Here is a 48,852-nt window from a genome sequence, read left to right as displayed (position 1 = left end):
ATAAGCAAAAGGGGTCAATGTTCGGTGCTGATTGACACGCATCCTCGGTCGGCATCGCCATTGGGCCTCGTGGAGCGGGTCCGACTTCAACCGTCGGCGGCCGTGGGTTCTTCTTCGTATCCTCTTCCTCCAGCCGACGCTTTTCAGCCGACTCGGCCCTGTTAATGTCACGCACATACCAATCGCATTCGGGGCGCTTAGCCTTGAGGATTTCGGTGAGACCAGTCGTGTCGAAGACAGCTGTTTTCAGGTTTTTGTTGTAGGGTTGTGTTTGCAGGACAAGTCTATTCGCGGTGCGAACCTTTTCGACAAAGCCGTCCGCATCGCCGACCTGCGTCGTCGTGCGATCATCGAGAACGAGCATTTCATCGGTAACGGGCGTTCCCTTGCCGATGCGGTAGGTCACATCTTTCACTTCATATTGCTCACCTTCCTGGCCGCTGATTTTGTCAAATCTTTCGCCGCCAAGAAAATCTCCCCAAAAGACGTGAACCCATGCACTTTCCTTGCTGCACGCTATGCTGAGGGCGACCTCTTGATCGTCGGCCCGCACTAGGAGCCGAATGATTTTTTGATCGGTCATCGGATCGACCTCTTCAGATACGGTCCATTTGCCAAGATTTAGCGCTTTCGCCGGTAAAGCCGCCTCAGCAGGTGCCGTTGTGTTCGACACTTTGCCGCTGGCGGGATCGCATGCCGAAAGGCTGCAAACGACAGCGCCGAGCAGCATAATCTGCGCATGTCTATCGATCCCTGTCACATTGCAGAGCTTTATTTTTGAGATCATCCCGTACCCCGTGGGGCGGTCATCGCGGTGCGTCCCCGCGAAATGCCCCTTCAACCCTCTGGCGATCGGGGAGGTAGTAAACCGCACAACACGGCCTCACGGCCTTTGGTTCAGAGAACTTGGACATACGCCGCAAGCTCCCCGACCATAGGTCGAAGAGTGGTGTCTTTCAGGACACCGATCCTAGTTGTGACGGGCTACTACCCCCGAGAGCGGCACGTACCGCCCCATATTCTTATTCGCGCGAGCGAATGCGCCTGTCAATTGCTGGCTCATGAGGCTGCGGACCGAAGCCATAAAAAAGTGAAGGCAAACGCGGTACCGGCGTGCTCGTTGTTGCCGAAATAAGGCTTAGCCGTGACTTTGTCACAAAATTCGGTGCTTCGCCGATAGCCTGGTTGACACGCCCGTATGACCGACATTCCACGGCAAAGCTTCGCAAGTGAGGTCCGGGTCAACTATCGGTCAGTCGCCCTCCCTGAGGCGGCAGTTCATGTAGGAAGCTGAAGCCGACACCCTGAGCGGTTGCATTACCTGTTGCTAATGAGTCCTTTAAAGTATAGCATAAAATCAAACAATGCCACATTCTAAGCGCAAATACCAATGCCAAGATTGTTGATTGCAGTGGCATTGGTATTAACTTGTTTTGCTGACTACTTCTAATCTCGATAGTTATAAATGAGGCAATCCATGCGGGTGTTCGCGCTGTTTATTGGTACGTCATTGTTGGTTTTAAACACTTCTGTGCTGTCGCAAGAACTGCCAGAATTTGACCCGCCAGAAGGAGGTGGTGTGCCATCCCAGTTGCTACTTGAAAGGCTTGAGGGTGACCTGCCTGGCGCGGCGAACGCAGACTTCGTTCCACGACGGATATTGCAGTCAGCGCTTGATTTACTAAAAGTCTACGAGGGTTGGTCTTCCAAAGCCTACAATGATCCTGCAGGGTATTGCACGATCGGTTACGGTCACCTGATAAAAAAGGCTTCCTGCGAGCCGAATGACTTCGAAAACAAGATGTCGCGGGAAGAGGGCAACACCCTGCTAGCGGCTGATACCGTTCCTGCGCGCAAGATTGTCCAACGCCTTGTGCGTGTGCAGCTGACGCGACGCCAGTTCGGCGCTTTGACGTCGTTCGTGTTCAATGTGGGAGGCGACAACTTTGCTCGTTCGACCCTATTGCGAAGATTGAACGATGGTGATTTCGGGAGAGCGACACAAGAGATGCGGAAATGGATCAGAGCCGGCGGAAGAAGGCTGCAGGGTCTTGCGAACCGCAGAAACTGCGAGGTTGCCTACTTTAACGAAGCAGCCTTGGTGCGGCTGCCAAACGGCAAAATCGATACGAGAACGTGTGCTGTAGGCGTAGGAGCTGCCCCTGACGCTTCTGAGGATATTGATATCGGAACCGGAATGGTGTCGCGATGAAGGCTACTTGCTGCTTGATGCCAATATTGGGCGTCTTAACTTGGGGGCAAGCATTCGCTCAAAACAGCCGTGCCGATGGTCTCGCGTGTGTGAGAAGCTATTTCCAAATCTCAGTAGAATCGACCGACATATATGATCCCGAAGTTGCGTTTGAGCCAAATGAAGCTACGCAACTAATAACGGATATCGCTGAACGGGCGAACTTCGATATCAAACTGAGGGCAATCACGTGCGATCAAATCGATAACGCGGTACCGTTTCAACCCAATGCTAGCGATCAGCTCCCCGAACAATTAAAGTCGCAAACTTTCATTATTTACAGGCGAAGTTGGATGCGCACTATTCTGGGCCAGAAGCGCGAAAAGGCCATATTTATTCTGGGGCACGAACTCGGCCATATTATCAAAAAGCACCAGACGGAGCGGGTTTCATTACAGCGTTTGCAAAAGGAAAAGGAAGCCGACAGAGAAGGGGGCTGCGCAGTCGCGAGACTAGGTGGAGATTGGACGACTCTTGCTGACGTCATCGCTCAAACTCGAGATGAGGTCGCTGGAGATTACCCATCGCGATCGGAAAGCACTAATCTGGCGCGCGAGGGCTTTCTGGAATGTGGAGGTCGGCTTTCTGAAGATAACTTCCCGTCGACAGAGGTCGTGTACTGGTACAAACGAGCTGACAACGGCAGGGTTGTTGAGGCGCTCAATGGCCTCGGTCTGAACGTGGATGTACGCCAGACTGGCATTTATGAGGGTGTGGATTTTTCTGACTACAATACCAGCACTGTGACGTGCCATGCCGGCGCTCCTATCTCGCTAGTGCGCCAAGTTGCGCTTGCGCTTTACGACAACGGGATAGAAATCCGAGGGATCAGCAAACCTGACTTCAAAAATCGAAGAATAAGAAACCGTATCACGGTGGAGGCGACAAGCTGGAATCACGCCCGGTTAACTCGTCGTGCGATTCAAGATCTCAGTTACTGCCCTTCGCAGTACGATCCCACTTACGGAGCTCATCGTTAGCTAAAGGGGGTAACTATGCTACGGCCGAAAGCATCCATCTCCATCTACGCTATGATATCATTCCTCGCTTTGTGTGCGCAGGGAAATGCCGACGGGGGTGACGGACCTCTTTACCGCGATCGGCCCCTTGACGATGCACCTGCGGTCGAATCGCGGTCATCCATCGGCCGCTCGATTTCTGGCTGGGTGTTCCTCGGAAGGTATATGGCTGATGGTACGTGGCGACAACCACGATCCGCAGACCTGATAGATTACTCCCCGAGCGAGCTGGTGGGCCGCCCAATTGTACTTTCCCGGGACGTGAACGTGAGAGACAGGATCTTCGAATTAAAAGATCAGGACGTCAATGGATGTACGATTGTAGAAAGCGAAATCATTGGGTTTTTGCAGGCGGGCCAGGAAGTTATACTCACGGAAGTTACGCCATTTTCTTTTTGCGACACCTATATATGGGCACGAGTGAGGCAGAGGGACTAGAGGAAATCACCTACTGAAACCTCTGCGACTGTGATTAATCCCTGACAAACGGTTTCCAATTCACCTTATGTTCCAGTGCTTTATGGGTCCGGGGAAGCTGCCATTGGAACCGACTTGCGTTGTTTCTTATGCTATGCAGTGTCACTTTGATTACTCTTAATCAGCGGGTCGTAGGTTCGTGGGCTTCTCTGGAGGAGGATAATTCCGCTGTTTATCGGCTCAACTGGCCGCTGCCCTGGAGTGATTTGCAGCGCCGCTTCTGCCTCTCGATTATTAGCCAAGCGGACTCTGAGAAGAGGATAGAATGCGATACACAGAAGCTCGTCCAATCCCTAGCTGTCGGGCGATTTCACTCGCGCCGACACCCGTAGCCCTGAGAGTACGGATTTCATTTTCCCTTCGCTGCGCAGTGGGAGCACGACCCTTGTATTTTCCAGCTACCTTCGCCGCCGCAATCCCCTCACGCTGGCGGACGAGCATAGTGCTACGCTCGAACTCGGCCATCGCGCCGAACACTGTCAGCAGCATCTTGCCAGACGGGGATCTCGTGTCCACCTCGCCGCCGCCGAAATCCAGTATCCGCAACGCCACACCTTTTTTCTCCAAATGCTCGATGAGCGAAAGCAGGTGCGCAGTGGATCGCGCGAGACGGTCGAGCTTGGTGACGACAAGGGTATCCCCCTCCCGGACGAATTCCATCGCCGCTTTCAATTCCGACCGCGCCCCGACCGAAGAGACCTGCTCGCTGAAGACCTTCGTGCAACCCGTTGCACGGAGATCGCGGAGCTGAGACTGAAGTCCGGCTTCCTGCTCAGCGGTGGAAGTTCTTGCATATCCGATTATCATGCAACCCTCAGTTTCCAATTGGCTTTTAGACACAATGAGAAACTGTATCGAAATTGCAAGAGATAACTTCAGTGAGACGCCGCATATCCCGGCAGTGCTGTCCCACTCGGGCAAGGTCTTATGAGAAGCAATTCCACGGTTCTTGTGATTGCGGGCGTGCTTACCTCACGGCCTTTGCTCGTTTGCAGTTGCGCGACGAAAGCTATTTGCAGGGTCTTTTCTATCAACGAGTACATCAAAGCGTACGCAACCATTGCGACTTAAGCCATTGACAGGAGGCAAGAGCTCGAGAGAGAAAAGAAGCACGGGGATGACGAATGCTTGATGAAAAACTGCTTGCTCTGAAGCTTTCAATTGAAATGCACGGCATAGATATCGCAGCCGATACCTTCTTGTTGGACAGGTTGCCGCATCTTTTTCGCGAGGATTGGCATCTTTACCGTCAATGGAAGCGAAAACTGGCCTCCTTGATCCAAGTTGATCCTCGGAATATCAGCGTTGTGGGAAGTGCCTGCACTGGGTTTAGCTTAAATCCACTAAAGAATTTCAAAAATTTCGACGGCAATTCGGATGTTGATGTAGCGATCGTCTCTGAACATCATTTTTCAATTTCATGGAGAGCACTAAGATCAACAAACCTAAGCGCTGTTGGTGACCACAAGATGCGGTCTGCGATCGGCGATCACCGCTCGCGATATATTTACTGGGGATGCATCGCCGCAGACCGGATCTTGGGTTTGCTTCCTTTCAAACGCGAGTGGACTGAAGCCATGTATGCAATGGCTGGAGAGAAACCTACCGAAGAGCGCGAGATCAACTTTCGAATATATCGAGATTATGACGCCTTGCGTGCTTACCATATGAACGGCATGGAAAACCTCAAATCGAAAATTCTGGAAAATTGATGGACCACAACTTCTTAAACTCCACCACTCACAACGTGGCGTGGCTTCACAAGCGCTATCTAAATGAAGAACTTGTGTTAAAGGCGCCCTTCCAACGAAACCCCGTGTGGACTGACAAACAGAAGTCATACCTGATAGATACGATTTTGCGGGGATACCCTATCCCTGAGTTGTACATGCAGGAATACACGGATGACGACGGTAACGACGTCTACACAGTGGTAGATGGCCAGCAAAGGGTCCGAGCTTGTATCGATTTCATTAATGGTGAATTCAGCCTGTCCGAAAAGGACAGCCCGGAATGGGCGGATCTTTTTTTCGACGACCTTACGGGCGCCGATAAAAAGAAAATCTACAACTATAACTTTGTCGTGCGAGTTCTCCCTGAAGTGCCGGAAGCCGAACTCAGGTCGATATTCAGCCGGATCAACAGATACGTGGTGGCGTTAAACAAACAGGAGCTGAGACACGCGACCTATTGGGGAGAGTTCATTACATCTCTCGAAGCTATCGGAGATAATGAACTCTGGGCGGATATCAACGTCTTCACGCCGACCGATGTGAGACGCATGAATGATATCGAGTTTATCAGCGAGCTGGCTGTTGGCTTCCTACATGGCCTTCAGAATAAAAAGTCCAGCCTTGACCGGTGGTATCAGGCATATGAGCAGGAGTTTCCGGATCGACGCCGAATGGAACGCGCTTTTCACGCTACACTTAGTGAAATCATGGCGGCCCTTCCCAATATAGCGCGCACAAGGTGGCGAAAAAAGTCGGACTTTTATTCGCTATTCCTGCTGTTGGCGGAAATCCATCGTAAGTTCCCCTTAGCCGCTGATGAGAGGAAAGAACTCGGATCTCGATTAGAAAAGTTCGCCGAGTTAGTAGACGATCACCTACGAGACCCTGACAGGCCGGGCATACCAAAACATATTAGAGACTACTCGGTCGCTGTAGAAAAAGCCGCCTCGGACTTGGCCCGGCGCCGGGCACGCAGACAATCAATTTTAAGAGCATTAGCCCCGGACATCTCCGGACTGTGGCCAGATTGAATGCGCTGTGCCGCCGTTCCCGCTTCCCTCGTACTCACTCCTTCACGACTAAGTCTTGAGACCTAACCAGCTCAGGGCCAGAGCGTGGATGTGTGGAGGAGTTGTGTTTACTTTCTTAACCTCCACCTGCGATACCCTGACCGGAGGGGACAAAGCATGTTAGCCAATTTTGAAGAACTAATCCTTCGCATCGCCGATCCTGCTTCCCGTGCACACTACCACGAAGCCGTGCGTTGTTATGAAAGCGGCGCACTCAGGGCAGCCATAGTTTCGGCGTACGTCTCGTTGTGCTTCGATCTGGTAGAGAAGCTAAGGGCTATGGCTGATCTCGGAGACGGGCGAGCGAAGGAAGAGTTTAGCAAGATTGAAGAGTTCAATAGGCAGATCCGCAACGGCAACGTTGAAGTGATCAAAAACGTGCTGGAATTTGAACGAGGGCTTTTGGAGCTATTTCACAAAGACTTTGAGTTCCTCGACAACCACGAATACTCAGAATTGGTTCGCTTACGAGATGACCGAAATAGGTGTGCCCATCCCACCTTTCTTGACACGGGAAGCGCCTATTCCCCCTCACCTGAATTAGCGAGGCTTCACATCCGCAACGTCGGTCTCTACGTTCTAGGTCAGCAGCCTCGCCATGGACGAGCAGCCATCGCCAGCCTGAAGAACCTGATTTTGTCGCCGTTCTTTCCTCTCGTCGATAACCTTGCGGTTGAGCGGCTTCGGACCTCCGAATTTGCAAATGCTCGGGGACCACTGATCAACGGCATTATCGACGAGCTGCTATTTGGCTGGCCTGATCCGGATAGCGACTTTCATCATAAAAACTCGGCGCTGATCGCGCTTTTTGCGATGGTGCAAATTCATCGCCCAGCGTCGATTGAGAGGATCAAGTTGGCTGTACGCAAACTGCTCAAACGACCTGAAGAAGATGCAATACACTTAGGTGGTTATCTAGTCTTGACAATTGCCGACGTTGGCGAGGACATCGATCCGGGCTCCGTAGCTACTTTGGCAACATGGCTCCAGCACCTCGACGACGCCCATACATCTAATCTGCTTTCAATGGCGTGCGAAAACAGAACGTTGCGCCCCCATGCGCTCGCTCGAGTTGCGACTTTGCAGCCGCAGAACTTCGTAGGTCAGCAAAGGTTTCCACCTGTAGAGATAGTTGACAGAGCTGTGGAACTCTACTCCAACGTTAAAGACTGGTATTCCGCCAACGCGTGCGCAAGCCAGTGCGCTGTTCCGTTAGCGCAGTACATGTCACCCTCCCACGTTGACCGAATATTTGCAGCCGCTTCTACCGGCCAAGCCGACCTACGGGGGAGCCACGAATTTCCGACTTTCATCCGAGCCTTGGTGAATAACAACACAATCAGCGAAGATGTTCTCTTGGAATTAATGCAAAAAAACTCGTTGGACAGTTACCGTCACTTGGTTGAGGTCTCCTCGGCCACGGCCCTGCCCTCTGGCTAACCCCAGATCGGACACGCGACATGCAATGAGTATTTCGGTTTGCATCGAGGTCGGTGCAAAAGGAGACGTGGCATAGTCAGTTCTCCCCAGTAATGTGAGAAAGATCGAACTTTGGCAGAACCGCCTTCTCCAGCCACGGTTTCAGCGTATCTGCCTCAAAACCCTGTCCGTAGGAACGGCTAGTTTTCATACTGCGAGACCAGCCTTGGATGGCCTCGCTGTAGTTCTCCGGCACTTGGCCCCGGTCAAGTGCGTCCTTGAGGGTGTGGCGCAGCATATGGAAGCAGGTCTTCGCATCCATATCCTTGATGCCGCATGCCCTCAGGAAGGTGGCGAAGCGCTTTGAGAAAATTGCCGTCTGTGTGCCATCGGCTCCCGACGGAACGTCCGGGAAAAGGGCGCGGTCCTTGGATTTCCGCTTTTCCTCCACAAACTTCAAGAAGCCCGCTTTGATGAGCGTGGAGTGTACCGGCACCTCACGGCGACTGTAGGTATTTTTTCCCTTGTGTTTGCTTAGGTCAAAATAAGAAGTGCCGTTTTCGCTGATGCGCACATTATCCGCTGAGAGGCGCAGGATTTCGCCTTCGCGCATTCCTGCAAAAAGAGCGATCAGCGGCACCCAATACCGGCTGCGCTTGATAATGTTTGGTCCCGGCGTCGAGAAGCCGTATTCATCGTCCTTGCAGCCTCGGTAAATCGGTGAGTTGAAAATCGCTGTAAGCTGCTCTCCGTTAAATGAGCCGCGCAGCTCATCCTTCGCTGGGCGCTTTCCGCGTGGCTTGATGTCGACAACGACCAATTCGTTTGTCAGCCGCTCGTGGCCCGCCCACGTGAACAGACGGACCATTAAGGCGACGTAGAGGGCCTGTGTGCCGTAAGACATCACGGGAAGCTCATTGACCCGGGCGTATTCAATGACCTCGTCCAGCGAAGCTCCCTCGCCCGGCGCGTCCTTTTTCTTGGAATAGTTTGGCGGCAACTTCGCCACCGTATCTCGAAAGGCGAAGCACCGCTCGCGGGTAACAGTCTCAATTGACGTTTCCGAACCGAAGAAGGATTTGATGACGCCCAATATCGCTCGGTATTTCACCTCGGTTTTCGGCGCTTTCGGCTCCAAGGAAATGACCTGATCCCAAAAAGTTTCGATCGCAGACGATACGGAAACTTTGGGCCTTTGCGCATCAGCCACCTTCGAGAGATCGCCAGTACTCGAACCTGCGAATAATGCGTCTCGGGGATCGTCGGCGAAATTGCCGTCAATGCGCTCCAGTTCGATTTGATTGGCGACCACCAACGCACGGCGAACCAAATCCAGAACGCGGTTATCGACGCGCTGGCGCTCCGCGACAGCATAGCCATTGCGCTTGAGAGCATTTATCGCCGCAAGATAAACCATTTGATCGGCTTCACTGCTTCCCCTGTCCCGCAAATTGCCGATGTCACCGCTGATCTCGTGTCGAAAGTCTTCGAGCGCATCCTGAGAGACCGGGATTTTTTCTTTTGCAGTTATCTTGTCGCCGTTCGCGAGCCGCTCCACCACGAGCGCCCGCGCTATGGCAATTGCCTCTGCTTCACTGACGTTCAGAATGTCCCCCGGAACATCTGAGACCGCAGAAACCGTGATTACCTCACGCCGACGGCGTATCTCAGTGAATTCGGCTTCGAGCTTAGCGGCTTCCTCATGAAAGCGGCCAACAGCGATCTTGTAGTCTTCGGTATCAAGGCTGATGGGGATTTCGCGCTTGCCGTAGCGTTCAACGAGGTCCTTCGGAACGCGCTTTCGATAGTACCAGATGCGGCCACGTTGCACGAGGCCCGGAGGTTTTGCCATATCGTCCATGCCCGTGCGTGTAGCACATTTGTGTAGCAGTAGACGACAAAACCTTCGACCAAGAGCCGAAAATCCAGGGATTGCGGTATATCTAAGGGATTATGGCGGAGAAGATGGGATTCGAACCCACGATACGCTTTTGACGTATACTCCCTTAGCAGGGGAGCGCCTTCGACCACTCGGCCACCTCTCCGGTGGGAGCCTGATAGAGCCATTCGGCAGGTGAAGCAAGCGCTTTTTCTCCCTTATACATGCAAGCAAGGAAGAGATGGCGCGCGTCTTGCAACGATCCTGCCGGAGCGTCAGCCCAACAGGCTCTTCAGATCGGCAGAGGGATCGGCGAGAATCGATTTGTCGGGGTTGACGCCGGATTCCAGCAGCTTCTTGCCGGTCACATAGGCTTTCGCGTCGTTGATCGCGTCGACGGCGATCAACGAGCCTTCCTTGAAATACCAGATCGAATGGGCGCCTTCCCGGGCGCCGGGACGCTGCAGCGTCTCGTCATAACCGAGATTGAAGCCGGCGATCTGCAGCTTGACGTCGTATTGGTCGGACCAGAACCACGGCTTCGGCTCGTAAGGTTCGCTGCCGCCGGCAATGACGGCTGCCGCGGCTTCGGCCTGGTCGACCGCGTTCTGCACGGATTCGAGCCTGATACGGCCGTCCTGCCAGGGCAACGCAGCGCAATCGCCGGCCGCAAAGATCGACGGGTCGGAGGTGCGGGCAAATTCATCGACGACAATGCCATTGGCGACGTCGAGACCGGCTTCCTTGGCGAGTTGGTCGTTCGGCACGACGCCGATGCCGACGACGACGAAATCGACATCGATGGTCGATCCGTCGGAAAGGGCTGCGCCAGCGACACGGCCGTCCTTGCCGACCAGGTGCTTGAGGCCGGTCTTCTCGCGAATCACCACGTCATGACCTTCGTGGATCCCGCGCATGATGTCGGCGGTCTCCTTCGCCGCGACGCGCTGCAGGATGCGGTCGGCCATTTCGATGACGGTGACCTCCAGGCCGCGATGACGGGCAACGGCGGCCGCCTCGAGACCGATATAACCGCCGCCGATGATGAGGACACGGCGGCCGGGACGCATTTCGTCGGCGAGCAGATCGGCATCTCGCTTGTCACGGGCGACATAGACGCCTTCGAGGTCGCCGCCGATGGCGGCGGGCAGCCGGCGTGGGGTCGAGCCGGTGGCGAGCACCAGCGTGTGGTAATCGAGAACGGAGCCGTCCTGCAGCAGGACCTGCTTGCTGTCCCGGTTGATCTGCTCGGCCCAGGTCGAAATGCGAAGCTCGACATCATTGTCTGGATACCAGTGCTCGGGGCGGAAGAGCAGGCGGTCGAAACTCATTTCGCCGAGCAGGTATTTCTTCGAAAGCGGCGGGCGCTGATAGGGAGCCACGTCCTCGGCGCCGATGAGCGTGATCGGACGCGTATCCTTCAACGCACGCAGCTTGGCCGCCAATGCGAAACCGGCCTGTCCAGCGCCGATGATCACCAGTCTATCCGTCACGATCTCACTCCTGAAACTAGGCCCGACACTCATGCCAAGGCCTATCCCCTGCCCTATGCGCCGTCAACGGAAAGCGGCCTCTTACATTCAGCCGATCTCGATCCAGCGACGCTCATGGAAAGACTGTGCCATGGCATGCACCGACTTCTCTATCCTGAGACCGTCTTTAAATGTCACGATCGACGACGGCTCACCTGAAATTGCCCGGATCAGCTCGCGGCATTCAATGATCTTCAGATCGTTGAAACCGAGACCGTGGCCAGGCGCCGGGATGAAGCGATCATAAGGCCGATGAGCGGGCGCCGCCAGTATCTTGCGGAAGCCCTGTTCGGAGCCGCGCCCTTCGGCCTGATAGAGTTCGAATTCGTTCATGCGCTCCTGGTCGTAGGCGATCGAGCCCTTCGAGCCGAAAATCTGCAGGGCGATGCGGCCCTTGCGGCCCCAGGCAGCGCGATTCGCCATCAATACGGCTGAGATACCGCCGCCGATCCGCATCAGCACGCTGGCGCCATCATGATTTTCGACGGCGCGGCGGCCGCCCTCGCTCAGCGGTCTGTCGGCATAGGGCTTCACCATATCCGTTATGACGGCCTCGACGTGGCCGAAAAGATACCAAAGCAGCGACAAGGGGTGCACGGCGAAATCATCGAGCGCGCCATAGCCGGAGGAAAGCTCGCTCTTCCAATAGAAAGGCGCATCGGGATCGGCCATGAAATCCTCGTCCATTTCGACGCGGATGTGCGTGACCGTGCCGATGGCGCCCTCACCGATGAGCGTCTTGATGTGCCGCATGACGGGATTCTGGATGTAATTGTAGCCGAGCACGGCGACCCTGCCGGATCTCTTCGCCGTTTCCTGCATGCGCTCGGCATCGGCATAGGCCGGCGCCATCGGCTTTTCGCACCAGACGTGCTTGCCGGCCTCAAGCGCTGCGATCGCCATCTCGGCGTGGAACTGATTGGGCGTGGTGACGGAGACGACGTCGACCTCCGGATCGGCGATCAGCACCCGCCAGTCGGCCGTCGCCTTCTCGAAGCCGAATTCGCCGGCGCGCGCCTCGGCCAGTCCGGCATTGGCTTCGGCAAGATGCACGAGGCGCGGACGTTCGACATCGCCGAACACCGTCTTCACCGCATTCCACGCCAGCGCATGGCACTTGCCCATATAACCGGTGCCGATCAAACCGATGCCGAGTGGCTTCATTTTTCGTCTCCTCCAGAGCTGCGCGGCGATTTTTGGAATATTTGGATCATTTTGACAAGAGAGGACTCGCGGCACATTTTCGCACCTCCTCGTGATCTTCTGTCTCAAAAGCCTGGAATTACAGGCGATTAAAAACAATTAGGCGCGCCGTTTGAAATCGTCTATGCTCGGCAATATGGAATATTTGTTTCATCTCGTGAGCCGCAAGCATGGATAACGGTCCCCAGGGTCGCACGCGCGTGCCGCGCGATTTCGAAAGTCTGCGCAGCACCATCATCGAGCGCAAGGCGAGTATGCCGAAGCGGCTTGCGCAGGTGGCCGCCTTCGCGCTCGGCAATCCCGACGAGATTGCCTTCGGCACGACGGCAAGCATCGCCGCCGCCTCCGACGTCCAGCCGTCGACTCTCGTGCGGCTGGCCCACCATCTGGGCTATGAAGGCTTTTCCGATCTGCAGAGCATCTTCCGCGAACGGCTGCGCGACCGGACGCTGAGCTATGAGGAGCGGCTCGTCACGCTGGAGCAGGCGAGCGGCGACGATGAGGACGCCAATCTTCTCTCCGGTTTCATTGCCGCGGCAAATCAGTCGGTCAACCGGCTGGCTGCGACGGTGCAGACGGACACTTTCACAAAAGCGGTGGACATTCTTGCCGCCGCCGAGACGATCTATCTTATCGCCAAGCGACGCTCGTATCCGCTGACGGCGCATATGACCTACGCCTTTTCCAAGCTCAACATCCGTCACCAGATCGTCGCATCGCCGAACGGCGTCGACCCTGAGATGGTGCAGTTCGCAACGCCGAAGGACGCGGCGATCGCGGCAAGCTTTTCGCCCTATGCGGCCGACAGTCTCAACCAGAGCCAGGAGCTTGCCGACCGCGGCGTCCCGGTCATCGCGATCACCGATTCGGCTTTTTCGCCGCTTGCCGCTTGCGCCACGCATTGGTTCGAAGTGGCTGAGGCCGATTTCGCTGGCTTCCGCTCGCTTTCGGCCTCGATGGCGCTCACCATGGCGCTGCCGGTCGCAATCGCCGAGCGGCGTCGCAAGCGCCAGCACTCAAAACCTGCAAAAGCGAAAATGGAATAAACATTCCGAATTGACAACATCGCGGAACCAATGTTTCATTATTGAAAATTCGCAGGCACACGAAGCCGCGCAAAATCTAGCGGGAGGACATCATGGTACAATCGAATCCGGACCAACAGCCGGAGCCGGCGCTTGATGTAATCACAATCGGCCGTTCCTCGGTCGATCTTTATGGTCAGCAGATCGGTTCGCGGCTGGAGGATATTGCCTCCTTCGCCAAATCCGTCGGCGGCTGCCCGTCCAATATCGCCATCGGCACCGCGCGGCTCGGCCTCAAATCGGGCCTCATCACCCGCGTCGGCGACGAGCAGATGGGACGTTTCATTCGTGAGCAGGCGGCGCGCGAAGGCGTGGCGACCGACGGCATCGTCACCGACAAGGAGCGGCTGACGGCGCTGGTGCTGCTTGCGGTCGAGGCCGAGGGCGTATCGCCGATGATCTTCTACCGCTCCGACTGCGCCGACATGGCTTTGGATGAAGGCGATATCGAAGAGAATTTCATCAAATCGTCGCGCGCGGTTCTGGTTTCCGGCACGCATTTCTCGCGGCCGAATACCGAGGCGGCTCAGCGCAAGGCGATCCGTATCGCCAAGGAGAACGGCCGCAAGGTGATTTTCGACATCGACTACCGGCCGAACCTCTGGGGGCTCGCCGGCCATGCCGAAGGTTTTGAGCGCTACGTGAAATCCGACCGTGTCTCTTCCAAGATGAAGGAGACGCTGCCGGATTGCGACCTCATCGTCGGCACCGAAGAGGAAATCCTCATTGCTTCCGGCGCCGATGACGTGCTCGGCGCACTGAAGGAGATACGCCGCCTCACGCCGGCGACGATCGTACTGAAGCGCGGCGCCATGGGCTGCATCGTTTATGACGGACCGATCGCCGACGACCTCGAAGCCGGCATCGTCGGCCAGGGCTTCCCGATCGAAGTGTTCAACGTGCTCGGCGCCGGCGACGCCTTCATGTCCGGCTTCCTGCGCGGCTTCCTGCGCGACGAGCCGCTGAAGACCTGCGCCACCTGGGCCAATGCCTGCGGCGCCTTCGCGGTTTCCCGCCTGCTCTGCTCGCCGGAATATCCGACCTGGGCGGAACTCGACTTCTTCCTGAAGACCGGCAGCAAACATCGGGCGCTGCGCAAGGACGAGGCGATCAACCATATCCACTGGGCATCGACCCGGCGCGGTGAAATCCCGCTGCTGATGGCGCTGGCGATCGACCACCGTTCGCAGCTCGTCAGCGTCGCCGACGAGCTCGGCGTCGGTCACGAGAAGATCGTCGCCTTCAAGCGGCTGGCGGTCGAGGCGGCAGCGCGTGTTTCGAACGGCCGCGATGGCTACGGCATGCTGATCGACGAGCGATTCGGCCGCGATGCCTTCTTCGATGCAGCGACCAAGAACTTTTCCTGGATCGGCCGTCCGGTCGAACTGCCGGGCTCGAAGCCGCTGCGCTTCGAATTCAGCCAGGATATCGGCTCCCAGCTTGTCGAATGGCCGCTCGGCCACTGCATCAAATGCCTGTGCTTCTATCATCCCGACGATCCGGCCGAATTGAAAACGGAGCAGCAGGAGAAGCTGCGCACGCTCTTCGAAGCCGCCCGCAAGGTCGGCCGCGAGCTGCTGGTCGAGATCATCGCCGGCAAGAACGGCCCGCTCACCGACGATACGGTCGCGACCGCACTGGAAGAGCTCTATGCGCTCGGCATCAAGCCGGACTGGTGGAAGCTGGAACCGCAGGCCTCTCGCGAAGCCTGGAAGAAGATCGATGCGGTGATCGCCAAGAATGATCCATGGTGCCGCGGCATCGTGCTCCTTGGGCTCGAAGCGCCCGCCGACGAGCTGATTTCCTGCTTCGAGGCGACGCTGGCGGCCCCCTCCGTGAAGGGTTTCGCCGTCGGCCGGACGATCTTTGCCGATGCGGCGCGCGCCTGGCTTTCCGGCGCCATGAATGACGAGGAAGCGACTGCCGACATGACTGGCCGCTTCCAGCAACTGACAGAGGCGTGGCTGAAGACGCGCGGGCAGTATTAAGAACAAGACCCCTCCCCAACCCCTCCCCACAAGGGGGATGGACTTAACTTGAGGCACCGCCTCACGCCATCATCGAGCATCCTCTGGATGAAACGTTGCGGCGGGAGCGCAGAGAGCCGAACAGGTTGGCCCCTCCCCCTTGTGGGGAGGGGTTGGGGAGGGGAAGATTAGACAAAAGCTAAAGTCCGGGAGACCCCGATGGGCAAGACGATACGGTTGACGATGGCTCAAGCCGTCGCGCATTTCCTCAAAAAGCAGATGACTGTTGTCGACGGCAAAAAGGTGCCGATCTTCGGCGGCGTCTGGGCGATCTTCGGCCATGGCAACGTCGCCGGCATCGGCGAGGCGCTCTATCAGGTGCGCGGCGAGTTGACGACTTATCGCGCCCATAACGAGCAGAGCATGGCGCACGCCGCGATTGCCTATGCCAAGGCGAATTTCCGCACGCGCTTCATGGCCTGCACGACCTCGATCGGTCCGGGCGCCTTGAACATGGTGACGGCCGCGGGCGTCGCGCATGTCAACCGTATTCCCGTTCTCTTCCTGCCCGGCGACGTCTTCGCCAACCGCGCGCCCGATCCGGTGCTGCAGCAGATCGAGGATTTCGGCGACGGCACGGTTTCGGCCAATGACGCCTTCCGTTCGGTCTCGCGTTATTTCGACCGAATCACCCGGCCCGAGCAGATCATCACGGCGCTGAAGCGCGCCATGCAGGTGCTGACCGATCCGCTCGATTGCGGGCCGGTGACATTGTCGCTCTGCCAGGACGTTCAGGCCGAAGCATTCGATTATCCGGAGAGCCTGTTCGAGGAAAAGGTCTGGACGACCCGCCGGCCGCAGCCGGATGCCGACGAACTGGCGAATGCCATCGCGCTGATCAAGGCATCGCAGAAGCCGGTGATCGTTGCCGGCGGCGGCGTGCTTTATTCGCAAGCGACGAAGGAACTGACGGCCTTTGCCGAAGCCCACGCCATCCCCGTCGTCGTCACCCAGGCCGGCAAGTCGTCGATCAACGAGACCCATCCACTGGCGCTCGGTTCGGTCGGCGTCACCGGCACTTCGGCTGCGAATGCGATCGCGGAAGAAACGGATCTGGTTATTGCCGTCGGCACCCGCTGCCAGGATTTCACCACAGGCTCCTGGGCGCTGTTCAAGAACGCCAGCCTCAAGATGATCGGCCTCAACATCGCCGCCTATGACGCGGTGAAGCACGACAGCCACCCTGTCGTTGCCGATGCGCGCGAGGGGCTGAAGGCGCTTTCGGCAGGGCTTTCCGGCTGGAAGGCGCCGGCAGCACAGGCCGAGAAGGCCGCTGCCGAAAAGAAGATCTGGATGGAGGCCGCTGCCAAGGCCATGGCGACGACCAATGCCGCCCTGCCCTCCGATGCGCAGGTGATCGGCGCGGTGGCGCGCACGATCGGCGGCGAGAACGCGACAGTTCTTTGCGCCGCCGGCGGCCTGCCCGGCGAACTGCACAAGCTCTGGCCGGCGACGGCGCCCGGCAGCTATCACATGGAATACGGCTTCTCCTGCATGGGCTACGAGATCGCCGGCGGGCTCGGCGCCAAGATGGCGCGTCCCGAGCGGGAGGTCGTCGTCATGGTCGGCGACGGTTCCTACATGATGATGAATTCCGAGATCGCGACCTCGGTCATGCTCGGCATCAAGATCAATATCGTCGTGCTCGACAATCGCGGCTATGGCTGCATCAACCGTCTGCAGATGGGCACCGGCGGCGCCAACTTCAACAATCTGCTCAAGGACTCCTATCACGAGGTGATGCCGGAGATCGATTTCCGCGCGCATGCCGAAAGCATGGGCGCCATCGCCGTCAAGGTCGGCTCCATCGCCGAACTCGAGCAGGCGATCGCCGATTCAAAGAAGAACGACCGCACTTCGGTCTTCGTCATCGACACCGATCCCTTGATCACCACCGAGGCCGGCGGCCACTGGTGGGATGTCGCGGTGCCGGAAGTCAGCCCGCGCGAGGAAGTCAACAAGGCGCGCAAGGGCTATGTCGAAGCCCGCGCTTCCCAGCGCATCGGCTGAACAGTTACCGCCATTTTTCCGGAGGAGCGCACCCGCTCCTCCGCACTATCTTCAAGGAGAATATTGATGAAGGCCAAACTCGGCATGTCGCCCATCGCCTGGTGGAACGACGACCTTCCCGAACTCAGCGACGATGTGTCCCTCGAAGAATGCCTGCGGCAATCGCGCGGCGCCGGTTTCACCGGCATGGAGCAGGGCCGCCGTTTCCCCAGCAATCCCGAGGAGATGCTGCCCATCCTGCGCGCCGCCGATGTGACGCTGTGCGGCGGCTGGTTCTCCGGCACGCTCGTCAATGAGGAGCTTGCGGCCAACAAGGACCGCATCGCCCCGATGATCGAGCTGTTCAAGGCAGTCAATGCGCCCTGCATCGTTTACGGCGAAGTCGGCCGTTCGATCCAGGGCGACCGCTCCAAGCCGCTTGCGACGAAGCCGCGCCTTGCCGATGACGAGATGAAGGCCTATGCGCGGCGCGTCACCGAATTCGGCGAATGGTGCGCCGAACAGGGCATGCCGCTCTCCTACCACCATCACATGGCAGCCGTCGTCGAAACCGAACCGGAACTCGACGCTTTCATGCGCTCCTCCGGCGAAGGCATTCCGCTGCTGCTCGATGCCGGCCACCTCGCCTTTGCCGGCGGCGACGTCTTGCGCGCCATCGACAATCACCACGCCCGCATCAACCATGTCCACGTCAAGGACATCCGCAAGTCCGTGGTGGATGGTCTCGACCGCAGCCGCCAGTCCTTCCTGGATGCGGTGGCGCTTGGCGCCTTCACGGTGCCGGGCGACGGCTCGCTCGATTTCGGTGCCATCGTCCAGCGCTTCGCCGACCACGGCTATGAGGGCTGGTTCGTCGTCGAGGCCGAACAGGATCCGCGTAAGGCGCCGCCGCAGAAGATGGCCGAGATCGGCCATGCGGAACTGATGCGCGTCATGACGGCGGCGGGCTATACCGTGGAAACGGAAGGCTTTCCCAAAGGATAACAAGACGAAAGACCCTTCTTCGCCGGGGGGGGGTAAAATAGCATCATCGGACCGAGAAGCCCCCTCATCCGCCCTTCGGGCACCGTACCGGGGTCGAGCCACGTGTCTCGACCCGTCCTTCGGACCCCCTTGGGGAGAAGGTGGCGGCAGCCGGATGAGGGGGCCGCGTCCACCAATTTACGAGGAGAAACACCAATGCCAAACCTCAAGGTGAAACCGTCCGGCACGCATGGCCGCGTCACGCATGTCACCCCTGAGAATGCCGGCTGGACCTATGTCGGCTTCGATCTGCATCGGGTGAAGCCGGGCGAAACGGTTTCGGGAGAGACCGGCGATCGGGAAGTCTGCCTCGTCTGGGTCACCGGCAAGGGCAAGGCGTCCGCCGGCCCGATGGATTTCGGCACGCTCGGCGAGCGGATGAGCCCCTTCGACGGCGCTCCGCACGCGCTCTACATCCCAATGAAATCGACATGGTCGGTCACGGCCGAGACCGAGCTGGAGCTGGCTGTCTGCTCGGCGCCCGGCGACGGCACCTATGAGGCCAAGGCGATTCCGCCCGGCACGCATCCACAGGTGACGCGCGGCAAGGGCACGAATGTGCGCTACGTCAACAATATCATGCCCGAGGACGACAGCTCGGCGCATTCGCTGCTCGTCGTCGAAGTGATCACGCCCGGCGGTCACACCTCCTCCTATCCGCCGCACAAGCACGACCAGGACGACCTGCCGAACGAGAGCTTCCTCGAAGAGACCTATTATCATCGCCTCAACCCGCCGCAGGGTTTCGGTTTCCAACGCGTCTATACCGACGACCGCTCGCTCGACGAAGCGATGGCGATCGAGGACGGCGACGTGACGCTGGTGCCGAAGGGCTATCATCCCTGCGCGGCAACGCACGGCTACGATCTCTATTATCTCAACGTCATGGCCGGGCCGAAGCGGATCTGGAAATTCCACAATGCCGCCGAGCACGAATGGCTGCTGAAAGCGTAAGGCCGCGTCGAATCGCAAAATAATCTGACAGCGCAGAGCCGCCGCTGATGGTTCACTGCCTCCATCCAAACCAGGATGGAGGATGACCATGCACAGCTCGATTCCCGATACCGGCCCGTACGAAGCCGAAGCCGCGACATTGGCAGTGGCGGCCGTCAAAGAATAGGCGACAAAGCCGCCGGTGAACTGCTCTCGAAGAGACCGACGGGTGCCTTCGAAAGTCGTTCAACGGCGGCTTTTTGCCGGCAGCGGCGGAAAGCATCAAAGAGATACGAGCAGCCTAGAGATCAAGCACCAGATGCGGCAGGCCGTTTGAAGTCTTCCTCGGCGAGACGCCATCGGCATCGATTTGCGCGGACACACGCTGGCGAAAGGCTGAAAAGCTCTCGAAAGTGACGACATCCACCGGTTCGTCGAAATGGATGGTGATCTTGTGAAGATCGCCGCCCGCAAGGGCCGAAAGCGCCAGAATCTCACCGGTGAAGGGCTGGTTGAGATAGCGGCCGCGAATATGCGCGCCGACGAAGAGCTGCGTCTTCGGGCTGGCATTCGGCTTTGCGGCAAGGGCCGCCAGCGTATTCCAGTCGCGCGCCCCGTGCTGGCGGGCAATCAGTTCCAGAGCGGCACTATGGGTCAGCGCGGTGCCGCGATCGTTCATCGCCTGGCGCAGGCGCTTGGCCTGGGCTTTCAATTCTTCAATATCAGGATAGGTCGTCGTCATGGAGTGAGCCTTTGGAGGCATGCTCTTCGACTGTGGATGGGTGCTCGCATTGCCGCCAGTCAGCATGCACAAGGGGCCGTGACCATGATCGCGAGGCTTCACCATGGATTTTCATCCGCGAGCGGCCGGTGCCTCGAACCGGCCTTTCTATGCGCGAAGGCCGCCAGCATGTCAAGAATGACGCATGCGCGCGCATGGAATGAGCAAATTTGGGGCAAATCTGGCCGAAATCGGTGCGTTTTTTATGCAATCTCCCGCAAAGCCTACAATCTTAATGATGTTCTTCAGCGGCCGTCAGTATTCTCCTGCTAATTTTATCTTACGACAAGCGGAGGCTAAAAGGGCCTTTCAGATGCACCTCGACACAGAACATCCCAAGCCGGAACGCGCTTACCGGGAATTCAATCTCGACAGACCCGGCAACATCATCTTCGTCGGTCATCATCTCAGCACCGGAACGCAGGTACGCTGCCTGATCCGCACGATCACACTCGCCGGCGCGTTGCTCGAGGTGAGCCCGAACCTGGAGATGCCGCGCCATTTCTTCCTCGAAATCCTCGGCATCCACGACGAGATCGGTGCGACCGTGGTCAAGCGCGAAGCCGAATTCGTGACGATCAGCTTCAACATGCTGCTCAATCCGGAATTCCTGCACCACGTATTGCGACTGAGCTTCGAAACCTGACGCTCTTTTCGATCCGCGGTTCATCGCGGCGCCTCGCCTTTGTTTCTGCGTACGGCCTTGCGGCCAGACGCGCGAGAACAGGGACGAGCCAGAGAAATCCCCGCCATTCCGGCGCCTCAAGCGGATCGGCAAAGGGATCGCGCCGCGCCCGGCGATTATGGATCTGCAATTCATTGGCAAGAATAACCCAGTTGAGAAGCATTGCTTCGTCCTCCATCTATTTGCTGGAGCACTTGAGCTAAGGCTTCGCACCCTTGCGATGTAGAGGCGCTGGGGAAAGGGGGTTTTCATCCATGAAAGACGCAAGCTGGGACGATCTCCAACTCTTCTTCCATGTCGCGACCGGCGGCGGGCTTTCGGCGGCGGCGGCGCGCACCGGTCTCAGCGCGCCGACGATCGGCCGGCGCATGCTGGCGCTCGAACGGGTGACGGGCCGCTCGCTGTTCACCCGCGGCCCTACCGGCTATCTGCTGGCGAAGGACGGACAGGAGCTGCTCGACCGCGTCCGACTGATGCAGGATGCGGCGCGCGCGATCTCCGACTGGCGCGGCGAGGTATTGACGCTGCCGATCGTGTCGACGGTCGTGGACAGCTGGACCTCGCGTTTCATCGCCGACCATCTGGCCAGCGTCTGGACGCCGAAGGACAATTTCCGCATGTGCTACAAGACCTGTGACGCGGGCGCCGATTTCACCTATCGCGAAGCGCATATCGCCATCCGCCACGGCCGGCCGGAGAGCGGCAACGTCGCGATCCGCCGCTCGGTCAGGGTGGCGCATGCGGTCTACCAGGCGGCCGCTTATGACGAGGCCAACTGCAACTGGATCTCGCTCGGCACCGATATCGCCATTACGCCGGCGGACAAGTGGACTTTTGAACAGCCGGATTATTGGATCACCAGCTGGACGAACACTCCGCATATGCTCTTTTATCTCATCCGCGGAGGCGCCGGCCGCGGCGTCCTTCCCTGCTTCATCGGCGATCAGGAGCGCAAGCTCGTGCGCGCCGGACCTGTCATCGATGACCTCACCTATGAGATGTGGATCGTCGCGCACGACGACGAGCGGCAACGGCCGGAGGTCAGGACCGTCATCGACCGCCTGGCGACGCTGTTTGCCGATCATGAAGACCTGTTTGCCGGAAAGACGCCGTCGGCGTGATATCGGAACATGAAAAACGCGGGACCGCTCGGCCCGCGTTCTGATTCACCTTATCGATCGCCTCAGGCGGCGAGACGCCGCTCGATCTCGTCGATCGGCATGTTGGTATAGTCCTTCGCCAGTTCCGCCGAGATCGCCGCCTGCGTATCGGCCTTGAGCGCGGGCCGCAGCACACCGAGCGCCTTCGGCGGCGCAATGAGGATGATGCGGCGGGCATCCTTTTCATGCACCAGTTCGTCCAGCCTCTCCGCCACGTGCTTCAGGAATTGCGCTTCGGATTGATCCTGCCAATGGGTCTCCTCGACGGCGCTGCCGCCGAGACTGTGGGCGGCATGGCTGCGGCCGGGCTTGTCGGTGCCGATCTCGCGATCCGGTTCGCACGGCTGCTTCAGGGTTTCCAGTACCTTCAGGTTCATCAGCTGGGTATCGCCTGCGTTCTGCATGATCAGAGCCTTGGCTCCGTTGCAGACTACGACCCATGATTCCCGAGGGACTCTGACGTCGGTCATCTTCAATTCCTCACTGTCATCGTTCGAAGCGCGCGCCCCGCGCCATCGATCAAGGCAGAACGCCCGGCCGTTGAAAGGGTTCGAAAAATCGCCCCGAATTCGATCGGGCGGCGATCCGGCCGGCCTTTGCTGCGTAGAAAGACAGGTTAGGGAGATCGACGACGATGAAGACAGCACTTCTTGCTTATGCCGGCGCCTTGTTCACGCTTCTCGTCTGCGACGGGATATGGCTTGGCCTCGTCGCCCGCAATTTCTATCGCGACCAGTTGGGAGAGCTGCTGCTGCCCTCGCCCAATCTTGCGGTCGCAGCGCTGTTCTACCTGTTCTTCGCCGCCGCAGTGGTCATACTGGCGGTGTTGCCGGGCCTGTCGGCAGGATCGGTTACAACAGCCCTTGTCTACGGTGCCATTCTGGGACTGGCGGCCTACGGCACCTACGACATCACCAACTTTGCCACGCTTCGCAACTGGCCGCTGACGATCAGTCTGGTGGATATGGCCTGGGGCACGGCCCTGACGGCGCTGACCTCCGCCGCCGGCTATTTCGCCGTCAGAATCATCGGCTGAAACGAGCAGCGGAGATGAAAGCCCGTCCCGATAACGCACATCGGGCGTCCCGCTAAAGCACAAAGTTTGAACTCGTTAAAATTGTAATTTTATATTTGACGAATGCGCAAAACATTCATGTGACCTTGGCTTGAGATCGAGATGAAGCTTGATCGGATCGAGACCAATTTGCTTGGGTTCAAGGCCCCCGCTTGAAATCAAGAACCCCATGCGTCCTGACTGACGGAGAATGTGAATGACTATGCTCCGCGCTACACACCTGGCCACGGTCAAATCCGCCGTTTACGACCTGCGCTGGGAAGAGTTCCACGTCAAGCGACCCGCCCGGATCGTCGCCGTCCGGCCGTGCCTGACCGGCGTCTCCATGCGAAGCGCCGAGATCATCGACATCTCACAGGGCGGCGCGACGCTGATCGTCTCGACCGCCGTCGGCCTGCCGAAACACTATTATCTCAATATCCTCGGCCTTGCCTATCGCATCGGATGCGCCGAAGTCTACCGGCACAAGGAACGGATCGGCGTGCGGTTCATCAACATCATGGACCCCGAAGTTCTGCGCCGCGTCGTCCGTGCCGATTTCCTCATCGGCAACATGGAGGCGCTCGAGGCCAAGCGCGCGCCGATCTTCCGCGCCTCAGCGCCGGCGACCCTCGAGCTGCAGAAATAATCTTGCTTGCCTTGGCCGCACCCGGGCCTATTGTTGCGCCGACCGTCAATCTGCCCGGGAAACCGCCTCCGCATGTCCGCCTTTTCGCGCTTCACGCCGCTTGTCAGCGCCCTGCCCTCCACCGTTCCCTTCGTCGGTCCCGAGGCCATCGAGCGCCAGCGGGGACGTGCCGTGCTTGCACGCATCGGCGCCAATGAGAACGGGTTCGGCCCGGCCCCTTCGGTGCTGGCGGCGATGCGCGAGGAGGCCGGCAATGTCTGGAAATACAATGATCCGGAAAATTTCGCGCTGAGAGAAGCGCTTGGCGCCCATCTCGGCGTGACCGCCGCCAATATCGCCATTGGCGGCGGCATCGACGAATTGCTCGGCCAGATCGTCCGGCTGGTGATCGAGCCGGGCGCTGCCGTCGTCACCTCGTTCGGCGCCTATCCGACCTTCAATTTCCATGTCGCAGGCTTCGGCGGCCGGCTGGCGACGGTTCCCTACGCCAAGGACCATGAGGATCTCGACGGGTTGCTCGATGCCGTCAAGCGCGAAAACGCGCCGCTCGTCTATTTCGCCAACCCCGACAATCCGATGGGAAGCTGGTGGGATGCAGACAGCATCGTCGCTTTCGCCCGGGCACTGCCGGAGACAACGCTGATGGTGCTCGACGAGGCCTATAGCGAGACCGGACCGGCCGATTCACTGCCGTCGATCGCCTCGCTCATCGAACTGCCGAACGTCATTCGCACGCGCACCTTCTCCAAGGCCTACGGACTTGCCGGCTCACGCACCGGCTATGTCATCTCGACGCCCGGCACGGCGCAGGCCTTCGACAAGATCCGCAATCATTTCGGCATGAACCGGCTGGCGACGGCCGCCGCGCTCGCAGCGCTGAAGGACCAAGCCTATCTCATCGAGGTCGTCGGAAAAATCCATGCGGGGCGGGAGCGGATTGGCGCCATCGCCAGGGCAAACGGCCTCCAGCCGCTGCCGTCGGCGACGAATTTCGTGGCGATCGACGCCGGCCGCGACGGCGTTCATGCCCGGGCCATCGTCGATGGCCTGATGGAGCACGGCGTTTTCATCCGCATGCCAGGTGTAGCGCCCCTCAACCGCTGCATCCGCGTCAGCGTCGGGCCCGAAGCCGATATGGTGCTGTTCGAGGAAGCGCTGCCGCAGGTGCTGAAAAAGATCGGCTGATAAAGCGTGATGCCGGAAAGTGTGAGCGATTTTCGGACGGTGTCATGCCGATAATTCAACGGAAAACCGCGGCCGGTGGAGGATCCGGCCGCGGTTTCCTTCTCCCGGCGCGGCCCACCGAAAGCGGCCCGCCAGCCCCCTCTTTCGAGGTTGTTATTCCTGTCGAATGTCAGACGATCTCAGTGAACCGTCATCCATTCGCGGGCGGCACGCAGCGCTGCTGCGAGTTGCATCTTGTTCATGGTCGCGGCTAGGTCGGCGCGAAGCTCGGCGGCGCGGTCGTTGCCCTTGATCGCGGCGATGTTCAGCCACTTATGGGCAGCAACGAGATCGACATCGCAGCCGCGGCCGGTCGCATACATCAGACCCATTTCGCAGAAGACATCGGCGCTGTTGTTGTCGCCACCCATGGTGGCCGTTTCAGCATTGTGCATTTCAAAGCGTGCCATCGGTTTTATCCCTGTTAGCCTGTTTACGACTTACCCTGTTTTACCTTCGGGCCCTGCCGTCTATCGCGGCTTGAAGCCCTTCCGGTCCGGCGGGTTTGCCCCGCTCGTTTGATGGGTTCACTATGCCAAACGGCTTTCAAAAAACGCCTAAAATGCATGATTAATTTGAGACAAACAAAGTGCAAACGCTTGGTAAAATTGGATTTTTGTTAAACATCGGATTCCCTGGGCTTTAAGGATTTTCGCTTGGATTTTACGAAGGATTCAGAATTGGAAATAAAGGGATCATTCATCATGAAATCAGCGGGCGATATCTTTATTCGCCCTTCAAACGCATCTCTGTCCCTGAATTCCCGGCAGCAAAGATGATCACCACGCATATTTACCTTTACGTTCGCGTCAGTTATTTTCGCGGCCGATTGAGGACATCAGGGAGGAAAAGATGATCCGCAGCTTTGTTCTGACAGCCGCCATCGCCATGATCGCCGGCATGGCTCATGCCGAGGAGCCGATCATCGGCAACTGGAAGACGGCATCGGGTGAAACCGCCGCGATCGCGCCCTGCGGCGGCGGTTATTGCGTGACGCTGAAGACGGGCAAATATAGCGGCCGCAAGATCGGCACGCTTGCGGGAACCGGCGGCAGCTATGCCGGCGAGATCACCGATCCGGCCGCCGACAAGACCTATAGCGGCTCGGGCAAGATTTCCGGCAACTCGCTGAAGATGCAGGGCTGCGTATTGAAGATCCTCTGCAAGACGCAGACCTGGACGCGGCTCTGAAAAACATGGGGCGGATAACGCCAATCTGTGTTAGATTGTACACATTTCAACACAGGAGTTGTCGAAATGGCTGGTAGCACAACCATGACAATTCGAGTCCGCCCCGACGTCAAAGAAAAGCTCGACAGGATTGCGGCCGACACACAACGCAGCAAATCGTTCCTCGCCGGCGAGGCCGTAGCGGCCTATGTCGAGCGAGAGCTTGAAATCATCGATGGCATCAAGCGCGGCATGGCCGATGCGGAGGCCGGACACCTTGTACCGCACGAGCAGGCCGTCGCCGAAATGCGTGAAATCATCGAGGATGCCAAGCGTCGGAAAACCCCGCGCGGATGAGGCCGGTTCTTTGGTCAAGGGAAGCCCACCAGGATAATCTGGAAATTCTGCGGTACATTGCGAAAGACAACCCAGATGCGGCCGAAAGGGTCGTGGACGCCATCGAAGACGCCGGTAAGAAACTCGGGGAGTTTGCAACCGGCCGGCCAGGACGAGTGACCGGCACTTACGAAAAATCCCTCGCTCGGCTTCCCTACATAATTTCCTATGAGCTACGGTCGATCGCAGGGCGCGAATGCGTCGTCATCCTGCGTATAATCCACACCGCGCGGGATTGGCCGGCCCAGGAATAGCCGAAGCACACGAGCGTATCGTAAAGCGCTTGCACAGCCGCCAACCGGCCAAGCATTTCGATCCCGGCACGTTTCGAACCCTTCGCGGCCGGCCCAAAACCCGCCCGGCAAGCTGAACGGCGGATGAACCGGCATCTCAGCACTCGTTCAGCCGCGGCATGGCAAAACTCTTGTCACGATAAAGTTGCGTATCGGGGGCAAGGCAATGAACCTCTATATTCTGGCAAGACGCCTTAGCATCGTCACACTGTTTGCAGCGATCTTCGCGATCACATTTTCGGCGGCTGTCGTGCACAATGGCGGCGGCGGCACGCAGTCGCATTTCGGGGCGACCTATACCTGCCTGGAAACCAAAGGCAGCTTCTGCGCGCCATCGGTGCAGTAACCGGCTCGGACACGCCAGCCGATAAAATAATCCTGCCTCCGCCGGCGCGCGTCGTTTGCTTGTCAAGAACAACTCTCTATAATGCGTCATGAGCAAACGAATCTCCCCTTTATCGCCACTCGACGTATCCTCCCCACCTCCTTTCCAGCCGCAGAGCTTCGATGATCCCGCCAAGGCGGTCGAGACCCTGACGGCGCTTTACGAGCGCAATACGGCGTTCCTGATCCGGAGTTTCACCGAACTTGCGCAGGGTGCCGAGATCACGTCGCGCTACCGTGCCTTCTATCCGCAGGTCAGCATCGAAACGACCAGTTTCGGCCATATCGATTCGCGTCTTTCCTACGGACATGTCACGGCGCCCGGCATCTACACGACGACTGTCACCCGGCCGAAGCTCTTCAAGCATTACCTGAAGGAGCAGCTGGCGCTTCTGATGAGGAGCCACAATGTGCCGGTCGTCGTCTCGGAATCGACGACGCCGATCCCTCTGCACTTCGCCTTCGGCGAGGGCGCGCATGTGGAAGCATCGGCCTCCGCCTTCGTCGACGTTCCGATGCGCGACATCTTCGACACGCCCGATCTCAACACGACAGACGACGAGATCGCCAACGGCGAATATATCCCGCCGCCGGGCGAGCCTTCGCCGCTTGCGCCGTTCACCGCGCAGCGCATCGACTATTCGCTCGCCCGCCTGTCGCATTATACGGCGACGCATGCCGAGCATTTCCAGAACTTCGTGCTGTTCACGAACTACCAGTTCTACATCGACGAATTCTGCAGCTGGGCCCGCAAGCTGATGGCGGAGGGCGGCGATGGCTACACGGCCTTCGTCGAGCCGGGCAATATCGTCACCCTGCCCGGCTCGAGCGTGCCGGAGACGGATGCCACACTTGCCCGCCTGCCGCAGATGCCGGCCTATCACCTGAAGAAGAAGGGTCATGCCGGCATCACCATGATCAATATCGGCGTCGGCCCTTCCAACGCCAAGACGATCACCGACCATGTCGCCGTGCTGCGTCCGCATGCCTGGCTGATGCTCGGCCATTGCGCCGGCCTTCGCAACAGCCAGCGGCTCGGCGATTATGTTCTCGCCCATGCCTATATGCGCGAGGACCATGTTCTCGACGACGACCTGCCAGTCTGGGTGCCGATCCCGGCGCTCGCCGAAGTGCAGGTGGCGCTGGAAGCCGCCGTCGCCGAAATCACCGGCTACGAGGGTTTCGAGCTGAAACGCATCATGCGCACCGGCACCGTCGGCACCATCGACAACCGAAACTGGGAACTGCGCGATCAGCGCGGACCGGTGAAGCGGCTTTCCCAGGCGCGCGCGATCGCGCTCGACATGGAATCAGCCACGATCGCCGCCAACGGCTTCCGTTTCCGCGTGCCCTACGGCACGCTGCTCTGCGTCTCCGACAAGCCGCTGCACGGCGAATTGAAGCTGCCGGGCATGGCGACAGCCTTCTACCGCACGCAGGTCAACCAGCATCTGCAGATCGGCATCCGCGCCGTGCAGAAGCTTGCCGCCATGCCGCCGGAAGCCCTGCATTCGCGCAAGCTGCGCAGCTTCTTCGAAACGGCCTTCCAATAGGCCGTTTCCTCATCTACCTGCGACGACGGGTGCCGCGTGCTGCGCATCCGCCTGCGGCCTGCCGGCAGCAGCGTTCAGCCCTGCGATCAGCAGGGTGAAGGCGACGAAGACGAAAGCGGCGCGTGAGAGAACCTTCAGCCCATCGCTTTCGAGGAACTCCAGCTCACGCTTTTGATGGCGGCGCGCCCAGATGTGGCTTGCCACCGCGATTTCAAGAATAGTCATTGCCGTTCTCCTCGACAGGTTTCGATGAAGCCTTGTCGAGTGCTGCCTTGCGCTTTCGACACATGACCGGCACAAAATATTTTTTCCCACCGCTGTCGAAATGCGCGGAGATCGTTCGTCCAGGGATATGGAACACGGCAAAGGAGGCTGCCTGCGATGAAATATCTCTGCCAGGTCTGGTTCGATGGCGCGATACTCGACGCCATGACGAAAGAGGAGAAGGCCGAGCTCGATGCCAATTCGCTGAACTACGACAAGGACCTCGCCGATAGCGGGCATATGATCGTCGCCCAGGCGCTGCAGCCGCCGAAATCGGCGGTGACGGTGCGGGTGCGCAGCGGCGAAATGTCGGTGACGGACGGTCCTTTCGCCGAGACGAAGGAGGCGCTCGGCGGCTTCATTCTGATCGAGGCCAAGGATCTCAACGATGCGATCCGCATTGCTGCCGGTATCCCGCTCGCCAGGCTCGGCGCGATCGAAGTGCGGCCCGTCCACGAATTCGCGGTTCGATGAGGAGAGAGACCGATGAAATTTCTATGCCAGATCTGGTTCGACACGGAAAAAAGCAAGCTGGTTCCCCAGAGCGAATGGGATACGCTCACACAGGAGTGCATCGTTAGCGATAATCGCTGGCGCGACAGCGGTCATTTGCAGGTAGCGTTCGCCTTGCATGACCCGTCAACCGCAATCACGGTCCGCCTGCGCAACGGCGAAGTTGCCGCGACCGATGGCCCGTTTGCCGAAATTAAAGAGCATCTCGGCGGTTTCGTGCTGATCGAAGCCGAGAATATCGAGGAGGCGAAGACCATCGCGTCCAGTTTTCCAATCCTTAGATATAGCTCGATCGAGGTCCGCCCGGCCTATTCCATCCAGGATGGGAAATAGCCATGCGCTTCGTCTGCCTCATTTATAATCCCGCCGATATGGATGGCACGCTCAGTCAGGCCGAGGGCGACGAGCTCGTGAGGGCGCACTTCCAGTATGACGAGGAGCTTCAGCGTAAAGGCATCATGATCCATTCCGATGCATTGGAAGGTCCCGACAGCGCCTCGGTCCTGAGAGTGCGCCATGGCATTCTGTCTTCGACCGACGGCCCTTACGTCGAGACCAAGGAGCATCTGGCTGGTATCTACATCATCGAGGCCGCCGATCTCGAAGAGGCGCGCAAGGTCGTCGCGGGCATTCCAAGCGTCCGCGTCGGATCGATCGAATTGCGTCCGGTGAGGCTGCTCACCCTGCCAGAGTGAGGATCGCCCGTTGGAAAGCGTGATCGAGGAAATCTACCGATCGCAATCGCGCCGGGTCCTGGCGACGCTGATCCGTCTGCTCGGCGATTTCGACCGTGCCGAGGAAGCGTTGCACGACGCCTTTGCCGCGGCCGCCCGAACCTGGCCAGCGGATGGTATTCCCGGCAACCCTTTCGCCTGGCTCGTTTCGACGGGACGCTTCAAGGCAATCGATACGCTACGGCGGCGAGCGCGTTTCGATGCCTCGCAGCAGCACATCGAGGACAGTCTCTACACGATCGACGAAACGGAGATCGGCGAGATGGAACCGATCGAGGACGACATGCTGCGGCTGATCTTCACCTGCTGCCACCCCGCTCTTCCCGCGGATGCGCAGATGGCGATGGCGCTTCGGGAAATCTGCGGCTTGACCACCGAAGAAATCGCCCATGCCTTTCTCGTTCCCGCGCCGACGGTCGCCCAGCGGATCGTGCGCGCCAAGGGCAGGATCCGGACCGCGAACATCCCCTATGAGGTGCCGGACCGCGAGGCGCTGCCTGAGCGGCTCGACCGGGTGCTGCACGTCATCTATCTCGTCTTCAATGAAGGCTATTCCGCCTCTTCGGGAGACGAGATCGTCCGCGCCGACCTGACCGGAGAGGCCATCCGGCTGGCGCGGCTGCTTCTGGCGCTGCTGCCGCATCCCGACGTTTCCGGACTTCTCGCTCTGATGCTGCTGCAGGATTCCCGCCGCAGCGCCCGTCAAGGCGAGCAGGGATCACTGGTGCTGCTGGCCGATCAGGACCGCTCGCTCTGGGATGGCGCGAAGGTTGCGGAAGGCCTGGCGCTCCTTGCCGAGGCGATGCGGACGGGCGAGATCGGCACCTATACGGTGCAGGCGGCGATCGCCGCCGAACATGCGAAGGTGCCGAGCGCCGAGGAAACCGACTGGCGGCGCATCGCCTTCTATTACGACCTTCTTCTGGCGGCCCAGCCCTCGCCCGTCGTCGAGCTCAACCGCGCGGTGGCGATCGCGATGGCGGAAGGGCCGGCAACAGGCCTGGAACTGATCGATGCCATTCTGAGACGCCGGGAGCTGCAGGCCTATCATCTCGCCCATTCGGCCCGGGCCGATTTCCTGCGCCGTCTCGGCCGCAGAGATGAGGCGATCGCGGCCTATGAGGCGGCGCTGTCGCTCTGCCGACAGGAGCCGGAGCAGGCATTCTTGAGGAAGCGGATTTCAGAGCTTGCCGCGACGCCCGAGCGGCAGTGAGATCGCCGTTCCCGTCAGCGCCGAGACGATGATCAGCAGATGGGCATTGACGCTCGCCTGCGCCAGCACGGCGAGCGCCGCCCGCTCGCTCGAAGCTCCAAGCGCAATGGCGCCGGCGGTGATGCCGGCCGGATAGGTGCCGACTCCGCCCGGCGCATGCACCGGCAGGACGGAGGAGAGTTCGCCGCCGAGGGCACCGCCGAAGCTTGCCGCCATGGGAAAGACGCCCATCAGGCCGAGCGCCCATGCGAGCACGATCACCTTCACCAGCCAGTTGACGATGGTCATCGCCCAGGCGCGCGCAAAGGCGACGGCATTCAGCGGCAAGCCGTTTTCGATCTCGACGACGAATTTCTGCGCCTTTGCCGGCAGCAGCCTGGCAGCGATGCGCAACAGCGGCTTGCGCGCGGCGAAGGCTGCGACCGGCAGCAGCAGGAAGACTGCCCAAAGCGACCAAGCGACGAGCGCATCGGTCGCGGCGAGCGCAAAGCCGATGCCGGCAGCAGCCAGAAGAGCGTGCAGGTCGAGCAGCCGCATGACGAGGAGCGCCGAGGTTGCACGCGTCAGCGGAATGCCGAATTCGGTGCGCATCAACAGGGGAAAGCTGGTTTCGCCGGTCCGGAAAGGCAGCATGATGTTCAGGAGATTGTGGATCTGCGTGACGCGGAAGAGCGTCGCGAACCGGCCTGCGGTCTCCTGCGGAAAATAGTCGTAGATGCGCCAGGTGCGCAGGAAATAGGTGCCCGTCAGCGCCACGAGCGCGCCGATCACGGGACCTGCCCCGACATCGGCCCATTGGCTGATGATGACGGGCCAGCCCCAGAACCACTGCACGAAGAGCGCATAGGCTGCGACAATTACGACCGTCAGCGCCGTCATGCGATTGCGCATAAACCAGGACTGCTGGCTTTCAACGATCGAACTCTTCATGTAGTAGGCATTCCTCGCTTGGCGTCGGCACGGGCCTCGGCTCCGTCCCGGCGTTTTAGGAGAAATGAAGGTTGCGCACAACGGCGGAGTTGATGGCGGGATCGCTTCACGCCGGCGATCCGCGCGGCGGACCGACAGATGACGCGGCCTTGCCGGATTGACTTGGAGATCGATGTTGGAGCGCATTACCAAAAGCATCAAGAGCGCCAGCATTTTTCTGGCAGTCTATTTCCTGCTGAACATCGCGCTCCGCATCGCCTTGCCTCATACGCTCGATCTCGACGAGGCGGAGCAATCATTCTACTCGCAATATCTTCTGGCCGGTTACGGCCCGCAGCCGCCCTTCTACAACTGGATCCAGTACGCCATCGTCTCGGTGACCGGCATCACGATGTGGGCGCTCTCGGTGCCGAAGAACATTATTCTCTTCGGCTGCTATCTTTTCTACGGTCTGGCCGCCCGCGAGGTGCTGAAGAGCCGTCTTCTCCCGCCCATTGCCATGCTGAGCCTGATTACGCTGCCGCAGGTCGGCCTGATGGCGCAGCGCGAGCTCACCCATACGGTTGCCCTGCTGTTTGCGACCTCGCTCTTCCTCTTCGGCTTTTTCCGCACGCTGCGCCAGCCGACGATCGGCAGTTATCTCGTTATCGGCATCGCCACCGGCATAGGCGTCATCTCCAAGTATAATTTCGCGATCCTGCCGTTTGCCGCCTTCATCGCCGTCCTGCCGGATCGGGAATGGCGCAGCCGTCTGTTCGACTGGCGTCTGCTGCCGGCGGCCGTCATCGCCATTCTGATCGTTCTGCCGCATGCGCTCTGGCTGCCCGATAACCTCGTCAGCGCCTCGGCCCCGACATTGGAGCGGATGACCGCCGAGCATGAGGCCGCGGCCGGCCTCCCCCGCATCGGACAGGGACTGTTGTCCCTCGTCATCGCCGTCCTCGGCTTCGTCGCATTGCCGATCGTTCTCCTCGCGGCCGCTTTCCGGCGGGATTTCTTCCGGGCGCTCTCTTCGTCCAATCCGATGATCCGGGTGATCGAGCGGATGATGGTTGTCAGCCTGCTCGCCTTCGCCGGCATCGTCGTCTTTGCCGGCGCGAGCGACATCCACGAACGCTGGCTCGACCCGTGCCTGCTCGTCCTGCTGATCTATCTGTTCCTGAAACTGGAAACGGCAGGTTTCGATCTTTCCGCCGGCCTTGCACGCTTCCGGCCCGTTGTGCCGGTTTTCATGATCGTCATCCTGTCGATCCTGCTGCTGCGGATTGTCGCCATTCAATATGTCGGCACCTATACGAGAACGAACGTCCCCTTCGCGAACTACGTGACCGAACTGACCGCGACCCGCAAACCGGTTCTCATCGTGGCCGGGACCAAATTCGTGGCGGGCAACATGAAGCTGGAGTTTCCCGACGTTCCCGTCGTGATCCCGTTCTTCCCCGGTCCCGGGGTTCCCGAATATGCGACGGCGAAGGGGCCGGTGCTGGTTGTCTGGCGCGGTGAAACCGCAAATGATCCGACCATTTCCCCCGGCTTCGCCAGCGATCTCGTCAAATCGGGTATTCATCTGAAAGAGATAAATACCCTGACGCTGCCCTATCTTTTCGGTGACGGCAAACATACCTTCTCCATCGGCTACTCCTGGGTGGAGGGAGGCGCGAAATAGCGCTGCGGCAAGTCGGCCGATTGCGGGGAAACCGGCATTGGCCGCTGGCAACGGACGGACAGTTCATGTAGTAGGCTTCCGCAAATGCGGTGGCGGCAGTAAGAACTGCCAGGCCGCCCGGCCTTTTGGAGATGAAAGTTGCAGACAACGGTAGAGCCCATTCGCGGCACGAATGATCCGGTACAATCGCTCGAGCTGTCGCTGGTCGTGCCCGTTTTCAACGAAGAGGAAAGCGTCGGCCCGCTGGTCGAACGTATCCTCGCGGCGATGGCGCAATATCCTCATCGCTGGGAACTGATCCTCGTCGACGACGGCAGCACCGATGCGACGCTCGTCAACGCCCGCAAATTCGTCGGGCGCGAGGGGCTGGCGCTCAGGATCGTCGAATTGCAGCGCAATTTCGGCCAGACCGCCGCCATGCAGGCCGGCATCGATACCGCCCGGGGCCGGTTGATCGCGACGATGGATGGCGATCTGCAGAACGATCCGAAGGATATACCCCAGATGGTCTCCGAGCTGGAACGGCGACAGCTCGACCTCCTCGTCGGCTGGCGCAAGAACCGCCAGGACGGCCTGTTCCTGCGCAAGATCCCCTCCTGGTGCGCCAACTACCTGATCGGCCGCATCACCGGCGTCAAGCTGCACGATTACGGCTGCAGCCTGAAGATCTACCGTGCCTCGATCATCAAGCAGGTCAAGCTGATGGGCGAAATGCACCGCTTCATCCCCGCCTGGGTCGCCGGCGTCGTCCCAAGCTCGCGCATCGGCGAAATGGTCGTCACCCACCATGCCCGCGAGCACGGCGTTTCGAAATACGGGATCTCGCGCACTTTCCGCGTCATCCTCGACCTGCTCTCGGTCATGTTCTTCATGCGCTACAAGGCGCGGCCGGGGCATTTCTTCGGCTCGCTGGGTCTCGGCCTTGGTGCGCTTGCCGTGCTGATCCTGCTCTATCTCGGCTTCGACAAGTTCATCATGGGCAACGATATCGGCACGAGGCCGATGCTGATGGTCGGCGTCGTGCTGCTGCTGTCGTCGGTGCAGATGATCACCACCGGCATTCTGGCGGAAATGATCGCGCGCACCTACTATCGTGACGACGCCTCTCCGAACTACATCGTGCGGCAGATCTTCGACGATCAAAGCCAAGCCTAAGCCGGCAGCACGATGCTGGAACGCGCGACGAGGACGATCAGAACCGCGGCCTTGCTGCTTGCAGCCTATTTCGTGCTGAATATCGCGCTGCGGCTCGTGCTCCCGCACTCGCTGGAGCTCGACGAGGCGGAGCAATCCTTCTTCTCGCAATATCTGCTGGCGGGCTACGGCCCGCAGCCGCCCTTCTACAACTGGATGCAGTATGCCGTCGTTTCGGTGACCGGCATGTCGATCGGCGCGCTGATCGTTCCGAAGAATATCCTGCTCTTCCTGTGCTATCTCTTTTACGGCCTCGCCGGGCGCGAGGCACTGAAGGATCAGGCGCTTGCCGCAGTCGGGATGATGGCGCTGATCACCCTGCCCCAGGTCTCCTACATGGCCCAGCAGGATCTGACCCACACGACGGCGCTGCTCTTTGCCAGCTCGCTCTTCCTTTACGGCTTCTTCCGCACGCTCGACCGGCCCGGCATCGGCAGCTACCTGCTGCTTGGGCTTGCGACCGGCATCGGGCTGATTGCGAAATATAATTTCGCTCTGATGCCCGCCGTCGCGCTGATCGCCATCCTGCCCGACGCCGAATGGCGGCGCAGGGTGCTCGACTGGCGCTTGCTCATCGCGATCGCCGTCGCGCTTGTCATCGTCCTGCCGCACGCGATCTGGCTGCGAAGCAATCTCGACTTCGCCTCCTCCGATACTCTGGTCAAAATGGCCGCCGGCAACGAACCGGCCGGCGTTCAGCGGATCGGCAAAGGCATTCTCGCCTTTCTCGTCGCCATCATCGCCTTTGCGGCGCTGCCGGTCGCAATCTTCGCCGCCGCCTTCCGCCGGGATTTCTTCCGGGCTCTGTCATCCGGAAACCGCTGGACTAGGATGATGGAACGGATGATGCTCGCGAGCCTCGCGGGCATTCTCCTGATCGTACTGTTTACCGGCTCCACCATGGTGCGTGAACGCTGGCTCGATCCGTTCCTGCTCGTGCTGCCGATCTATTTCCTGGCAAAGATGCAGGCGGCCGGGCTCGATCTCTCCGCCGGACTGCGCCGCTTCCGGCCTGTCGTGCTGGTGCTGATGGCCTGCGTGCTGATCGCGCTCGGCTTCCGCGTCGTCGGCGCCGGGCTGATCGGCACCTATAGCCGGCCGAACGTGCCGATGGCCGATCTCGTGTACGAAATGACGCGGCAGGCCAAGCCTGTACTGGTGATTGCCTCGGATACCTATATCGGCGGAAACATGCGCCTGCAGCTTCCCGATGTGCCGATCGTTATCCCTGACTTCCCGGCTGCCGGCATCCCCGCCTATGCGACATCGGACGGGCCGGTGCTGATCGTCTGGCGCGGCAAGAAGACGGCGACGGCCGCGGATGCCGTCATGCCGGAACGGTTTTCATCGGCGCTGGCGGCAGCGGGTATTGCGCCGCAGGAGATCGGTGCCTTGTCGCTTCCCTATTATTTCGGCCGCCAGGGCGATAATTTCGCGCTGGGCTACGCCTGGGTTCGGCCGGGAGTGAGATAGATGACCGAGACCAGCCTTCGCGACATGCGTTGGATTTTCCTGCTGCTCGCCGCCTATTTCGTGCTTCAGGTCGGCGTGCGGCTTGCCACCTCGCATTCGCTCGATCTCGACGAAGCCGAACAGGTCTTCCGCTCGCAATGGCTCGCCGCCGGTTACGGCCCGCAGCCGCCCTTCTACAACTGGCTGCAATATACCGTCTTCCAGTTTACCGGCGTTTCGCTCGCCGCCCTATCCGTCGTCAAGAACCTTCTGCTCTTCATCTCCTACCTGCTGTACGGCCTGACGGCACGGCTCGTCCTGCGCGACAAGGCGCTCGCGGCGATCGCGACACTCGGGCTGCTGACGATCCCGCAGATGGTTTTCGAGATGCAGCGCGACCTGACACACACGGTTGCGGTGTTCTTTTCGGCCAGCATCTTCTTATACGGTTTCGTCCGCAGTCTGAAGCAGCCAAGCCTCGCCTCCTATCTGATAACAGGCATCGGCATCGGTTTCGGACTGCTCGCCAAGTATAATTTCTCCATCCTGCCGGCCGCAGCCTTGATCGCCGCGCTGGCGGATGCACGCTGGCGAGCGCGGATCTTCGATCGGCGGCTGGCCGTAACCGCTGTCGTGGCACTTATCATCACCCTGCCGCATCTCTTCTGGCTGAAGGACAATCTCGACTTCGCCACCGCCCGTACCCTGGAGAAGATGACCGCGAGCGACAATGCGAGCTATCCGATGCAAGTTGCTATGGGCGTCAGCTCGCTCCTTCTCGCCATCGTCAGTTTCGCTGGATTGACCGTGGCGGTGTTCGCGGCCGTGTTCGGCCGGAATCTGCGCCTGGCGTTCGTCGCCCGATCGGAATGGACGCGGCTCCTCGAGCGGATGATGCTCGTCTTCGGCATCGGCATTCTGCTGTTGATCGTCTTCGGCGGCGCGGCCGGCATCAAGGATCGCTGGCTGGTGCCGATGCTCTTCATCGTGCCGCTCTATCTCTGCCTGAAGATAGAGGCGGCAGGCATCGAGACCGGCAAGGCTTTCCGGCGCTTCATGCCCGTCGTCGCCGTCATCATGATCGGCGTGCCGGCAGCCCTTTACGGCAGCGTGGCGAGCGCGCGCTTCTCAGGTCATTACGAACGCTTGAACAGGCCTTATGCCGAGATGCTCGCAACCTTGCGCAAACAGGCTGAACCGGCAGCGATCCTTGCCGGCGACAGCCTGCTCGCCGGCAATCTCAGGCAGGATATTCCTGATGTGCCGGTCCTTTCCGTGGATTATCCCGGCTTCAAGCCGGATATTTCGGGCCGTCGGCCGCTTCTTCTCGTGTGGCTCGTGCCGCCGAAGGCGGGCAGCGAAGCGCTCCCGCCGGCCATGGCACAATGGCTCCAAACCAATCTCGGCGTAACCGCACCCGAGGCGTTGGTTCTCGACGTGCCCTATCTCTACCGACGCGGCAACGATAGCTATCGTTTCGGCTATGCTTGGGTCGATCAACAGTGATGTTGGAACCACTCGGTGGGCTGAGCGATATTGTAAAAGTATTGCATTTTACCATATACTCAGCGGTAGGGAGTCATTGACATGGCACGCGCAAAAACCTTTTCTCTTGGCGACACCTATGACGGGATCCTGTCTGATCTGGTTCGCAATGGTCGGTTCGGCACGGAAACCGAGGCCGTGCGGGCAGGCATCCGCATGCTCGCCGACCACGAACTGAAAATGCAGGCGCTGCGCAGGGATATTCAGACGGCCGACGCCGAGATTGAGGCTGGCCTCGGCAAGGAATATGCCAACGGCGCAGATATCCTCAAAGACGTCATGAACGAAGGTTAAGGCCATCAAACCGAAACGCCTGATTATCGCTCCATCCGCCATGGAGGATCTGCGAAATATTCGTCGCTACATCGCCGAGAGCAGCCCTCACTACGCGCAGGAATTTCTGGCTGACCTGACCTCAAAGATCGCCTGGATCGCCGAAGTGGATTTCACCGGATCTCCCCGCGACCATATTGCGGAAGGCTTGCGCGGCCTGCCCTATCGGAACCGCTGCATCTACTATCGCTCCTATCACGACCGTATCGTGGTCCTACGTGTCAAGCATGGCGCCGAGGATATCACGTCGCAGGATTTCGAACTCTAGGCCGAGCGAAATCACGCTTTTAACTCCTTCCAGGCCAAATCCAGCGCCAGCTTGGTAATCTTTGCCATCTCGTCCACCTCCGCGTGAGTGATGACCAGCGGCGGCGAGGCCAGCATGCGGTCGCCGGTGGCGCGCAGCACGAGGCCGTTTGCGAGCGCATGGTTGCGCACCAGCGCCCCGATCCGATCGGGCTTGTCATAACGGGTGCGCGTGCTCTTCTCCGCGGCCAGCTGCAGGCCGCCCATCAGGCCGATACTCTGAGCCTCGCCGACGAGATCATGGTCGACCAGAGCCGCCCAGGCCTTGGCGAAATAGGGGCCGATATCGTCGCGCACGCGTTCGACCAGCCTTTCCTCCTCGATGATGCGGAGGTTTTCGAGTGCCGCCGCCGCACAGACCGGGTGGCCGGAATAGGTGAAGCCGTGATTGAAATCGCCAACTTCGTTGATCAGCACGTGGGCGATCCTATCGCTGACGAGCACGCCGCCGATCGGCAGGTAGCCGGAGGAAAGCCCCTTGGCGACCGGCGCCAGATCCGGCTCGACGCCGAAATGCTGATGGCCGAACCAGGCGCCGAGACGGCCGAAACCGCAGATCACCTCGTCGGTCACCAGCAAGATATTGCGTGCCTTGCAGATGCGGTCGATCTCAGGCCAGTAGGTCTCGGGCGGGATGATGACGCCGGCAGCGCCCTGGACCGGCTCGGCGACGAAGGCCGCGACATTTTCCTCGCCGAGCTCGTCGATCTTCGCTTCGAGCTCGCGAGCGACCTTGAGACCGAATTCGGCGGGTGAGAGATCGCCGCCCTCGCCGTACCAGTATGGCTGGCCGATATGGACGATGCCAGCTATCGGCAGGTCGCCCTGCTCGTGCATGTATTTCATGCCGCCGAGGCTGGCGCCGGCGACAGTGGAGCCGTGATAGCCGTTCTTCCTCGCGATGACGATCTTCTTCGACGGCTTGCCGACGGCGCTCCAATAGACGCGGGCCATACGGAACCAGGTGTCGTTTGCCTCCGAGCCGGAACCGGTGAAGAAGATATGGTTGAGCCGATCGCCGGCATGGGAGGTGACCTTCTGCGCCAGCAGCGCCGTCGGCGTCGAGCTCGTGCCGAAGAAGGTGTTGTAGTAGGGCAGTTCGTTCATCTGCCGCGCGACGGCCTCGGCGATCTCCCGGCGGCCATAGCCGATATTGACGCACCAGAGGCCGGCGAAGCCGTCGAGATATCTCCTGCCGTGATCGTCGAAGATGTAGACGCCCTCGCCGCGCTGGATGATGCGGGTGCCGTCCGCATTCAGCTTCTTCATGTCGGAGAAGGGATGCAGGTGGTGCGCGGCGTCGATGGCGGCAAGGTTCGAGGGCGGGTAAGTATCGGGCATGACTGGTGAAAGACCTTCGCGGATTGAAAGGCTGTTGTCGATGGGATAGGAGCTTGGCCTTGTCCCGGAGGATTTTCAAGGCCATGGCGAGCGACAGGATGGACGGCAAGGCCGAGGGCGGCGATCCGCGCTTCGAGATCCTGATCGTCGGCATGAACGGCGACCTTCGCGGCAAGCAGCTTCCATCAGGCGCCGAAGGCAAGGTCTGGGCCGGCGACATCCGCCTGCCGACCTCGACACAATCGCTCGACATCTGGGGCGATGACAATGACGATATCACCGGCCTGTCGCTGACGATCGGCGATCCCGACGGCAAGGTCATCCCAGATCGGCGCAGCCTCGCGCCGATGCCCTGGGCGCCGGAGGGCTCGATGCAGGTGCTCGCCACCATGCACGAATTCGACGGCAGCCCGAGCTTCATGGATCCGCGCGCCATCCTCGCTTCGGTGCTGGAGCGCTATGCCGCGCGCGGGCTGACACCCGTGGTGGCGACCGAGTTGGAATTCTACGTCATGGCCGGGGACTGGCGCGAGACCGGACGCCCCTCCCCGCCGGAAAGCCTCACCTATCGCGGCGAACCGAACGGTTTCCAGCTCTACGACATGAGCGCCGTCGATGCACTCGACGATTACCTCGGGACGCTGAGAGCCTATGCCAAAGCGCAGGGACTGCCGGCGGATGCGACGACGGCGGAGTTCGGTCCCGGCCAATTCGAGGTGAACCTCCTGCACCGCCCCGATGCGCTGGCGGCGGCCGACGATTGCCTTTATCTCAAGCGCATCGCCGAGCAGGCGGCGCGCCGCCATGGGCTGAAATCAACCTGCATGGCCAAGCCCTATTCCGAACATGCCGGTTCCGGCCTGCATGTGCATGCGAGCATCATCGACGGCCAGGGCCGCAATATCCTCGATGCCAGGGGCGGCGAACCGAAGCTGCTGAAATCGGTCGCGGCCGGCCTGCTTGCGACGATGCGCGAGGCGCAGCTTGTCTTCGCCCCCTTCGCCAATTCCTACCGGCGCTTCCAGCCGGGCTCCTTCGCGCCCGTCGATCTCACCTGGGGCACCGGCCACCGCGGAACCGCGATCCGCATACCCGATAAGGACGGGCCGGCCGCGCGCATCGAACATCGTGTCGCCGGCGCCGATGCCAATCCCTATCTGCTGCTTGCGGCGATCCTCGGCGGCATGCTCATCGGTCTCGACGGCGAGCTCGATCCCGGCGAGGAGACGACGCCTTCGCATACGCCGGCAAATACGGCGCGGCTGACGCATGATTTCCTGAGCGCGGTCGAGATCTTCCGCGCCTCGCCCTTCATCGCCGATATCTTCGGTGCGCGCTACCAGGCGCTCTACGGCGACACCAAGCGCAAGGAAGCGCTCGCGCATCTGCGCACCGTCTCGGATTTCGACTACCGCACCTATCTGCCGCGGCTCTGAAGCTTAAGCAGCAGGCTCGCGACGTTCATCGGCATTCACCTGGGCGGCGAGCCCCTGCTTGACGAGGACCTTCAGCTCGCCCGGATGCAGCCGGATTGAAACATCGCGCTGGAGCGGCAACAATTCGCCGTCCATGACGCAATTGGCCTTGCGGCGCAGTTTCGGGAAATGCAGGTGTACCTCGGCCGGATGCATCACCATGACATCGGCATTCTCGCGCACCTTGCCGCGCAGCATGTCGATGGCGAGGCGGGCAACGCCGAGCGGCTTCAGCGGGTTTGCCGTATAGAAGCCGAGTTCGCCGCTCGTGAGATTATCAGCATAAAGCAGCGCATTTTCGCCGAAGGGATTGTTGGAAACGGAGATTGCCGAGACCCAGCGGCGCTCCCGCATGCCGGCCGCCTCGAACTCCACCTCGAACTCAGGCGGATTGAAGATCACGCCGAGAGCGGCCTTGGTGCTTGCCCGTATCTTACCGAGCCGCGAGCGATAGCTGTAGGCATTGCGGTAGCGCACCATGCGGGCATGCAGACCGGCCGAAAACTGATGGATGAAGGGCCGGCCGTTGGCGCTGGCGATATCGACATTATCGACTTCCCCGGAAGCCAATACATCGAGCGCCTGCCAGATATCGAGCGGGACGCGCAGCGAGCGGGCAAAAAGGTTCATGGTGCCGGCCGGTACGACGCCGAGCGCAATCCCGTTCTTCCAGGCGATCGACGCCGCCGCCGAAATCGTCCCGTCGCCACCGCCGGCGACGATGCCGTCGATATCGTCGCGCTTGGCTGCCCGTTCCATCGCGGGAATGATTTCCTTGCCCGAAAAGACGATGGCATCGAAATCATGGCCGGCATCCCGAAAGGCCGCCTCCGCCCTCTTTTCGTAGGCCGCCATGTCGGTGGTCCTGAAGGTGCCGCCGTCGCGATTGAAAAAGCCTACAAGCTTCATACGGGCTCCCGTCCCTGGCGCGGAACTGCTCCTGCCTTTGCCCCTGAGATGGTTGCGGCATTGGGGATTTCAAGCACAGCCGCTTTTCCGCAAGAATAGCAGAAATGCAAATATTGCAACGGACATATGCACATAGCAGGACGCTGCACTGCGAAAAATGCACTCGACGCCCACCCGTATATCACGGATAGATCAGATATCGGAGAGATCGTCTCCCCTTCCCGCCATGTATCACGATCGCCTCGCGGCCGCGCTTGCGCCTGAGGCCATTGCCAAGCAGAAAACCGTCCCGAGGAGCTCTCATGAGTGAGATCGCCATCAATGATTCCATCGGAACCCAGCCGGAGGACGAGCTGCCGTCGGCAACGACCGTAGCCTTGGTTCAACTGGCGCTCGCCTGCGGCGGCTTCGGCATCGGCACCGGCGAATTCGCGATCATGGGACTGCTGCCCAATGTCGCCAAGACTTTCTCCGTCACGACGCCACAGGCCGGCTACGTCATCAGCGCCTATGCGCTCGGCGTCGTCGTCGGGGCGCCCGTCATTGCCGTGCTCGCCGCGAAGATGGCGCGCCGCACGCTGCTTTTGACGCTGATGCTGGTCTTTGCCATCGGCAATATATTAAGCGCCGTGGCGCCGACCTTCGAATCCTTCACAGTCCTGCGCTTCGTCACCGGCCTGCCGCACGGCGCCTATTTCGGCGTCGCCGCCCTCGTCGCCGCCTCGATGGTGCCGGTTTATCGGCGGGCACGCGCTGTCGGACGCGTCATGCTCGGGCTCACCGTCGCGACGCTTCTCGGCACGCCGCTGACGACGTTTTTCGGCCAGTCGCTCGACTGGCAGGTGGCGTTTTGGTCGGTCGGCATCGTCGGCCTGCTGACGGTGGCGCTGATCTGGATTTACGTTCCGAAGGACAGGGTTTCCGAAGAAGCGAGCTTCCTGCGCGAACTCGGCGCCTTCCGCCGGCCGCAGGTGTGGCTGACGCTCGGCATTGCCGCCGTCGGCTATGGCGGCATGTTCGCGATGTTCAGCTATATCGCCTCGACGACGACCGAAGTCGCGATGTTGCCGGAAAGCGCGGTTGCGATCATGCTGGTGCTTTTCGGTGTCGGCATGAATGCAGGCAATTTCATCGGCTCGTGGCTTGCCGACAAGTCGCTGCTCGGCACGATCGGCGGTTCGCTCGTCTATAATATCGTCGTGCTGACCACCTTCTCGTTGACCGCCGCCAACCCCTATATGCTCGGCCTCTCGGTCTTCCTGGTCGGTTGCGGTTTTGCCGCCGGCCCGGCGCTGCAGACGCGGCTGATGGATGTCGCCGCCGATGCGCAGACGCTTGCGGCCGCCTCCAACCATTCCGCCTTCAACATCGCCAACGCGATCGGCGCCTGGCTCGGCGGCCTCGTCATCGCCTGGGGCTACGGTTTTGCGGCAACCGGTTATGTCGGCGCGGCACTTTCCTTCCTCGGTCTTTTCGTCTTCGCAGCCTCGGCGCGCCTGGAGCGGCGCAGCCGCAGCCCGCAGGGCGCCTCAGCCTGATAATGCGGCCCGCCCAGGGTGCGACATTCTGGCGTTAAGCGTTTACCCCGCTTGACTTATTCCGCGTTCGGGACCACCTAGCATGACACGTGGATGACACTCGTCTTCCACGGATTTCAACGGAGCCATCACTCAGATGCCAAGCGACAGTAGCAGTCGATTGCCTTTGCCGTACGCGGCCCTCGTGCGCTGACCGACTCCTGTCGGCTCGCTCGTCGGACGCTACGGCGGATCGACGGAAAGGCGAGCCTCAATGAACATCAATCGCTTCCCACTCCGGGCAGGCCATGCCGCCCGTGCCTTCATCAACAACAGCCGCGGCGCAACGATCGCTGAACGCGTCGAAGCCTTGAACGCGCTCACCGTGCAGGATGCCGGACGCGTGCTATCAGGCATGCCGCTGGATTTTGCCGTCAATATCCTCGACCGGCCGGAGCTTCGCAACGCCGCTGAGATCCTTGCGCTGCTCGGCGCAGAGGATGCCGCACGGCTGCTGCACGGCATGTCCAACGACCGTGTCGCCGACGTGCTGCTCGAACTCGACGGCGAGACCCGCGCCCGTCTGTTTGCCAGCCTCGACGAGCCGGTTCGCATCGCGATCCAGCACCTGATGGGCTATCCGCCGCGCACGGCCGGCGGCATCATGACGACGGAATTCGTCAGCGTGCCGGACAGCTGGACCGTCGCCCAGACGCTCGACCATGTGCGCCAGGTCGAACGCTCGCGCGAGACCGTCTATGCCATCTATGTGCTCGACGAGGTGAGCCATGCACTGATGCATGTGGTGACGCTGCGCCGCCTCATCACTGGGGAGCCCGACGCCTCCATCCTGACGGTGGCTCAGAAGGGCGCGCCCGTTTCGGCCGATCCCTTGATGAAGCAGGAGGATGTCGCCCGGCTGATCCGCAAGCACGATCTGCTCGCTCTGCCTGTGACCGATGAACATGGGCAGATGCTCGGCATCGTCACCGTCGACGACGTGATCGATACGATGATCGCCGATACGACGGAAGCGGCCCAGAAGTTCGGCGGCATGGAAGCGCTCGGCCAGCCCTATATGAAGATCAGCTTCGCCGGCATGATCCGCAAGCGCGCCGGCTGGCTCGCCGCGCTCTTCCTCGGCGAGATGCTGACGGCAAGCGCCATGCAGCATTTCGAAGGCGAGCTGGAAAAGGCGGTCGTGCTGACGCTGTTCATCCCGCTGATCATGAGCTCGGGCGGCAATTCCGGTTCGCAGGCGACGTCGCTGATCATCCGGGCCTTGGCGCTCGGCGAGCTGAAGCTTTCGGACTGGTGGAAGGTGCTCTTCCGCGAGCTCCCCACGGGCATCGTGCTCGGCGCGATCCTCGGCCTCGTCGGCTTCGTCCGTATCGTCTTCTGGCAGACGGCCGGGCTCTACGACTACGGCCCGCATTGGCAGATGGTCGCCATCACGGTGTTTGCCGCCCTGATCGGGATCGTCACCTTCGGCTCGATCTGCGGCTCGATGCTGCCCTTCGTGCTGCAGAAGCTCCGGCTCGATCCGGCCAGTGCCTCGGCACCTTTCGTCGCCACGCTGGTCGACGTCACCGGGCTCGTCATCTACTTCTCGGTGGCGCTGCTCATCCTCAGCGGGACGCTGCTGTAGCACCCAAGCCCCCTCCCCAACCCCTCCCCACAAGGGGGAGGGGCTTAAACTGCCGCACCAGCAGCCCAAATATTGACCCTTGATAGGGAGCGAGACGGTGCCCCAGATGAGTCCCTCCCCCTTGTGGGGAGGGGTTGGGGAGGGGTTTTTATTAGCGAGAAAAACTATTGGGAAATCATTTCCCCTCAGGCAGTTTCAACGGCCCATGCGTCTTGATACTGCGGATCGCGAAGTTCGAGCGGATGTCGCTGACATTGGGCAGGGTCAGCAGAGTCTCAGTCAGAAGCCGTTCATAGGCGGCGAGATCCTCCACCACCACTTCGGCGAGGAAATCGGCCGTGCCCGAGATCAGGAAGCAGGAGACGATCTCCGGAATGGCCAGCAGCGCCTGCTGCTGCGCCTCGGAATTTTCGCGGCTGTGATGGACCACTTTGAATTCAACGAAGACGGTCAGGCCGAGACCGACTTCCTTGCGGTCGATATCGGCGGTGTAACCGCGGATGATGCCTGTTCGCTCAAGATTGCGGATGCGGCGCAGGCAGGGCGACGGCGAAAGGTTCACCTTCTCGGCGATCTCGACATTGGTGGCCCGCGCATCTTCCTGCAGGCACTTCAGGATGGCGATATCGAATTTATCGAGATTTGGCATTTTTATAATATCCATCGGCATCATTTGGCAGAATATTGCGTATAGCACGATTTTCAAGCCACAGATAGCAAGGACATGCCCCGGCATCTGGCGCTAATCTTTCTTTCAACCGGGCAGGATCCGGACGGAGGAAAGGATTAGGACGATGAGCACGATCGCATTTTCAAACGACAAATCGCCTTCGCAGTCCCTCGGTTATGCCGCCGGCACCATTACCGTGCTGATCTGGGCGACCTGGTTTCTGGCGACCCGCCACAGCGCCGCGACATCGCTCGGCCCGATCGATATCGGGCTCATCCGTTTCGGCATTCCGGCGCTCGCGCTTTCGCCCGTCTGGCTTCGGATCGGCCTGCTGCCGAAGGGCCTGCCGCTTCATCTGCTGGCGATCATGGTCGCCGGCTGCGGCGCGATCTTCTTCCTGGTGACGACGCTTGCCATTCACTCTACACCGGCCGCCTCTTCGGGCATCCTGCTCGGCGGCTCGATGCCGCTTGCCACAGCATTGATCGGCATCCTGCTGTTTCGGGAACGGCCCGATGTCACGCGCATCGCCGGGCTGCTCGCAATCGTCGGCGGTGTCCTCATCCTGCTCGCCCGCAGCCTGGCCGATGCCTCGCTGCCCTGGACGAGCTTTGTCCTGCTGCCGGCCGGCGCGGTGCTCTGGGCAAGCTATACGCATGCCTTCCGCCGCTCGGGCCTGACGGCCATTCAGGCGAGCGCACTGATTGCCGTCTGGTCCTTCCTGATCATGGCCGTGCTGGCCCTCGTCTTCGGCATTTCGCTGCCGCAAGCGCCGCTTCCGGAAATTGGCCTGCAGGTGCTGAGCCAGGGTGTTCTTTCCGGCCTCGTCGCCATGGTCGCCTATGGCACGGCCGTGCGCACCCTCGGCGGAACGCAGGCCGCCGCCTTCACGGCGCTGACGCCGGTTCTGGCCACGCTCGGCGGCGGCTTCCTGCTCGGCGAAACGGTCGGCACCGCCGAAATCAGCGCCGCCGTGATCACCGGCATCGGCGTGGCGCTCTCGACCGGGATTGCCGCACGCCGTCACTGACGCGCCAGCGTCAGCCGCCCCAAGTCAAAAGCCGCCGGCAGCCATCGCTGCGGCGGCTTTTTCAATGAATCCGCTTCGCTCGCTCAAGCCTGGACGACGACGACCCTGGCGCCCACATCGACGCGGCTGTAGAGGTCGATCACGTCGTGGTTCATCATGCGGATACAGCCGCTCGACATGGCAAGGCCGATCGATTCCGGCTGGTTTGTGCCGTGAATGCGGAAATGCGTATCGTTGCCGCCGCGATAGAGATACATCGCCCGTGCACCGAGCGGATTGTTCGGGCCGCCCGGCATGCCGCCGGCGAGCCTGCGGTAGCGCTCCTCGCGGCGCTGCATGTTTTCGGTGGGGGTCCAGCTCGGCCATTCGGCCTTGCGCCCGACATAGGCGTTGCCGGCAAATGCCAGCCCCTCGCGACCGACACCGACGCCGTAGCGCATCGCCCGGCCGTTCCCAAGCACATAATAGGCGCGGCGCGACGGCGTATCGACGACGATCGTGCCCGCCGCATGCGCGGTGTCGTAGGCGACTTCCTGACGCCGAAGCTCCGGCTTGATCCTGTCGATCGGCACCTGCTTCAGCGGAAACCTTTCATCGGGAAGCGCTGCGTAATTCGTCTGACTGTTCAAACCGGTCGAAGAGCAGCCGGCCACAACAAGAGGCAGAGCAATCAGAAAGCCCCGGCGGGAGATCGTCATGAATGTGTCCTTAGTGCGTCAAGAAGATGTCGCAAGCTAAGGAAATTATGGTTAACGAATGGCTAAGAGCGGCCGCGAACGGCCGATCACGAAGACGTCAGCACGTGAAATTGTCGGCCGCGATGCCGATCCACGTCACATATTCGGATAGACAGGCCCTTCGCCGCCCTGCGGCGGCACCCAGTTGATGTTCTGGTTGGGGTCCTTGATGTCGCAGGTCTTGCAGTGCACGCAGTTCTGGGCGTTGATGACGAATGTCTTGTCGCCGTCCTTCTCCACCCATTCATAAACGCCGGCCGGACAGTAGCGCGTCGACGGGCCGGCATAGATGCCGAGTTCGGAAGCCTTCTGCAGGGCGATGTCCTTGACCTGCAGATGCACCGGCTGGTCCTCCTCGTGATTGG

General features: G+C 60.2%; 50 protein-coding genes and 1 tRNA gene. 34 read left to right on the top strand and 17 right to left on the bottom strand.

The window, feature by feature from the left end; all coding sequences use genetic code 11:
* Positions 1-787 (bottom strand): hypothetical protein (locus CO670_RS26845; RefSeq protein WP_141502406.1); only part of this gene is annotated, 787 nt, incomplete at its 3' end.
* A gap of 690 nt (positions 788-1,477) precedes the next feature.
* Here CO670_RS26845 and CO670_RS26840 point away from each other — a divergent pair.
* Together CO670_RS26840 and CO670_RS26835 are read left to right on the top strand one after the other, a co-directional pair.
* Positions 1,478-2,212 carry a lysozyme gene (locus CO670_RS26840; RefSeq protein WP_176539031.1) on the top strand — a complete coding sequence of 245 codons (735 nt, stop codon included), beginning with the start codon at positions 1,478-1,480 and terminating at the stop codon, positions 2,210-2,212.
* A complete protein-coding gene (locus tag CO670_RS26835) occupies positions 2,209-3,231 on the top strand; it encodes a M48 family metalloprotease (RefSeq protein ID WP_097593017.1) in 1,023 nt (340 codons plus the stop codon). The genes CO670_RS26840 and CO670_RS26835 overlap by 4 nt, the downstream gene beginning before the upstream one ends.
* Positions 3,232-3,981: 750 nt before the next feature.
* Here the strand turns inward: CO670_RS26835 and CO670_RS26825 are convergent.
* A complete protein-coding gene (locus CO670_RS26825; protein ID WP_097593015.1) occupies positions 3,982-4,554 on the bottom strand; it encodes a recombinase family protein in 573 nt (190 codons plus the stop codon).
* A gap of 317 nt (positions 4,555-4,871) precedes the next feature.
* On the opposite strand from CO670_RS26825, the gene CO670_RS26820 reads away from it, so the two are divergent.
* The 3 genes from CO670_RS26820 to CO670_RS26810 all read left to right on the top strand — a co-directional run bounded on the left by CO670_RS26820 (position 4,872) and on the right by CO670_RS26810 (position 7,990).
* On the top strand, positions 4,872-5,459 hold the full coding sequence (locus CO670_RS26820; protein WP_097593014.1) for a hypothetical protein: 588 nt from the start codon (positions 4,872-4,874) through the stop codon (positions 5,457-5,459).
* Positions 5,459-6,511, top strand: coding sequence for a DUF262 domain-containing protein (locus CO670_RS26815; RefSeq protein ID WP_097593013.1), 1,053 nt, complete (start codon positions 5,459-5,461; stop codon positions 6,509-6,511). The genes CO670_RS26820 and CO670_RS26815 overlap by 1 nt, the downstream gene beginning before the upstream one ends.
* A 156-nt stretch (positions 6,512-6,667) precedes the next feature.
* A complete protein-coding gene (locus CO670_RS26810; RefSeq protein ID WP_097593012.1) occupies positions 6,668-7,990 on the top strand; it encodes a hypothetical protein in 1,323 nt (440 codons plus the stop codon).
* A gap of 76 nt (positions 7,991-8,066) precedes the next feature.
* On the opposite strand, the gene CO670_RS26805 is transcribed toward CO670_RS26810, so the two are convergent.
* The 4 genes from CO670_RS26805 to CO670_RS26790 form a co-directional block, all read right to left on the bottom strand.
* Positions 8,067-9,830 carry a site-specific integrase gene (locus tag CO670_RS26805; protein ID WP_097593011.1) on the bottom strand — a complete coding sequence of 588 codons (1,764 nt, stop codon included), beginning with the start codon at positions 9,828-9,830 and terminating at the stop codon, positions 8,067-8,069.
* A 93-nt stretch (positions 9,831-9,923) separates the two neighbouring features.
* Positions 9,924-10,014, bottom strand: a tRNA-Ser gene (locus tag CO670_RS26800).
* Positions 10,015-10,123: 109 nt separating this feature from the next.
* A complete protein-coding gene (locus CO670_RS26795) occupies positions 10,124-11,341 on the bottom strand; it encodes an FAD-dependent oxidoreductase (RefSeq protein WP_097593010.1) in 1,218 nt (405 codons plus the stop codon).
* Between the two features lie 87 nt (positions 11,342-11,428).
* Positions 11,429-12,544 carry a Gfo/Idh/MocA family oxidoreductase gene (locus CO670_RS26790; RefSeq protein ID WP_097593009.1) on the bottom strand — a complete coding sequence of 372 codons (1,116 nt, stop codon included), beginning with the start codon at positions 12,542-12,544 and terminating at the stop codon, positions 11,429-11,431.
* A 209-nt stretch (positions 12,545-12,753) separates the two neighbouring features.
* Between CO670_RS26790 and CO670_RS26785 the strand changes: the two genes are divergently transcribed.
* From CO670_RS26785 to iolB, 5 genes are all read left to right on the top strand, one after another.
* Complete coding sequence (locus tag CO670_RS26785; protein WP_097593008.1) at positions 12,754-13,629, top strand: MurR/RpiR family transcriptional regulator; 876 nt, start codon at positions 12,754-12,756, stop codon at positions 13,627-13,629.
* A gap of 92 nt (positions 13,630-13,721) precedes the next feature.
* Positions 13,722-15,656 (top strand): 5-dehydro-2-deoxygluconokinase, encoded by a 1,935-nt coding sequence (gene iolC, locus CO670_RS26780; RefSeq protein WP_097593007.1) that lies wholly within the window; start codon positions 13,722-13,724, stop codon positions 15,654-15,656.
* A gap of 198 nt (positions 15,657-15,854) precedes the next feature.
* The gene (gene iolD, locus CO670_RS26775) at positions 15,855-17,705 is read left to right on the top strand and encodes a 3D-(3,5/4)-trihydroxycyclohexane-1,2-dione acylhydrolase (decyclizing) (RefSeq protein ID WP_097593006.1); all 1,851 of its coding nucleotides are present in this window, start codon (positions 15,855-15,857) and stop codon (positions 17,703-17,705) included.
* A 66-nt stretch (positions 17,706-17,771) separates the two neighbouring features.
* Entirely contained in the window at positions 17,772-18,689 is a 918-nt protein-coding gene (gene iolE / locus CO670_RS26770) for a myo-inosose-2 dehydratase (RefSeq protein WP_097593005.1), read from the top strand.
* A 195-nt stretch (positions 18,690-18,884) separates the two neighbouring features.
* A complete protein-coding gene (gene iolB / locus CO670_RS26765; protein ID WP_097593004.1) occupies positions 18,885-19,682 on the top strand; it encodes a 5-deoxy-glucuronate isomerase in 798 nt (265 codons plus the stop codon).
* Positions 19,683-19,962: 280 nt separating this feature from the next.
* Here the strand turns inward: iolB and CO670_RS26760 are convergent, their stop codons facing one another.
* A complete protein-coding gene (locus CO670_RS26760) occupies positions 19,963-20,403 on the bottom strand; it encodes a glyoxalase superfamily protein (protein WP_097593003.1) in 441 nt (146 codons plus the stop codon).
* A 352-nt stretch (positions 20,404-20,755) separates the two neighbouring features.
* On the opposite strand from CO670_RS26760, the gene CO670_RS26755 reads away from it, so the two are divergent.
* Entirely contained in the window at positions 20,756-21,088 is a 333-nt protein-coding gene (locus CO670_RS26755) for a hypothetical protein (RefSeq protein WP_097593002.1), read from the top strand.
* Here the strand turns inward: CO670_RS26755 and CO670_RS33480 are convergent.
* The gene (locus CO670_RS33480) at positions 21,039-21,290 is read right to left on the bottom strand and encodes a hypothetical protein (protein ID WP_097593001.1); all 252 of its coding nucleotides are present in this window, start codon (positions 21,288-21,290) and stop codon (positions 21,039-21,041) included. The genes CO670_RS26755 and CO670_RS33480 overlap by 50 nt on opposite strands.
* 91 nt (positions 21,291-21,381) lie before the next feature.
* On the opposite strand from CO670_RS33480, the gene CO670_RS26745 reads away from it, so the two are divergent.
* On the top strand, positions 21,382-22,248 hold the full coding sequence (locus CO670_RS26745) for a LysR family transcriptional regulator (protein ID WP_097593000.1): 867 nt from the start codon (positions 21,382-21,384) through the stop codon (positions 22,246-22,248).
* Positions 22,249-22,310: 62 nt separating this feature from the next.
* On the opposite strand, the gene CO670_RS26740 is transcribed toward CO670_RS26745, so the two are convergent.
* Positions 22,311-22,757, bottom strand: a complete 447-nt coding sequence (locus CO670_RS26740; protein WP_097592999.1) for a host attachment family protein — start codon at positions 22,755-22,757, stop codon at positions 22,311-22,313.
* Between the two features lie 164 nt (positions 22,758-22,921).
* On the opposite strand from CO670_RS26740, the gene CO670_RS26735 reads away from it, so the two are divergent.
* The 3 genes from CO670_RS26735 to CO670_RS26725 all read left to right on the top strand — a co-directional run bounded on the left by CO670_RS26735 (position 22,922) and on the right by CO670_RS26725 (position 25,175).
* The gene (locus CO670_RS26735; RefSeq protein WP_097592998.1) at positions 22,922-23,323 is read left to right on the top strand and encodes a DUF2177 family protein; all 402 of its coding nucleotides are present in this window, start codon (positions 22,922-22,924) and stop codon (positions 23,321-23,323) included.
* Between the two features lie 235 nt (positions 23,324-23,558).
* The gene (locus CO670_RS26730) at positions 23,559-23,990 is read left to right on the top strand and encodes a pilus assembly protein PilZ (RefSeq protein WP_097592997.1); all 432 of its coding nucleotides are present in this window, start codon (positions 23,559-23,561) and stop codon (positions 23,988-23,990) included.
* A 72-nt stretch (positions 23,991-24,062) separates the two neighbouring features.
* The gene (locus CO670_RS26725) at positions 24,063-25,175 is read left to right on the top strand and encodes a pyridoxal phosphate-dependent aminotransferase (protein ID WP_097592996.1); all 1,113 of its coding nucleotides are present in this window, start codon (positions 24,063-24,065) and stop codon (positions 25,173-25,175) included.
* 179 nt (positions 25,176-25,354) lie between these two features.
* Here CO670_RS26725 and CO670_RS26720 read toward each other — a convergent pair whose 3' ends face one another.
* On the bottom strand, positions 25,355-25,624 hold the full coding sequence (locus CO670_RS26720) for a sel1 repeat family protein (RefSeq protein ID WP_088674545.1): 270 nt from the start codon (positions 25,622-25,624) through the stop codon (positions 25,355-25,357).
* 442 nt (positions 25,625-26,066) lie between these two features.
* Here CO670_RS26720 and CO670_RS26715 point away from each other — a divergent pair, with 442 nt between their 5' ends.
* The 5 genes from CO670_RS26715 (at position 26,067) to CO670_RS26695 (ending at position 29,010) form a co-directional block, all read left to right on the top strand.
* Entirely contained in the window at positions 26,067-26,405 is a 339-nt protein-coding gene (locus tag CO670_RS26715) for a DUF2147 domain-containing protein (RefSeq protein WP_097592995.1), read from the top strand.
* A 66-nt stretch (positions 26,406-26,471) separates the two neighbouring features.
* Positions 26,472-26,741 (top strand): CopG family ribbon-helix-helix protein, encoded by a 270-nt coding sequence (locus CO670_RS26710; protein WP_097592994.1) that lies wholly within the window; start codon positions 26,472-26,474, stop codon positions 26,739-26,741.
* Positions 26,738-27,034: a type II toxin-antitoxin system RelE/ParE family toxin gene (locus tag CO670_RS26705; protein WP_097592993.1), complete on the top strand. Its 297-nt coding sequence runs from the start codon at positions 26,738-26,740 to the stop codon at positions 27,032-27,034. Before CO670_RS26710 ends, CO670_RS26705 begins: the two co-directional genes overlap by 4 nt.
* A 205-nt stretch (positions 27,035-27,239) precedes the next feature.
* Positions 27,240-27,419, top strand: a complete 180-nt coding sequence (locus tag CO670_RS26700) for a hypothetical protein (protein ID WP_088674541.1) — start codon at positions 27,240-27,242, stop codon at positions 27,417-27,419.
* Between the two features lie 88 nt (positions 27,420-27,507).
* Positions 27,508-29,010, top strand: coding sequence for an AMP nucleosidase (locus CO670_RS26695; RefSeq protein WP_097592992.1), 1,503 nt, complete (start codon positions 27,508-27,510; stop codon positions 29,008-29,010).
* 9 nt (positions 29,011-29,019) lie between these two features.
* Here CO670_RS26695 and CO670_RS26690 read toward each other — a convergent pair whose 3' ends face one another.
* Positions 29,020-29,235: a hypothetical protein gene (locus tag CO670_RS26690; protein ID WP_097592991.1), complete on the bottom strand. Its 216-nt coding sequence runs from the start codon at positions 29,233-29,235 to the stop codon at positions 29,020-29,022.
* Between the two features lie 156 nt (positions 29,236-29,391).
* Here CO670_RS26690 and CO670_RS26685 point away from each other — a divergent pair, with 156 nt between their 5' ends.
* From CO670_RS26685 to CO670_RS26670, 4 genes are read left to right on the top strand one after another with little or no spacing between them, the layout of a single operon-like run.
* Entirely contained in the window at positions 29,392-29,748 is a 357-nt protein-coding gene (locus CO670_RS26685) for a YciI family protein (protein WP_097592990.1), read from the top strand.
* A 12-nt stretch (positions 29,749-29,760) separates the two neighbouring features.
* Positions 29,761-30,120 (top strand): YciI family protein, encoded by a 360-nt coding sequence (locus tag CO670_RS26680; protein ID WP_097592989.1) that lies wholly within the window; start codon positions 29,761-29,763, stop codon positions 30,118-30,120.
* Positions 30,121-30,122: 2 nt separating this feature from the next.
* Positions 30,123-30,482 (top strand): YciI family protein, encoded by a 360-nt coding sequence (locus CO670_RS26675; protein WP_097541753.1) that lies wholly within the window; start codon positions 30,123-30,125, stop codon positions 30,480-30,482.
* Positions 30,483-30,492: 10 nt separating this feature from the next.
* Positions 30,493-31,734 carry an RNA polymerase sigma factor gene (locus tag CO670_RS26670; protein ID WP_097592988.1) on the top strand — a complete coding sequence of 414 codons (1,242 nt, stop codon included), beginning with the start codon at positions 30,493-30,495 and terminating at the stop codon, positions 31,732-31,734.
* Here CO670_RS26670 and CO670_RS26665 read toward each other — a convergent pair.
* On the bottom strand, positions 31,702-32,664 hold the full coding sequence (locus tag CO670_RS26665) for a lysylphosphatidylglycerol synthase domain-containing protein (RefSeq protein WP_097592987.1): 963 nt from the start codon (positions 32,662-32,664) through the stop codon (positions 31,702-31,704). The two genes, CO670_RS26670 and CO670_RS26665, sit on opposite strands and share 33 nt — an antisense overlap.
* A gap of 172 nt (positions 32,665-32,836) precedes the next feature.
* On the opposite strand from CO670_RS26665, the gene CO670_RS26660 reads away from it, so the two are divergent.
* The 6 genes from CO670_RS26660 to CO670_RS26635 all read left to right on the top strand — a co-directional run bounded on the left by CO670_RS26660 (position 32,837) and on the right by CO670_RS26635 (position 39,122).
* Positions 32,837-34,330, top strand: coding sequence for a glycosyltransferase family 39 protein (locus CO670_RS26660; RefSeq protein WP_097592986.1), 1,494 nt, complete (start codon positions 32,837-32,839; stop codon positions 34,328-34,330).
* Positions 34,331-34,468: 138 nt separating this feature from the next.
* Complete coding sequence (locus CO670_RS26655; RefSeq protein ID WP_097592985.1) at positions 34,469-35,485, top strand: glycosyltransferase family 2 protein; 1,017 nt, start codon at positions 34,469-34,471, stop codon at positions 35,483-35,485.
* A gap of 12 nt (positions 35,486-35,497) precedes the next feature.
* The gene (locus CO670_RS26650) at positions 35,498-36,997 is read left to right on the top strand and encodes a glycosyltransferase family 39 protein (RefSeq protein WP_097592984.1); all 1,500 of its coding nucleotides are present in this window, start codon (positions 35,498-35,500) and stop codon (positions 36,995-36,997) included.
* Positions 36,998-38,482 (top strand): glycosyltransferase family 39 protein, encoded by a 1,485-nt coding sequence (locus CO670_RS26645; protein WP_097592983.1) that lies wholly within the window; start codon positions 36,998-37,000, stop codon positions 38,480-38,482.
* An 81-nt stretch (positions 38,483-38,563) separates the two neighbouring features.
* Positions 38,564-38,815, top strand: coding sequence for a type II toxin-antitoxin system ParD family antitoxin (locus CO670_RS26640; protein ID WP_088674531.1), 252 nt, complete (start codon positions 38,564-38,566; stop codon positions 38,813-38,815).
* A 4-nt stretch (positions 38,816-38,819) separates the two neighbouring features.
* Entirely contained in the window at positions 38,820-39,122 is a 303-nt protein-coding gene (locus tag CO670_RS26635; RefSeq protein ID WP_097592982.1) for a type II toxin-antitoxin system RelE/ParE family toxin, read from the top strand.
* Positions 39,123-39,133: 11 nt separating this feature from the next.
* Here the strand turns inward: CO670_RS26635 and CO670_RS26630 are convergent, their stop codons facing one another.
* Positions 39,134-40,501, bottom strand: a complete 1,368-nt coding sequence (locus CO670_RS26630) for an aspartate aminotransferase family protein (RefSeq protein ID WP_097592981.1) — start codon at positions 40,499-40,501, stop codon at positions 39,134-39,136.
* 83 nt (positions 40,502-40,584) lie between these two features.
* Between CO670_RS26630 and CO670_RS26625 the strand changes: the two genes are divergently transcribed.
* The gene (locus CO670_RS26625; RefSeq protein WP_097592980.1) at positions 40,585-41,937 is read left to right on the top strand and encodes a glutamine synthetase family protein; all 1,353 of its coding nucleotides are present in this window, start codon (positions 40,585-40,587) and stop codon (positions 41,935-41,937) included.
* Between the two features lie 3 nt (positions 41,938-41,940).
* Here the strand turns inward: CO670_RS26625 and CO670_RS26620 are convergent, their stop codons facing one another.
* Positions 41,941-42,885, bottom strand: coding sequence for a diacylglycerol kinase family protein (locus CO670_RS26620; protein ID WP_097592979.1), 945 nt, complete (start codon positions 42,883-42,885; stop codon positions 41,941-41,943).
* A 302-nt stretch (positions 42,886-43,187) separates the two neighbouring features.
* Here CO670_RS26620 and CO670_RS26615 point away from each other — a divergent pair, with 302 nt between their 5' ends.
* Complete coding sequence (locus tag CO670_RS26615) at positions 43,188-44,423, top strand: MFS transporter (protein WP_097592978.1); 1,236 nt, start codon at positions 43,188-43,190, stop codon at positions 44,421-44,423.
* 253 nt (positions 44,424-44,676) lie between these two features.
* Positions 44,677-46,050 (top strand): magnesium transporter, encoded by a 1,374-nt coding sequence (gene mgtE / locus CO670_RS26610; protein ID WP_097592977.1) that lies wholly within the window; start codon positions 44,677-44,679, stop codon positions 46,048-46,050.
* 175 nt (positions 46,051-46,225) lie between these two features.
* Here mgtE and CO670_RS26605 read toward each other — a convergent pair whose 3' ends face one another.
* Positions 46,226-46,699: an Lrp/AsnC family transcriptional regulator gene (locus CO670_RS26605; RefSeq protein ID WP_097593019.1), complete on the bottom strand. Its 474-nt coding sequence runs from the start codon at positions 46,697-46,699 to the stop codon at positions 46,226-46,228.
* 145 nt (positions 46,700-46,844) lie between these two features.
* Here CO670_RS26605 and CO670_RS26600 point away from each other — a divergent pair, with 145 nt between their 5' ends.
* A complete protein-coding gene (locus CO670_RS26600; protein WP_097592976.1) occupies positions 46,845-47,750 on the top strand; it encodes a DMT family transporter in 906 nt (301 codons plus the stop codon).
* Positions 47,751-47,833: 83 nt separating this feature from the next.
* On the opposite strand, the gene CO670_RS26595 is transcribed toward CO670_RS26600, so the two are convergent.
* A complete protein-coding gene (locus tag CO670_RS26595) occupies positions 47,834-48,448 on the bottom strand; it encodes a L,D-transpeptidase (RefSeq protein ID WP_097592975.1) in 615 nt (204 codons plus the stop codon).
* A 135-nt stretch (positions 48,449-48,583) separates the two neighbouring features.
* Positions 48,584-48,852: 4Fe-4S dicluster domain-containing protein (locus tag CO670_RS26590; RefSeq protein ID WP_176539029.1), on the bottom strand; the 269-nt coding region annotated here is incomplete at its 5' end.

The organism is Rhizobium sp. J15, assembly GCF_002531825.1.
Lineage (GTDB): Bacteria > Pseudomonadota > Alphaproteobacteria > Rhizobiales > Rhizobiaceae > Rhizobium.
Note: the sequence above shows the minus strand (reverse complement) of the source record. Positions and strands in the feature narration are given on the sequence as shown.

Coding starts and splice junctions, on each gene's coding strand:
- CO670_RS26840 (WP_176539031.1), top strand. CDS start 1,478: ATGCGGGTGTTCGCGCTGTTTATTGGTACGTCATTGTTGGTTTTAAAC.
- CO670_RS26835 (WP_097593017.1), top strand. CDS start 2,209: ATGAAGGCTACTTGCTGCTTGATGCCAATATTGGGCGTCTTAACTTGG.
- CO670_RS26825 (WP_097593015.1), bottom strand. CDS start 4,554: ATGATAATCGGATATGCAAGAACTTCCACCGCTGAGCAGGAAGCCGGA.
- CO670_RS26820 (WP_097593014.1), top strand. CDS start 4,872: ATGCTTGATGAAAAACTGCTTGCTCTGAAGCTTTCAATTGAAATGCAC.
- CO670_RS26815 (WP_097593013.1), top strand. CDS start 5,459: ATGGACCACAACTTCTTAAACTCCACCACTCACAACGTGGCGTGGCTT.
- CO670_RS26810 (WP_097593012.1), top strand. CDS start 6,668: ATGTTAGCCAATTTTGAAGAACTAATCCTTCGCATCGCCGATCCTGCT.
- CO670_RS26805 (WP_097593011.1), bottom strand. CDS start 9,830: ATGGACGATATGGCAAAACCTCCGGGCCTCGTGCAACGTGGCCGCATC.
- CO670_RS26790 (WP_097593009.1), bottom strand. CDS start 12,544: ATGAAGCCACTCGGCATCGGTTTGATCGGCACCGGTTATATGGGCAAG.
- CO670_RS26785 (WP_097593008.1), top strand. CDS start 12,754: ATGGATAACGGTCCCCAGGGTCGCACGCGCGTGCCGCGCGATTTCGAA.
- iolC (WP_097593007.1), top strand. CDS start 13,722: ATGGTACAATCGAATCCGGACCAACAGCCGGAGCCGGCGCTTGATGTA.
- iolD (WP_097593006.1), top strand. CDS start 15,855: ATGGGCAAGACGATACGGTTGACGATGGCTCAAGCCGTCGCGCATTTC.
- iolE (WP_097593005.1), top strand. CDS start 17,772: ATGAAGGCCAAACTCGGCATGTCGCCCATCGCCTGGTGGAACGACGAC.
- iolB (WP_097593004.1), top strand. CDS start 18,885: ATGCCAAACCTCAAGGTGAAACCGTCCGGCACGCATGGCCGCGTCACG.
- CO670_RS26760 (WP_097593003.1), bottom strand. CDS start 20,403: ATGACGACGACCTATCCTGATATTGAAGAATTGAAAGCCCAGGCCAAG.
- CO670_RS26755 (WP_097593002.1), top strand. CDS start 20,756: ATGCACCTCGACACAGAACATCCCAAGCCGGAACGCGCTTACCGGGAA.
- CO670_RS33480 (WP_097593001.1), bottom strand. CDS start 21,290: ATGCTTCTCAACTGGGTTATTCTTGCCAATGAATTGCAGATCCATAAT.
- CO670_RS26745 (WP_097593000.1), top strand. CDS start 21,382: ATGAAAGACGCAAGCTGGGACGATCTCCAACTCTTCTTCCATGTCGCG.
- CO670_RS26740 (WP_097592999.1), bottom strand. CDS start 22,757: ATGACCGACGTCAGAGTCCCTCGGGAATCATGGGTCGTAGTCTGCAAC.
- CO670_RS26735 (WP_097592998.1), top strand. CDS start 22,922: ATGAAGACAGCACTTCTTGCTTATGCCGGCGCCTTGTTCACGCTTCTC.
- CO670_RS26730 (WP_097592997.1), top strand. CDS start 23,559: ATGACTATGCTCCGCGCTACACACCTGGCCACGGTCAAATCCGCCGTT.
- CO670_RS26725 (WP_097592996.1), top strand. CDS start 24,063: ATGTCCGCCTTTTCGCGCTTCACGCCGCTTGTCAGCGCCCTGCCCTCC.
- CO670_RS26720 (WP_088674545.1), bottom strand. CDS start 25,624: ATGGCACGCTTTGAAATGCACAATGCTGAAACGGCCACCATGGGTGGC.
- CO670_RS26715 (WP_097592995.1), top strand. CDS start 26,067: ATGATCCGCAGCTTTGTTCTGACAGCCGCCATCGCCATGATCGCCGGC.
- CO670_RS26710 (WP_097592994.1), top strand. CDS start 26,472: ATGGCTGGTAGCACAACCATGACAATTCGAGTCCGCCCCGACGTCAAA.
- CO670_RS26705 (WP_097592993.1), top strand. CDS start 26,738: ATGAGGCCGGTTCTTTGGTCAAGGGAAGCCCACCAGGATAATCTGGAA.
- CO670_RS26700 (WP_088674541.1), top strand. CDS start 27,240: ATGAACCTCTATATTCTGGCAAGACGCCTTAGCATCGTCACACTGTTT.
- CO670_RS26695 (WP_097592992.1), top strand. CDS start 27,508: ATGAGCAAACGAATCTCCCCTTTATCGCCACTCGACGTATCCTCCCCA.
- CO670_RS26690 (WP_097592991.1), bottom strand. CDS start 29,235: ATGACTATTCTTGAAATCGCGGTGGCAAGCCACATCTGGGCGCGCCGC.
- CO670_RS26685 (WP_097592990.1), top strand. CDS start 29,392: ATGAAATATCTCTGCCAGGTCTGGTTCGATGGCGCGATACTCGACGCC.
- CO670_RS26680 (WP_097592989.1), top strand. CDS start 29,761: ATGAAATTTCTATGCCAGATCTGGTTCGACACGGAAAAAAGCAAGCTG.
- CO670_RS26675 (WP_097541753.1), top strand. CDS start 30,123: ATGCGCTTCGTCTGCCTCATTTATAATCCCGCCGATATGGATGGCACG.
- CO670_RS26665 (WP_097592987.1), bottom strand. CDS start 32,664: ATGAAGAGTTCGATCGTTGAAAGCCAGCAGTCCTGGTTTATGCGCAAT.
- CO670_RS26660 (WP_097592986.1), top strand. CDS start 32,837: ATGTTGGAGCGCATTACCAAAAGCATCAAGAGCGCCAGCATTTTTCTG.
- CO670_RS26650 (WP_097592984.1), top strand. CDS start 35,498: ATGCTGGAACGCGCGACGAGGACGATCAGAACCGCGGCCTTGCTGCTT.
- CO670_RS26645 (WP_097592983.1), top strand. CDS start 36,998: ATGACCGAGACCAGCCTTCGCGACATGCGTTGGATTTTCCTGCTGCTC.
- CO670_RS26640 (WP_088674531.1), top strand. CDS start 38,564: ATGGCACGCGCAAAAACCTTTTCTCTTGGCGACACCTATGACGGGATC.
- CO670_RS26630 (WP_097592981.1), bottom strand. CDS start 40,501: ATGCCCGATACTTACCCGCCCTCGAACCTTGCCGCCATCGACGCCGCG.
- CO670_RS26625 (WP_097592980.1), top strand. CDS start 40,585: ATGGCGAGCGACAGGATGGACGGCAAGGCCGAGGGCGGCGATCCGCGC.
- CO670_RS26620 (WP_097592979.1), bottom strand. CDS start 42,885: ATGAAGCTTGTAGGCTTTTTCAATCGCGACGGCGGCACCTTCAGGACC.
- CO670_RS26615 (WP_097592978.1), top strand. CDS start 43,188: ATGAGTGAGATCGCCATCAATGATTCCATCGGAACCCAGCCGGAGGAC.
- mgtE (WP_097592977.1), top strand. CDS start 44,677: ATGAACATCAATCGCTTCCCACTCCGGGCAGGCCATGCCGCCCGTGCC.
- CO670_RS26605 (WP_097593019.1), bottom strand. CDS start 46,699: ATGCCAAATCTCGATAAATTCGATATCGCCATCCTGAAGTGCCTGCAG.
- CO670_RS26600 (WP_097592976.1), top strand. CDS start 46,845: ATGAGCACGATCGCATTTTCAAACGACAAATCGCCTTCGCAGTCCCTC.
- CO670_RS26595 (WP_097592975.1), bottom strand. CDS start 48,448: ATGACGATCTCCCGCCGGGGCTTTCTGATTGCTCTGCCTCTTGTTGTG.